Origin of the sequence: Rhodococcus sp. UNC363MFTsu5.1 (assembly GCF_000686785.1) — a bacterium.
In the GTDB taxonomy this organism is placed as follows: domain Bacteria; phylum Actinomycetota; class Actinomycetes; order Mycobacteriales; family Mycobacteriaceae; genus Rhodococcus_G; species Rhodococcus_G maanshanensis.
Genome location: NZ_KK366016.1, coordinates 56,606 through 107,323 on the forward strand (window position 1 = coordinate 56,606; position 50,718 = coordinate 107,323).

Annotated in this window: 49 protein-coding genes; 31 read left to right on the top strand and 18 right to left on the bottom strand. The window is 69.3% G+C overall.

Annotated elements, in window-relative coordinates; translation table 11 throughout:
• Nucleotides 1-183 precede the first annotated feature (183 nt).
• Together BR31_RS0126395 and BR31_RS0126400 are read left to right on the top strand one after the other, a co-directional pair.
• Nucleotides 184-861: a hypothetical protein gene (locus BR31_RS0126395; RefSeq protein WP_156042639.1), complete on the top strand. Its 678-nt coding sequence runs from the start codon at nt 184-186 to the stop codon at nt 859-861.
• Between the two features lie 282 nt (nt 862-1,143).
• The gene (locus BR31_RS0126400; protein WP_027503570.1) at nt 1,144-1,770 is read left to right on the top strand and encodes a hypothetical protein; all 627 of its coding nucleotides are present in this window, start codon (nt 1,144-1,146) and stop codon (nt 1,768-1,770) included.
• Between the two features lie 54 nt (nt 1,771-1,824).
• On the opposite strand, the gene BR31_RS0126405 is transcribed toward BR31_RS0126400, so the two are convergent.
• The 3 genes from BR31_RS0126405 to BR31_RS0126415 form a co-directional block, all read right to left on the bottom strand.
• Complete coding sequence (locus BR31_RS0126405; RefSeq protein WP_027503571.1) at nt 1,825-2,832, bottom strand: NAD(P)H-dependent glycerol-3-phosphate dehydrogenase; 1,008 nt, start codon at nt 2,830-2,832, stop codon at nt 1,825-1,827.
• Between the two features lie 99 nt (nt 2,833-2,931).
• A complete protein-coding gene (locus BR31_RS0126410; RefSeq protein ID WP_027503572.1) occupies nt 2,932-3,570 on the bottom strand; it encodes a YdcF family protein in 639 nt (212 codons plus the stop codon).
• A 167-nt stretch (nt 3,571-3,737) separates the two neighbouring features.
• A complete protein-coding gene (locus BR31_RS0126415) occupies nt 3,738-5,960 on the bottom strand; it encodes an MMPL family transporter (protein ID WP_027503573.1) in 2,223 nt (740 codons plus the stop codon).
• A 190-nt stretch (nt 5,961-6,150) separates the two neighbouring features.
• Between BR31_RS0126415 and BR31_RS0126420 the strand changes: the two genes are divergently transcribed.
• Complete coding sequence (locus BR31_RS0126420; protein ID WP_027503574.1) at nt 6,151-7,917, top strand: cholesterol oxidase substrate-binding domain-containing protein; 1,767 nt, start codon at nt 6,151-6,153, stop codon at nt 7,915-7,917.
• A gap of 27 nt (nt 7,918-7,944) precedes the next feature.
• Here the strand turns inward: BR31_RS0126420 and BR31_RS0126425 are convergent, their stop codons facing one another.
• Complete coding sequence (locus tag BR31_RS0126425) at nt 7,945-8,460, bottom strand: Lrp/AsnC family transcriptional regulator (RefSeq protein WP_027503575.1); 516 nt, start codon at nt 8,458-8,460, stop codon at nt 7,945-7,947.
• A gap of 122 nt (nt 8,461-8,582) precedes the next feature.
• On the opposite strand from BR31_RS0126425, the gene ald reads away from it, so the two are divergent.
• The 3 genes from ald (at nt 8,583) to BR31_RS30315 (ending at nt 11,260) form a co-directional block, all read left to right on the top strand.
• On the top strand, nt 8,583-9,710 hold the full coding sequence (ald, locus tag BR31_RS30310) for an alanine dehydrogenase (protein WP_051637765.1): 1,128 nt from the start codon (nt 8,583-8,585) through the stop codon (nt 9,708-9,710).
• A 56-nt stretch (nt 9,711-9,766) separates the two neighbouring features.
• Complete coding sequence (locus tag BR31_RS0126435) at nt 9,767-10,567, top strand: crotonase/enoyl-CoA hydratase family protein (protein ID WP_027503576.1); 801 nt, start codon at nt 9,767-9,769, stop codon at nt 10,565-10,567.
• An 81-nt stretch (nt 10,568-10,648) separates the two neighbouring features.
• Nucleotides 10,649-11,260: a ribonuclease H family protein gene (locus BR31_RS30315; RefSeq protein WP_037178556.1), complete on the top strand. Its 612-nt coding sequence runs from the start codon at nt 10,649-10,651 to the stop codon at nt 11,258-11,260.
• On the opposite strand, the gene BR31_RS0126445 is transcribed toward BR31_RS30315, so the two are convergent.
• From BR31_RS0126445 to BR31_RS0126460, 3 genes are all read right to left on the bottom strand, one after another.
• Nucleotides 11,261-12,157: an amidohydrolase family protein gene (locus BR31_RS0126445; protein WP_442970257.1), complete on the bottom strand. Its 897-nt coding sequence runs from the start codon at nt 12,155-12,157 to the stop codon at nt 11,261-11,263.
• 292 nt (nt 12,158-12,449) lie between these two features.
• Complete coding sequence (locus BR31_RS0126455) at nt 12,450-13,451, bottom strand: oxidoreductase (protein ID WP_027503578.1); 1,002 nt, start codon at nt 13,449-13,451, stop codon at nt 12,450-12,452.
• Nucleotides 13,452-13,492: 41 nt separating this feature from the next.
• On the bottom strand, nt 13,493-13,972 hold the full coding sequence (locus BR31_RS0126460) for a MaoC family dehydratase (RefSeq protein WP_027503579.1): 480 nt from the start codon (nt 13,970-13,972) through the stop codon (nt 13,493-13,495).
• Nucleotides 13,973-14,081: 109 nt separating this feature from the next.
• On the opposite strand from BR31_RS0126460, the gene BR31_RS0126465 reads away from it, so the two are divergent.
• The 5 genes from BR31_RS0126465 (at nt 14,082) to BR31_RS0126485 (ending at nt 19,051) form a co-directional block, all read left to right on the top strand.
• On the top strand, nt 14,082-14,762 hold the full coding sequence (locus tag BR31_RS0126465; protein ID WP_027503580.1) for a TetR/AcrR family transcriptional regulator: 681 nt from the start codon (nt 14,082-14,084) through the stop codon (nt 14,760-14,762).
• 129 nt (nt 14,763-14,891) lie between these two features.
• Nucleotides 14,892-15,710, top strand: a complete 819-nt coding sequence (locus BR31_RS0126470) for an SDR family oxidoreductase (protein ID WP_027503581.1) — start codon at nt 14,892-14,894, stop codon at nt 15,708-15,710.
• A 43-nt stretch (nt 15,711-15,753) separates the two neighbouring features.
• Entirely contained in the window at nt 15,754-16,980 is a 1,227-nt protein-coding gene (locus BR31_RS0126475) for an acyl-CoA dehydrogenase family protein (RefSeq protein WP_027503582.1), read from the top strand.
• A 1-nt stretch (nt 16,981) separates the two neighbouring features.
• Nucleotides 16,982-18,019: a phosphotransferase gene (locus BR31_RS0126480; RefSeq protein ID WP_231496715.1), complete on the top strand. Its 1,038-nt coding sequence runs from the start codon at nt 16,982-16,984 to the stop codon at nt 18,017-18,019.
• A 48-nt stretch (nt 18,020-18,067) separates the two neighbouring features.
• The gene (locus BR31_RS0126485; protein ID WP_027503584.1) at nt 18,068-19,051 is read left to right on the top strand and encodes an NADPH:quinone oxidoreductase family protein; all 984 of its coding nucleotides are present in this window, start codon (nt 18,068-18,070) and stop codon (nt 19,049-19,051) included.
• A gap of 105 nt (nt 19,052-19,156) precedes the next feature.
• Here BR31_RS0126485 and BR31_RS0126490 read toward each other — a convergent pair whose 3' ends face one another.
• A complete protein-coding gene (locus tag BR31_RS0126490) occupies nt 19,157-22,624 on the bottom strand; it encodes an indolepyruvate ferredoxin oxidoreductase family protein (RefSeq protein WP_027503585.1) in 3,468 nt (1,155 codons plus the stop codon).
• 162 nt (nt 22,625-22,786) lie between these two features.
• Between BR31_RS0126490 and BR31_RS0126495 the strand changes: the two genes are divergently transcribed.
• The 4 genes from BR31_RS0126495 to BR31_RS0126510 all read left to right on the top strand — a co-directional run bounded on the left by BR31_RS0126495 (nt 22,787) and on the right by BR31_RS0126510 (nt 26,078).
• The gene (locus tag BR31_RS0126495) at nt 22,787-23,299 is read left to right on the top strand and encodes an Lrp/AsnC family transcriptional regulator (protein WP_027503586.1); all 513 of its coding nucleotides are present in this window, start codon (nt 22,787-22,789) and stop codon (nt 23,297-23,299) included.
• Between the two features lie 102 nt (nt 23,300-23,401).
• The gene (locus BR31_RS0126500) at nt 23,402-23,776 is read left to right on the top strand and encodes a nuclear transport factor 2 family protein (RefSeq protein WP_027503587.1); all 375 of its coding nucleotides are present in this window, start codon (nt 23,402-23,404) and stop codon (nt 23,774-23,776) included.
• A 61-nt stretch (nt 23,777-23,837) separates the two neighbouring features.
• A complete protein-coding gene (locus BR31_RS0126505; RefSeq protein WP_027503588.1) occupies nt 23,838-24,773 on the top strand; it encodes a DNA-3-methyladenine glycosylase family protein in 936 nt (311 codons plus the stop codon).
• Nucleotides 24,774-24,899: 126 nt separating this feature from the next.
• Complete coding sequence (locus tag BR31_RS0126510) at nt 24,900-26,078, top strand: acyl-CoA dehydrogenase family protein (RefSeq protein WP_027503589.1); 1,179 nt, start codon at nt 24,900-24,902, stop codon at nt 26,076-26,078.
• Nucleotides 26,079-26,147: 69 nt separating this feature from the next.
• On the opposite strand, the gene BR31_RS0126515 is transcribed toward BR31_RS0126510, so the two are convergent.
• Nucleotides 26,148-26,747, bottom strand: coding sequence for a TetR family transcriptional regulator (locus BR31_RS0126515; protein ID WP_231496711.1), 600 nt, complete (start codon nt 26,745-26,747; stop codon nt 26,148-26,150).
• A 139-nt stretch (nt 26,748-26,886) separates the two neighbouring features.
• Here BR31_RS0126515 and BR31_RS0126520 point away from each other — a divergent pair, with 139 nt between their 5' ends.
• On the top strand, nt 26,887-28,038 hold the full coding sequence (locus BR31_RS0126520) for an alpha/beta hydrolase family protein (protein WP_027503591.1): 1,152 nt from the start codon (nt 26,887-26,889) through the stop codon (nt 28,036-28,038).
• Between the two features lie 61 nt (nt 28,039-28,099).
• On the opposite strand, the gene BR31_RS0126525 is transcribed toward BR31_RS0126520, so the two are convergent.
• The 5 genes from BR31_RS0126525 to BR31_RS0126545 all read right to left on the bottom strand — a co-directional run bounded on the left by BR31_RS0126525 (nt 28,100) and on the right by BR31_RS0126545 (nt 31,875).
• A complete protein-coding gene (locus BR31_RS0126525) occupies nt 28,100-28,843 on the bottom strand; it encodes an SDR family NAD(P)-dependent oxidoreductase (RefSeq protein ID WP_027503592.1) in 744 nt (247 codons plus the stop codon).
• Between the two features lie 25 nt (nt 28,844-28,868).
• Entirely contained in the window at nt 28,869-29,789 is a 921-nt protein-coding gene (locus BR31_RS0126530) for a 3-oxoacyl-ACP reductase (protein ID WP_027503593.1), read from the bottom strand.
• A 152-nt stretch (nt 29,790-29,941) separates the two neighbouring features.
• Nucleotides 29,942-30,343 (bottom strand): cupredoxin domain-containing protein, encoded by a 402-nt coding sequence (locus BR31_RS30850; RefSeq protein ID WP_051637766.1) that lies wholly within the window; start codon nt 30,341-30,343, stop codon nt 29,942-29,944.
• Between the two features lie 132 nt (nt 30,344-30,475).
• Nucleotides 30,476-30,964 (bottom strand): nuclear transport factor 2 family protein, encoded by a 489-nt coding sequence (locus BR31_RS0126540; RefSeq protein WP_027503594.1) that lies wholly within the window; start codon nt 30,962-30,964, stop codon nt 30,476-30,478.
• Nucleotides 30,965-31,005: 41 nt separating this feature from the next.
• On the bottom strand, nt 31,006-31,875 hold the full coding sequence (locus BR31_RS0126545; RefSeq protein ID WP_027503595.1) for an LLM class F420-dependent oxidoreductase: 870 nt from the start codon (nt 31,873-31,875) through the stop codon (nt 31,006-31,008).
• A gap of 170 nt (nt 31,876-32,045) precedes the next feature.
• Between BR31_RS0126545 and BR31_RS0126550 the strand changes: the two genes are divergently transcribed.
• The 10 genes from BR31_RS0126550 to BR31_RS0126600 all read left to right on the top strand — a co-directional run bounded on the left by BR31_RS0126550 (nt 32,046) and on the right by BR31_RS0126600 (nt 41,722).
• Nucleotides 32,046-32,933 (top strand): IclR family transcriptional regulator, encoded by an 888-nt coding sequence (locus BR31_RS0126550; RefSeq protein ID WP_027503596.1) that lies wholly within the window; start codon nt 32,046-32,048, stop codon nt 32,931-32,933.
• A gap of 132 nt (nt 32,934-33,065) precedes the next feature.
• On the top strand, nt 33,066-34,523 hold the full coding sequence (locus BR31_RS30325) for a hypothetical protein (protein ID WP_156042640.1): 1,458 nt from the start codon (nt 33,066-33,068) through the stop codon (nt 34,521-34,523).
• Between the two features lie 90 nt (nt 34,524-34,613).
• Entirely contained in the window at nt 34,614-35,489 is an 876-nt protein-coding gene (locus BR31_RS0126560) for an alpha/beta fold hydrolase (protein WP_027503597.1), read from the top strand.
• A complete protein-coding gene (locus tag BR31_RS0126565) occupies nt 35,486-37,183 on the top strand; it encodes an FAD-binding protein (protein ID WP_027503598.1) in 1,698 nt (565 codons plus the stop codon). Before BR31_RS0126560 ends, BR31_RS0126565 begins: the two co-directional genes overlap by 4 nt.
• 64 nt (nt 37,184-37,247) lie before the next feature.
• Nucleotides 37,248-38,426, top strand: a complete 1,179-nt coding sequence (locus tag BR31_RS0126570; protein ID WP_027503599.1) for an acyl-CoA dehydrogenase family protein — start codon at nt 37,248-37,250, stop codon at nt 38,424-38,426.
• A gap of 32 nt (nt 38,427-38,458) precedes the next feature.
• Complete coding sequence (gene bphC, locus BR31_RS0126575; protein WP_027503600.1) at nt 38,459-39,379, top strand: biphenyl-2,3-diol 1,2-dioxygenase; 921 nt, start codon at nt 38,459-38,461, stop codon at nt 39,377-39,379.
• Nucleotides 39,380-39,449: 70 nt separating this feature from the next.
• Complete coding sequence (locus tag BR31_RS0126580) at nt 39,450-40,181, top strand: flavodoxin family protein (RefSeq protein WP_027503601.1); 732 nt, start codon at nt 39,450-39,452, stop codon at nt 40,179-40,181.
• A 44-nt stretch (nt 40,182-40,225) separates the two neighbouring features.
• On the top strand, nt 40,226-40,804 hold the full coding sequence (locus BR31_RS0126590) for a hypothetical protein (protein ID WP_027503602.1): 579 nt from the start codon (nt 40,226-40,228) through the stop codon (nt 40,802-40,804).
• Nucleotides 40,801-41,199: a hypothetical protein gene (locus tag BR31_RS0126595; protein WP_231496712.1), complete on the top strand. Its 399-nt coding sequence runs from the start codon at nt 40,801-40,803 to the stop codon at nt 41,197-41,199. The genes BR31_RS0126590 and BR31_RS0126595 overlap by 4 nt, the downstream gene beginning before the upstream one ends.
• A 136-nt stretch (nt 41,200-41,335) precedes the next feature.
• Nucleotides 41,336-41,722 carry a VOC family protein gene (locus tag BR31_RS0126600; RefSeq protein WP_027503604.1) on the top strand — a complete coding sequence of 129 codons (387 nt, stop codon included), beginning with the start codon at nt 41,336-41,338 and terminating at the stop codon, nt 41,720-41,722.
• A gap of 69 nt (nt 41,723-41,791) precedes the next feature.
• Here the strand turns inward: BR31_RS0126600 and BR31_RS0126605 are convergent, their stop codons facing one another.
• From BR31_RS0126605 to BR31_RS0126615, 3 genes are read right to left on the bottom strand one after another with little or no spacing between them, the layout of a single operon-like run.
• Nucleotides 41,792-42,583: an SDR family NAD(P)-dependent oxidoreductase gene (locus BR31_RS0126605; protein WP_027503605.1), complete on the bottom strand. Its 792-nt coding sequence runs from the start codon at nt 42,581-42,583 to the stop codon at nt 41,792-41,794.
• Nucleotides 42,584-42,601: 18 nt separating this feature from the next.
• Entirely contained in the window at nt 42,602-42,829 is a 228-nt protein-coding gene (locus tag BR31_RS0126610) for a hypothetical protein (RefSeq protein ID WP_027503606.1), read from the bottom strand.
• A 2-nt stretch (nt 42,830-42,831) separates the two neighbouring features.
• Nucleotides 42,832-43,995 carry a 3-ketosteroid-9-alpha-monooxygenase, oxygenase component gene (locus BR31_RS0126615; RefSeq protein WP_027503607.1) on the bottom strand — a complete coding sequence of 388 codons (1,164 nt, stop codon included), beginning with the start codon at nt 43,993-43,995 and terminating at the stop codon, nt 42,832-42,834.
• A gap of 195 nt (nt 43,996-44,190) precedes the next feature.
• Between BR31_RS0126615 and hsaA the strand changes: the two genes are divergently transcribed.
• The gene (gene hsaA, locus BR31_RS0126620; protein ID WP_027503608.1) at nt 44,191-45,357 is read left to right on the top strand and encodes a 3-hydroxy-9,10-secoandrosta-1,3,5(10)-triene-9,17-dione monooxygenase oxygenase subunit; all 1,167 of its coding nucleotides are present in this window, start codon (nt 44,191-44,193) and stop codon (nt 45,355-45,357) included.
• Between the two features lie 18 nt (nt 45,358-45,375).
• Here the strand turns inward: hsaA and BR31_RS0126625 are convergent, their stop codons facing one another.
• Nucleotides 45,376-47,319 (bottom strand): acyl-CoA dehydrogenase family protein, encoded by a 1,944-nt coding sequence (locus BR31_RS0126625; protein WP_027503609.1) that lies wholly within the window; start codon nt 47,317-47,319, stop codon nt 45,376-45,378.
• Between the two features lie 189 nt (nt 47,320-47,508).
• Here BR31_RS0126625 and BR31_RS0126630 point away from each other — a divergent pair, with 189 nt between their 5' ends.
• From BR31_RS0126630 to BR31_RS32050, 4 genes are all read left to right on the top strand, one after another.
• Nucleotides 47,509-48,126, top strand: coding sequence for a TetR/AcrR family transcriptional regulator (locus BR31_RS0126630; protein WP_027503610.1), 618 nt, complete (start codon nt 47,509-47,511; stop codon nt 48,124-48,126).
• A 132-nt stretch (nt 48,127-48,258) separates the two neighbouring features.
• The gene (locus BR31_RS0126635; protein WP_037178565.1) at nt 48,259-49,149 is read left to right on the top strand and encodes a hypothetical protein; all 891 of its coding nucleotides are present in this window, start codon (nt 48,259-48,261) and stop codon (nt 49,147-49,149) included.
• Between the two features lie 123 nt (nt 49,150-49,272).
• Nucleotides 49,273-50,436 carry a steroid 3-ketoacyl-CoA thiolase gene (locus BR31_RS0126640; RefSeq protein WP_027503612.1) on the top strand — a complete coding sequence of 388 codons (1,164 nt, stop codon included), beginning with the start codon at nt 49,273-49,275 and terminating at the stop codon, nt 50,434-50,436.
• A 95-nt stretch (nt 50,437-50,531) separates the two neighbouring features.
• Nucleotides 50,532-50,718: acyl-CoA dehydrogenase family protein (locus BR31_RS32050; RefSeq protein ID WP_197023723.1), on the top strand; the 187-nt coding region annotated here is incomplete at its 3' end.

Genomic DNA, 50,718 nt, shown 5'->3' on the forward strand with positions numbered 1-50,718 from the left:
ATGCCACCCGCATTCCGGGTGGCATCATTGCGTTTAACGACAAGTGCAGTGCAACAACAGTATTCGCATTGCCGCACCAGATCGGACGCCGATCAATACGATAACGCAACGCGTGTCTGGGGCCGGGGGAGTTCAGCGGTACCGAGGTGCCGCGTGATCATCCCTACTGAATGGAGTTCGTTCATGCTTCGTCCCACGATGCGCCGGGTCGCATCCGTAGTCTTCGCCTCGGCCGTGCTGGCCGGTGGCCTCGCCGCCGGTGTCGGCGCCGCGACCGCCCAGTCGGCTTTGCCGGATCTCGGGTCCTCGGGTGCGGCCGACCCGAATACTCAGAGTGCGGTCACCGAAACCTTCGAGAACCTTTCCGTGACAAGGGAGGTCATCGGCCGGAACGTCCTCGCGCCGAGCCAGGTCGTCACTTACCGGACCACGATCTCGGCAACCGGTGCACCTGTCCGAATCATCGACCGAATCACTGATCGTGCCAGCGGGCAATATGTGCCCGGTAGCGCCAAGCTCACCGCCTGGCGTGACGGGTCGATGAAGACCGAGAATGTGACCCCCACGGTCGTGAGCGGGGAGGCCACCTTCAGTGGCAACTGGACGGTGGCGTCCGAGGGTGACAAGACCCTGACTCTGGAGATCAGTTACCGCCTCGGCGGCCTGGCGGCATACCCGGCAGGGGGGTCGGTCGTGGACAGCGGTTTCTCCGTCCAGGCGGATGGGCTCGGACTCAAGACCTGGAATCCGATGGGGGTCAAGGTGACGGTCCGCGACCCGAACGCGATCGAACTCGTGGAGGGTCTCGGGCAGTGGGCTCTGTGCAGTGGAGATGGCCTCAACATCCCCTGCGGCTCGTAGCCCCAGTCGTCGCGGCAGGCAGCGGCCGCACCAGGGCCGTCCGGGATCTCCCGGGCGGCCCTGACCGCTCAGGTCGTGTTGTCCTCGTCGCCGGGGCGCGCTGCGACCCGAAGTTCGGGCGACGCATTGTGTTTAACAAAAGTGCAGCGCAACAACAATATTCGGTTTCTGTGCCCGAAGATGATTGCCGAGCCATACGATGGCGCGACGCGTGTTCGGGGCCGGGGGAGTTCAGCGGTACCGAGGTGCCGCGTGAGCATCCCTACTGAATGGAGTTCGTGCATGTTTCGTCCCACGATGCGGCGGATCGCATCCGTAGTCTTCGCCTCGGCCGTGCTGGCCGGTGGCCTCGCCGCCGGTACCGCGGCGGCCGCGATGCGGGATCCCGGGATAACCAGAACGGTCGAGAACATCACTGTCGAGAAGACCGTGGAGACCAGATATGGAGGGACATGGGATGTATTTGTCCCTGCTGGGGAGGTCGTGAGAACTGACAACCGATTCTGGGTCACAGAGGGTCCCGAGCGGCTCTTCACCCGTATCACCGATCACGGGCCGGACGGCTTCACATACGTCCCGGGCAGCGCCACACTTCGTATCGTGCGTGCCGACTACACGTCGGAGTTGATACCGATTGCTCCCAGCGTGGGGTCAGGCACGGTCTCGGTGGTGGCGCCAGGAGCCGGGTGGTCTATCCCGTCCAGGGGGTCCATTATTTTCTCTGCCGAGTACCGCGCCCCGCTGAACGCCCCCAACGGCACCGAGTCGGACAGCGGAGTCACTTTCGACGTGGCCGGACATGAGGGCAGCCTGGGATGGGATCGGATGGGCCTGAACTTCATCATCGGCAGCCCGCCTGTCTTGCCCGAACCCGGACGGGGCTCTTCGGAGCTGGGCTTCGGTAGCTGACGACATTTGAGCCTCGGTGGGGCCGTCCGGGATCTCTCGGGCGGCCCTCGCTGCTCAGGCCATGTCGTCCTCGTCGCCGGGAGTCACCCGCCGCAACCCGCGATACGCCTCCGCGGGGGTGCGGCGGCCGGCGACCACCGCCTCCACCTCCGCGGCGATCGGCATCTCGACCTCGTAGTCGCGGGCCAGTTCCATGACCGTCGGCGCGGTCTTGACGCCCTCGGCGACCTGGCCGAGTTCGGCGAGGGTCTGCTCGATCGTGAGCCCGCGGGCAAGCGCCTCGCCGACCCGGCGATTGCGGGAGGCCGGGCTGATGCAGGTCGCGATCAGGTCGCCGACGCCGGTGAGCCCGGCGAACGTGCGCGGGTTGGCCCCCATCGCCTCGCCGAGCCGGGTCATCTCGGCGAGCCCGCGAGCGAGCACCATCGCCCGGGTGTTGTCCCCGACCCCGAGGCCGTCGGCCATGCCCGCGGCGATCGCGACGATGTTCTTGAGGATGCCGCCGAGCTCGCAGCCCAGCACGTCGGTGTTCCGGTACACGCGGAACACCGGCGAGGCGAACAGCGGCTGCAGCGCGGTGGCCACCCGGTCGTCCTGGGTCGCGACCACCGACGCGGCGGCAAGGCCGTCGACGATCTCCCTGGCGATGTTCGGCCCGGCCAGCAGACCGACCGGGTGTCCCGGCAGGCATTCGGCGATCACCTCGGTGGGGCGCTGCCTGGTGCCGGGCTCGAGCCCTTTCGCGAGCGAGAGCACCGGCACCCATGCGCGAACCCCGTTGGAGATCTCGCTCAGCGTCGAGCGGACCGCGTGCGAGGGCACCCCGACCACCAGGACGTCGGCCGCGTCGGCGGCCTCGGCGATATCCGACGTCGCGCGCAAATCCGAGGGGAGGGCCCGGTCGCCGAGATAGCGGGAGTTGCGGTGCTCGGAATTGACCTCATCGGCGATGTCCGGGTCCCGGGCCCACAGCAGCGTCGGGGTGTTGCGCGCGGCGAGCCCCGCGACCGTGGTCCCCCACGAGCCTGCCCCCAGCACCACCACCTGTACCGGCCGCGCCATCACCGATCACCCAGTCCGCCATCGACAATTGCGATCATCGATTCAGGTTCCCACCCGCACCGACGGCGCGGTGCGGAAATCTTGAAACTCGCTGCCCTCTCAGGGGGCGACGACACCCGCGATCGGGATGCGGCCGCCGACCGCGACACGGAAGTCGACCATGGCGCGCTGCAGATGGTCCGGCGAGGTCACCACGACGGCGCTGGTGGCGCCGCGCTGAGCGAGGATCGAGTTGGTGTTCCGTGCGTTCTCGACCGTGGAGCGCGAGGTGTACTCCTCGGTGATCCGGAAGGCGGGGATGCCGTGTGCGATCAGCCAGTCGCGCATCGCGCGGGACTCGGTGATCCCGTTCTGCGGCACGCCACCGCTGACGATGATCGGGGACAGCGGGTAGCGGTGGGCGACCTGCAGGGTCGCCTGCATCCGGGACTCGAGCACCGGCCGCATCGTGCCGTTCGGGAACAGTCCAGCGCCCAGTGCCACGATGTTGGTGCCGAACGGATTCAGGTCGAGGACCACCGGGAACTGGGGGGTGAGGGTCTCGAGTCGGGTGCAGGTGAGGATCGCCTCGCGGAAGGGGGTCTGGCAGCCGCCGACGGTCGAGAGCACGCCGTTGATGAGCGTGGTCGGTGTCACGTCGGCACTCGCCGTCGCGGGCAGGGCAGCGCCTGCAGCAGCGGCGATGGCGGTGGCGGCGAGGATCCTGCGGGCAAGCAGAGATGGCGAACGAAACGACATGGCACTCCTTTACGAGCGAACGGCTCCTCCCCCGCAGGAGGGTGACGATCGGCGTTCATTCTGGACCAGGACGCGTGTCGGTGGTGGGGCTTTCGGAAATCTGTACTCTCCGAGCGCCATTCAAACACGCAACACGTCGGTATGTCGGGACGTAGGTCCTCGGCGTTTCAGTCCTTCGCCTTCGCCAGCGCCGACGGCCACCAGATCCGCTTGCCGATGTCGTAGGAGAGTGCGGGCACCAGCACGCTGCGCACGATGATGGTGTCGAGCAGGACGCCGAACGCCACCGCGAACCCGATCTCCGCGAGGAACACCAGCGGGAGAACGCCGAGCACCGCGAATGTCGCGGCGAGAACCACACCCGCGGAGGTGATGACGCCGCCGGTGACGGCCAGGCCGCGCAGCACGCCCGAGCGGGTTCCGTGGGTGAGCGACTCCTCGCGCACCCGGGTCATCAGGAAGATGTTGTAGTCGATGCCGAGTGCGACCAGGAACACGAAGGCGAACAGTGGGAAGGCCTGGTCGGCGCCCGCGAAGTGGAACACATGGGTGAAGAAGAACCCGCACACGCCGAGGGTGGCTGCGAACGAGAGCACCACGGTGACGATCAGGATCAGCGGCGCGAGCAGCGCCCGGAGCAGGACCGCGAGCACCAGGAAGATCACCACCAGCACGATCGGGATGATCAGGTTCCTGTCGTGCACCGAGGCGGTCTGCACGTCGAGGGTGGCCGCGGAGTTCCCGCCCACCAGGGCGTCGGCGTCGGGGACGGCGTGCACCGCGGTGCGCAACCGCTCGATCGTCTCCAGCGCAGCGGGCGAGTCATAGGAGTCGGCGAGGGTGGCGGTGACGACGGTGCGGCCGTCGATCGGCTGCACGGTCAACTGTGGCGGCGGGCAGCCGGTCGGTGCGGCCGCGGGGGCGCCTGTGCCCAGGTTCAACCCCGCGACCTTGGCGTAGTCGATCTGCAGGCACACCGAACCCGGTGCCGTCGCCACGCCCTCGACCCCGCTCGCGACGGCGATCACCTGCTCGGCGGCGTCGGCGTTGGTCATGATGATGGCGGGAGCGCCGGTGCCCTGAGGGAATTTGGCGTCGTAGATCGCCTGGCCCTGGGCGGCCTCGGGGTTGTTGGTGAAGTTCTCGGTCGCGGTGAGTCCGTCGGTCTGCAGGCTGCCGATCCCGATGGCACACAGCGCGATCAACAGCACCGTGGTGCCGATCCACGCCGGCCGGGCCCGGTTGCCGACGGTGGTGGCGATCCGGCCCCACATGCCGCGCGCGGCGAGATCCGCCGCGTGATCGACCTGCGGGACGCGCGGCCAGAACACCCACCGGCCCGCGGTGGCCAGCGCAACGGGGAGGAACGTCATCATCACCAGGTAGGTGCAGGCGATGCCGATGGCGGTGACCGGACCGAGGCTCTTGTTCGAGTTCAGTTCGGAGAAGGTCAGGCACAGCAGCCCGAGGATGACGGTCACCGCGGATGCGGTGATCGCGGGGGCCGATTCGCGCCAGGCCCGGATCATCGCGTCGAACCGGTTCGGGTACGCGTGCAGTTCCTCCCGGTACCGCGCGATGAGCAGCAGGGCGTAGTCGGTACCCGCGCCGAGCACGAGGACCATCAGGATGCCCTGGCTCTGGCCGGTCAGCGTCAGGACGTCCTGCTTGGCCAGGAAGTAGATGACCATCGAGGAGAGGCCGAGCGCCAGCATCGCGGACAGCAGCGGGAAAATCCACAGGACGGGGGACCGGTAGACGACCAACAGGATCAGGATCACCACGAGGAGGGCCGCGCCCAGCAACGCGCCGTCGAGCCCCTGGAAGGCGTCGATGAACGCGACGAGCAGTCCGCCGGGGCCCGCGGGCAGCACCTCGAGTTCGGCCGCGGCGGCGGATCTGGCCGCGTCCATCACGTGCTGCTCGGTCTCGGCCAGGACGTCGCCCTGGACCTGGGCGCCGTCGGACTTGGCCACCAGGGGCACGAACAGGGCCGCGGTGGTGCCGTCGGCCGAGTACTGGACCGGGGCCATGCCGGTCTTGTCGACACCCGGCACCTGGGTCACCGCCGTCGCGGCGTCGGCGATCGATTCCTTGTCCTGCTCGGTCAACGGGCCGTCGCGGTGGAAGACGACGAATCCCGGGATGGTCTCGACCGTGACGAACTCCGCGGATTCGTTGGCGACGATGGTCGATTCGGCGGAGGCGGACAGGTAGCTGGCGTTGTCGTTCTTCTGTACCTCGGCGAGCTTGCTCTGGAACGAGCCGCCGACGCCACCGGCGAGGAAGGCGATCAGCGCGATCGCGATGACGGTGAAGACCGGCCAGCCGCGCCGGGGCTTCCTCGGCGTCACCGTCGAAGGCTCGTCGCTGAGGTCGAGTTCGGCCATCGGTTCTCCTCGGAAATGCCCGTCATCGCAGGTCTCCAACGGGTTCAAGTAGACCACGTGGTGAGCCGGGGATTCCGGGATTCCCGGGACCCAGGTACGCGTTTCCCGACACGATGACGGGAACATGTTCTAACTTTGTCCTCGCTCGTGGCGCGCAGGCCGCGCCACCCACCTAGAGAGGGACATGTCGATGGCCGCAGGTCGTTCGGACCAGCAGACGGGGGGCGTCTCGCGCAGAGGCTTCCTGACCGCCGCGGCGGGGGCCGCCGCCCTCGCCGGACTCGGCTGGGCGCCCGCGCAGGCGATCCCGTTCGGTGACGTCAGGGCGACCCTGCCAGCCCCGCCCGCCTTCCCCGACGGCATCGCCCTCGTCCAGCAGGGCTACGAGAACTGGGCGCAGGAGATCCGCTTCGACCAGGTCTGGACGTGCACGCCCCGCGATGCGCTGGACGTGGTCCGGCTCGCGAACTGGGCGCACGCCAACGGCTACCGGCTGCGGCCGCGGGGGACCATGCACGGGTGGAGCCCGCTGACCCTGGAGGCGGGCCAGAACGTCGACCGGGTGCTGCTGGTGGACACCATGGCCCGGCTGAACGCCGTCGCGGTCGACCCGGCGGGCGCCGCCGAGGGCCGCGCCACGGTCACCGCGGGAGCGGGCGCCACCGTCGAGACCATCCTCACCGAGCTGCAGGCCCACGGGCTCGGCTGGGCCAACGCCCCCGCGATCGGCGGGCTCACCATCGCCGGGGTGCTCGCGATCGACGCACACGGGGCCACGCTGCCCGCCGATGGTGAATCCGCGCTTCCTGGAGCATCTTTCGGCTCGCTGAGCAACCTGGTGACCGCGATGACCGCGGTGGTCTGGGACGACGCGGCCGGTCGGTACGAACTGCGGGAGTTCAGCAGGGCCGACGTCGCCATCCGGCCGCTGCTCACCCATCTCGGCCGGTCCTTCGTCACTTCGGTGACGTTGCAGGCCGGCCCGAATTACCGGCTCCGCTGCGAGTCCGTCACCGACATCCCGTGGCGTGAGCTGTTCGCGCCTGCGGGGGCGCCCGGCCGGACGTTCGAGAGCTACGTGGCCCGGTCGGGGCGCGTCGAGGCGATCTGGTTCCCCTTCACCGAGACGCCGTGGCTCAAGGTGTGGACGCCAACCCCGGTCAAGCCGCCGCAATCCCGGGAGGTGACCGGTCCCTACAACTACCGGTATTCGGACAACATCCCGCAGGCGGTCACCGATCCGCTCGGGCTCATCACCCGGGGGATCGGCAGCGCCACTCCGCTGTTCGGTCAGGCGCAGTTCGCGACCATCGCCTCCGGGCTCGCCGCCACCGGGACCGCGGACCTGTGGGGCTGGTCCAAGGACGTGCTGTTCTACCTCCGCGCGACGACCCTGCGGATGAACGCGGGCGGCGGTGTGGTGATCACCCGCAGGTCGAACATCGCGCGGGTGATCAACGAGTTCACCGGCTGGCATCACCGGCGCCAGCAGGAGCTCCAGGCGGCGGGCCGCTTTCCGATCAACGGGCCCTTCGAGGTGCGCCTGTGCGGTCTCGACGACCAGGGCGAGGTGACGGTGGAAAGCGCGGGGCCGCCGACCATCTCGGCGCTGCGTCCGCGGCCCGATCACCCCGAGTGGGACACCGCCATCTGGATGAACGTGGTCGGGGTGCCGGGCACGCCGGGCCAGGCCGCGTACTTCCGCGAGATGGAGCTGTTCATGCGGGAGAACTACAGCGGCGACTACGCCACCTTCCGGCCGGAGTGGGCCAAGGGCTGGGCGTTCACCGACCGCGCCGGACACTCCGACGCGCCGTCCATCGAGACCGTCATCCCCGGCACCTACCGCGACGGGGTGCCCGCAGACGACAACTGGGACACCGCCCGCGCCGCGTACAACGCCCACGACCCGCACCGCATCTTCAGCAACGACTTCCTGGACCGGCTGCTGCCATGAGCCGCGGCGGCTCGGGCTGATGCCGCGCTAGCGGCCCGACCTCGGCCGGATGTGCTCGAAGATGAGGATCGTCTCGGTCGCCGCGACCTCCGGCCGTGCGGAGAGGTGGTCGAGCACGAAGTCGCGCAGTGCGCCGGTGTCGCGCATCGCGACGTGCAGCAGGTAGTCGTCGGCGCCCGCGATGAAGTAGACGTCGAGCACCTCGGGCGTCGCCGACATCCGCTCCGCGAACTGTGCCATGTGCGGGCGCGCGTCCGCGCGCAGCCGGACCGAGATCATCGCCTCGAGGTCTCGCCCGAGGGCCGCCGGGTCGATGTCGGCATGGAAGCCCCGGATGACGCCCTTCTCGACCAGTGCGCGTACCCGGGCCAGGCAGGTGGACGGCGCGATCCCGGCCATCTCGGCGAGCGCGTTGTTCGGGGTACGCGCGTCGCGGGTGAGTTGTGCGAGCAGGACGTGATCGATCTCGTCGAGCCTGACCCCCCGAACATCGTTCGGACGGGCGCCCCGGGAGGGGCCCTGCATCGAAGAATCGCTAGCCATGAGCCGATTCTAGAGAATTATCAACACAAATCTGTGCACAGAATCGATGGAAATTCATACTTGACCCAGCGTCGATCACGCTCACCCCCAACCGAACCGCCCCCGAAACCCGAGGAAGTGTCATGAGGATCGGAATCCCCCGCGAGGTCAAGAACCACGAGTACCGGGTCGCCATCACGCCCGCAGGCGTCCACGAACTCGTCTCCCGCGGCCACCAGGTCGTCGTCGAACAGGAGGCCGGTGCCGGGTCCTCCTTCGCCGATGCCGACTACCGCGCGGCAGGCGCGCAGATCCTGTCCGACGCCGACGATGTGTGGGCATCCGCTGAGCTGCTCCTGAAGGTGAAGGAGCCTATCGCGGAGGAGTATTCGCGGTTGCGTCAGGACCTGGTGCTGTTCACCTATCTGCATCTGGCGGCCTCGAGGGAGTGCACGGACGCGCTGATGGCCGCAAAGACCACCGCGATCGCCTACGAGACCGTGCAGGCCCCCGACGGTTCGCTGCCCCTGCTCGCGCCGATGAGCGAGGTCGCCGGGCGGCTCGCGCCCCAGGCCGGCGCCTACCACCTGATGGCCAGCTCAGGCGGCCGCGGTGTCCTGATGGGCGGCGTGCCGGGGGTGCGCCCGGCCAACGTGGTGATCCTCGGTGGCGGGGTCGCGGGTCAGAACGCGGCGGCGATGGCCGTCGGGATGCACGCCGATGTCACCGTCCTCGACCTGAACGTCGCGCGGCTGCGCGAGCTCGACGACCGCTACCGCGGCCGGCTGCGGACCGTCGTGTCCAACGCCTTCGAGGTGGAGCAGGCGGTGCTCGGTGCCGACCTGGTGATCGGGGCGGTGCTGGTCCCGGGGGCGAGGGCGCCGAAGCTGGTGTCCAACGAACTGGTGTCCCGGATGAAGCCGGGGTCGGTGCTGGTCGACGTCGCGATCGACCAGGGTGGGTGCTTCGAGGACTCGCGTCCGACCACCCACGCCGAACCCACCTACCGGGTGCACAACTCGGTCTTCTACTGCGTGGCGAACATGCCGGGCGCGGTGCCCCGCACGTCCACCTTCGGGCTGACCAATGCCACCCTCCCGTACGTCCTCGAGATCGCGGAACTGGGTTGGCGACGGGCCACCGCAGCCGACCGGGCGCTGGCCGCCGGGCTGAGCACTCACGACGGCGAGGTCCTCTCCACCGCCGTCGCGGACGCGCACGGCTATCGCGGCTTCGCCGCCGGTGCGCGCGTCTCACCCCACCTGGGGTAAGACACGCGCACGGCCGCGCACCGCCTACCCTTGGCCGCGACCGGAAGGAGTGCGCAGTGACCGAGGCAATCGTGGTGGAGCGGGACGGGGACATCGTCACGTGGACGCTGAACCGTCCGGAGACCCGCAACGTCATCTCCGAGCCCGACATGATCGAGGCCTTCGAGGCGGCGATCGCGGACGTCAATCGGGACGTGACGGTGCGTGCGGTGATCTTGACCGCCGCAGGGCCGTCGTTCTCCTCGGGGGGCAACGTCAAACACATGCGCGACCGCGAGGGAATGTTCGGCGGCTCGCCCGTGGAACTGCGCGGCGGCTACCGGCACGGCATCCAGCGGATCCCACGAGCGCTCTATCACTGCGAGGCGCCGGTGATCGCCGCGGTGAACGGCCCGGCCATCGGGGCGGGCTGTGACCTTGCACTCATGTGCGACATGCGGATCGCGGCGACCACGGCCACGTTCGCGGAGAGCTTCGTCAAGCTCGGCATCATCCCGGGCGACGGCGGTGCCTGGTTCCTGCCGCGCGCGGTCGGACAGGCGCGGGCAGCCGAGATGGCCTTCACCGGCGACGCGATCGACGCCGCGACGGCGCTCGAGTGGGGCCTGGTCTCCCGGGTGGTCGAGCCGGTTGAGCTGGTGCCGACCGCCCGTGCGCTGGCCGAACGGGTCGCGGTGAACCCGCCACAGGCCCTGCGGATGACCAAGAAGCTGCTCCGCGAGGGGCAGCACCAGAGCCTGGAGAGCCTGCTCGAGCTGTCGGCCTCGATGCAGGCGCTGGCGCATCACACACAGGATCACCAGGAGGCGGTGGCCGCGATGCTCGAGCGCAGGCCGCCGCGGTTCACGGGCGCCTAGCCGGGGCCGGGGGCGGGGTGCCGGCCCCGGCCCCGGCGCGGGCCCTTCGCAATGTCGGGGGGCCACCGTAAGGTGTCGGACGTGATCATCGTCAGCACGGACGGCTCCTGCCTTCGCAACCCCGGTGGCGCGATCGGCTGGGCGTGGGTCAACCACCTGGGGCCGAGCCGCTCCGGTGGCGAGCGGTCGGGCACCAACCAAATCGCCGAGCTGCGTGCGCTTTTGGAGGCCATCAAGGCGCATCCGGGTGACGAGCCGATGTTGATCGAGTCCGACTCGCAGTACGCGATCAAGTGCGCCTCCGAGTGGGTGTCCGGCTGGAAGCGCAAGGGCTGGCGTACGGCCTCCGGCGAGCCCGTGAAGAACCTGGACCTGGTGCGCTCCATCGACGAGGCGATCGCCGAGCGGACCGGCCCGGTGCGCTTCCGCTGGGTGCGGGGCCACGTCGGCAACCATTACAACGAGGAGGCGGACAAGCTGGCCGGTGAGGCCGCCCGTGCCGTCGCGGCCGGGGCCGCCTCCGCCCCGGTGTCCACCCCGCGGGCGCAGGCCACGACGCACTCCGCGCCGGTCTCACCGGCGAAGAAGGTCTCGCGGGCCAAGTCGGTCGCGGCGCACACCGCCGTCCAGGCCGAGCGGGAGCCCACGCTGTTCGAGGTCCCCGCATCGGACGACTCGCTCACCCTGTTCTGATCAGAGGTCGAACAGGCGCACCCCGTTGCCGTGGCACACCGCGCGGACCCACTCCGCCCCGAGGTCGAGCCGAGAAACCGCCTCCAGGGCATGGGCATACGGGTACGGGATGTTCGGGAAATCGCTGCCGAACAGGATCCGCTCCTGCAGGTCGAGCAGACGCGGCAGATCGGACGGCAGCAGCGGCGCGGCATCGTTGATGAAGTCGGTGAACGCCATCGTGGTGTCGAGCAGCAGCCGGTCGTGACGCTCGGCGAGGGCCAGGAACTCCGGGTACTCGGGCATGCCCATGTGCGCGATGACCAGGCGCAGCCGGGGGTACCGGGTCAGCAGGTCCGCGATCGGCCCCGGGCCGGTGAAGCGCCCGGGCGCGGGTCCGGAGCCACAGTGGATCACGATCGGGGTGCCCGCGTCCTCCAGCACGCCCCACACGCCGTCGAGCAGCGGATCGTTCGGGGAATAGTCGCCAACCTGGATGTGCGACTTGAACACCCGGGTTCCGGCCTCGAGCGCTGCGGTGACGTACTCGGCGGCGCCGGGCTCGGGGTAGAAGGTGGAGGTGTGCAGGCAGTCGGGGTTGCGGGCCGCGAACTCGACCGCCCATTCGTTGAGCCAGGCGGCCATGTGCGGCTTGTGTGGATAGATCATCGAGGTGAACGCACGGACCCCGTAGGACCGCAGCCGGTCGAGCCGGACGTCCTCCTCGTGCCGGTAGGCGATCGGCCACTCCATGCCGGTCAGCGGTCCGGCCGAGTCGAAGTACCTCCACACCTTGTCCATCACGTTCTTGGGCATGAAATGCGTGTGCACGTCGATGATTCCGGGCAGGCTCCACTGCTCACGGAACGCTGTCACCGCATCGATGTCGGCCTGCCGGGCTTCGGGTTCGTCGATCACGTGACCCACCCTGTCATGTCCGGTATCGCTTCGACCAGAGCGGTCGACAAGGTCATGGACCATCGTTACCGTAGCTGAGGATCGCGGTCCCGTGGTCCTCATCGGAGTGCTCTCGAGGAGAAATTCAAGCATGCTGACCAACGTGATCAACGGGTTCCTGGGTGTCGTCGGCGGAAGCTCGGCCGGCAGCAGCGGTTACGAGATCGCCCCGGGCACACTGCCGTTCGGTAGCTGAACCCAACGTTGCCGCTGATCGGGTGGACCGGAGCGTCTCACCCGATCAGCTCGGCGCTCAGAATCCGCCGTCGACTCGGACCACGGCGCGGCCGGTGTGGTCCCCGGCCCGAATCCGGTCCAGCGCCAGGGCGACATCCCGGATCGGCACCTCGTGCGCGATCGAGGACAGGTGTCGCGGACGCAGATCGCCCGCGAGGCGCGCCCACAGCGCACGGCGCTTGTCGATCGGCAGCTGCACGGAGTCGATGCCGAGCAGGGAGACGCCGCGCAGGATGAACGGCAGCACGGTGGTCGGCAGCGCCGATCCGCCGGTCAGTCCGCTCGCCGCGACCACGCCGCCGTACCTGATGGTGCTGAGCACGTGCGCGAGCGTCCGACCGCCGACGCAGTCGACCGCGGCCGCCCACTCCGCCTTGCCGAGCGGGCGGGGCTTCGCGTCCGGGTCCTCGGGCAGCCGACCGATCACGGCCGCGGCGCCGAGCGAGGTCAGCAGGTCCGCGGCCTGCGGCTTGCCGGTCGACGCGATCACCTCGAACCCGGCCGCGGCGAGCAGGTCGATGCTCACGCTGCCGACACCGCCGCTGGCACCGGTGACAAGGACCGGCCCCTCGGCCGGGGTGATGCCGCGGTCGAGGATGGCCTGCACGCTCATCGCCGCCGTGAAGCCCGCGGTGCCGATGGTCGCCGCGTCGCGGGGGGAGAGCTCCGAGAGCCGGACCACCCAGTCGGCGGGGACCCGGGCGAGCTCGGCGTAGCCGCCGTGACGTCCGGTGCCGATCTCGTATCCGTGCGCGAGGACCAGGTCGCCGGGCGCGAACGAGTCGTCGTCGGAGGCGACGACCTCGCCCGCGAGGTCGATGCCGGGGACGATCGGGTACTCGCGCACCACCCCGCCCCGTGGCGTCACGGCGAGGGCGTCCTTGTAGTTGACGCTCGAGAAGTGCACCTTGATGGTGACCTCGCCCGCCGGCAGGGCGCCGGTGTCGAGGATGTCGGGGCCGAGGGTGATCTCCCCGTCCTGATCGCGTGCGATGAGAGCCGAGAACGTCGTGGTCACCGTGCCGAGCCTAGGGCGTCAGCCATCTCACGGCCAGGGTTCTACTTGCGCTCGGCGAGGAATCCCACCGCCTCCGCGACCAGGACCGGTTTGGCCCCGCCCTCGCGCTCGAAGGTCAGTTTGTTCAGGATCTGCGCGCCCCCTGCGATCTCGTGTACCGAGACGATCTTGGCGCTCATGCGAAGTCGGGACCCGACCGGAAGCGGCGCGGTGAACCTGACCTTGTTGTAGCCGTAGTTGAGTGCGTGCGCGAAGCCGTCGAAGGCGATCAGCTGCCCGGTGAAGAACGGGCCGAGCGAGAGGCTGTAGTTCCCGTGCGCGATGGTGGTGCCGAAGGGGCCGTCGGCGGCCCGCTCGGGGTCGACATGGATCCACTGATGGTCGCCGGTGGCGTCGGCGAAGGCGTCGATACGCTCCTGCGTCACCTCGTGCCAGGCGGTGGGGCCGAGCACGGTGCCGACCAGCGCGGTGAGCTGGGCGAGGGTGCTCGGCCTGATCGGGTCGGCGCTGGAACTGGTCATGTCTGTCGCTCCCGTGCTCCGCGTGGCGTCACGCCTTCCTCTCAGTATGGGCCGCAGGAGGGGAGCAGGCCACGGGCGCCGACGACCCGCGTTGCCGTATAAATACGGCATGTCAGGATCAGTTTCCGGGGATGATCGCGACGACGCGCCGCCGTCGATGGCGCGATCGGGTCTGCTTCGGGAGCTACCCGCCACCGAGCGCGGGCTGCGGACCAGGGCGGCGCTGATCGCGGCCGCCAGAAAGGTGTTCGAGCGCTCCGGCTACCTCGACACCCGCCTGATCGACATCACCAAGGCGGCCAAATGCTCGGCCGGGACGTTCTACACCTACTTCGCGAGCAAGGAAGAGATCTTCGCCGCGGTCCTCGAGCTGGCGCAAGAGGACATGATGCACCCGGGCATGCCGCACGTGGAGGCCGAGGACGATCCTGCCGCGATCATCGCGGCCAGCAACCGGGCGTACTTCGAGGCATACAAGCGAAACGCGAAGCTGATGGGGCTGCTCGAACAGGTGGCCAGCATCGATCCCGAATTCCGGGTGTTGCGGCAGCAGCGGGCGGACGCCTTCATCCGCCGCAACGCCCGCAGCATCGCGAACCTTCAGCAACGCGGACTCGCGGATCCGGATCTCGATCCGTTGCTGGCATCGTCGGCGCTTTCGGGCATGATCAGCCGCCTCGCGTTCGGGTACTTCGTCACCGGTGGGAGCGACGCGGCGTCCCTCGAGGACATCGTCGACACCGCCACCCGACTGTGGGTGAACGCGCTCCGCATCGCCGCCCGCGGCTGACCTCTACTTCACTCGTTTGGCCAGGTCCTGGTACTGAAATCGCCTCATAGTTGAATCTGAACTCATATTTAATTACCCTTCGGCGATACTCGGATCACGACTGATCACCGCGAGGGAAGAGGAATTGCTGTGAAGGTTGCGCAGAAGGTCGCCATCGTCACCGGTGGCGGCGGAGGAATCGGTGGCGCGCTCGCTGCACGGCTCGCCGCCGAGGGCGCGAAGATCGTCGTCGCGGACCTCGACGAGGCCGCCGCGCTCTCCGTCGCCGCGAGTGTCAACGCCGAGCATCCCGGTTCCGCGGTCGGCGCGGGCGCGGACGTCTCCGACACGTCCGCGATCCAGCGACTGATCTCCCTTGCGGAGTCCGAATTCGGCCCGGTGGACCTGTATTTCGCCAACGCGGGCATCAGCGGCGCGCCGGGCCTCGAGGCGACCGAGAGCGACTGGGACCTGTCGATCGACGTCAACCTGCGGGCCCACATCCGCGCCGCGCAACTGCTGGTCCCGCAGTGGCTCGACCGGGGCGAGGGCTACTTCGTCAGCACCGCATCGGCCGCGGGCCTGCTGACCCAGATCGGCTCCGCCACCTACTCGGTGACCAAGCACGCAGCGGTGGGCTTCGCCGAGTGGCTCAACGTCACCTATGGCGACCGCGGGATCCGGGTCAGCTGCCTGTGTCCGATGGGGGTGAACACCAAGCTGCTCTACGAGGGCGAGGAGTCAGGGGATGCCCGCGGCGTCGCGGCGACACGCGCCGTGACCGCGGCCGGTGAGGTGCTGGAACCGTCGCGGGTTGCCGACGACGTGCTCGCCGCGATGGACGAGGAACGCTTCCTGATCCTCCCGCACGCGGAGGTACTCGAGATGTACCGCCGCAAGGGGGCCGACTACGACCGGTGGCTACGCGGGATGCGGCGCTTCCAGGCCGGACTGCTGCCGGGCGCCTGACCCGCCCTCCCATAATTCCTCCCCCCACCTGTCAGGAGTTCACATGTCCCTGTTCGATGTCTCCGACCGCGCAGAGAAGATCCGGGCCGACCTGCTCGAGTTCATGGACTCGCACGTCTATCCGGCGGAAGCCGTCTACGAGGAGCAGATGCGGGCGGCGGGAAACCCCCACTTCCAGCCGCCGATCATCGAGGAACTCAAGGTCGAGGCGCGAAAGCGGGGACTGTGGAACCTTTTCCATCCGCATCCAGGAACCGGGGCGGGCCTGAGCAACCTGGAGTATGCGCCGCTGGCCGAGATCATGGGGCGCAGTCACCTCGCCTCCGAGGCATGCAACTGCAACGCGCCCGACACCGGCAACATGGAGGTCTTCGAGATCTTCGGCACCGACGAGCACCGCGAGAAGTACCTGAAGCCACTGCTCGACGGGAAGATTCGGTCCGCCTTCGCGATGACCGAGCCCGAGGTCGCCAGCTCCGACGCCACCAACGTCGAGATGCGGATGGAGCGTGACGGTGACGAGTTCATCCTCAACGGCCGTAAGTGGTTCGCCTCCAACGCAATGCACCAGAACTGTCGGGTGCTGATCGTGATGGGCAAGACCGATCCCTCGGCCGAGATCCACCGCCAGCAGTCGATGCTCGTGGTGCCGATCGATGCGCCCGGCGTCACCGTCGTGCGCAACCTGCCGGTCTTCGGCTACCACGACCGCGAGGGCCACGCCGAGATCACCTTCGAGAACGTGCGGGTTCCGCGGGGGGACGTGCTCAAGGGTGAGGGCGAGGGCTTCGCGATCAGTCAGGCCCGCCTCGGCCCCGGCCGCATCCATCACTGCATGCGGGCGATCGGCATGGCCGAGCGTGCGTTGGAGCTGATGTGCACGCGCGCGCAGTCCCGGGTGACGTTCGGCCGCCCGATCGCCGATCGTTCCAATATCCAGGACTGGATCGCCGAGGCGCGCATCGAGATCGAGATGAACCGCCTGCTCACGCTCAAGGCCGCCCATCTGATGGACACGGTGGGCAACAAGGAGGCGCGCACCGAGATCGCCGCGATCAAGGTGGCCGCCCCGCAGATGGCCCTGAAGATCGTCGACCGGGCCATCCAGGTGCACGGCGGGGCCGGCGTCACCGATGACTTCCCGCTGGCGATGGCGTACGCGCACCTGCGGACCCTGCGCCTGGCCGACGGCCCCGACGAGGTGCACAAGCGGGCCATCGCAAAGCAGGAACTGCGCAAGTACCGGGCCCACCGGCCCGTCGGTGCCTGAGGTGCCCGAGGTGCGCGAGGCCGTCGGGCTCGACCCGGCCGCGGTGACGCGCTGGTTCGGCTCGCTCGGGGTGGGGTTCACCGCCCCGTTGACCTTCGACCGGATCGGGCTGGGCCAGTCGAACCTGACCTTCCTGGTCCGGGATGCGGAGGAGCGCAGGTGGGTTCTGCGACGCCCGCCGTTGGGGCACCTGCTCGCCTCGGCGCACGACGTGGCGCGCGAGGCGCGGATCATGGCCGCGCTCGCCGAGACCGAGGTGCCGGTGCCCCGGATCTTCGGGGTCGCACAGGACCCGTCGGTGTCCGAGGTGCCGCTGGTGTTGATGGAGTTCCTCGACGGCCAGGTCGTCGACACCATGCCGATCGTGGAATCGCTTGCCCCGCAGCGGCGCAGGGCCATCGGGGTCTCGCTGCCGCCGGCCCTGGCCAAAATCCATGCCGTGGACCTCGAGGCGACCGGCCTGACCGACCTCGCCAGCCACAAGCCGTACGCCCAGCGCCAGCTCAAGCGGTGGTCCGGTCAGTGGGAGGTGTCCAAGACCCGCGAACTGCCCGAGCTCGACGACCTCACCAGGCGGCTGGCCGGGGAGGTCCCGGAGCAGAGCGAGATCGCACTGGTGCACGGAGACTTCCACCTGCGCAACGTGATCGTCTCGCACGAGACCGGCGAGGTGGTCGGGGCCCTGGACTGGGAGCTGTCCACGCTCGGTGACCCGCTGGCCGACATGGGCAGCATGCTCGCCTACTGGCCGGAGCCGGGGGAGGACGCGGTCGGCGACTTCCCGGCGTCGACGCTGGCAGGCTTCCCCACCCGTGCGGAGCTCGCCCGGCTCTACCTGGCCGAGACCGGACGCGACGCCGAGGCGTTGAAGTTCTGGCACGTGCTCGGCCTGTGGAAGATCGCGGTCATCGCGGAGGGCGTGATGCGCCGGGCCAGGGAGAACCCACAGAACAGGGCGGCCGCGGGCACCCCGACCGCCGAACAGATCGACGCGCTCGTCCGCAGGGCCCGCGAGGTCGCGGCGGACGCCGGGATCTGATCGATTCTCACCCATCACCCAATCGACGTAGTTGTCAGGAGAAGCAACATGAAGGCTTGGCGCGTCAACGAACTCGGCGAACCCCGCGACGTACTGAGGCTCGAGGAGATCGCCGAACCCGCACCCGGCCCGCGCCAGCTCATGGTCCGGGTGCTGGCGGCGCCCGCGAACTTCCCCGACGTGCTGCTGTGTCGCGGCGAGTACCAGATCAAGCCACCGCTGCCCTTCACCCCCGGCGTCGAGCTGTGTGGTGAGGTGGTCGCGGTCGGCGACGGTGTCACCGCGTTTGCGGTCGGGGACCGGGTGATCGGTAACCCGAGCCTGCCCGGTGGCGGATTCGCGGAGCTGGCGGTGCTGGAGGAGGCGAACACCTTCCCCGCGCCCGCCTCCCTTGACGACGCCGAGGCGTCCGCGCTGAGCATCGGCTACCAGACGGGCTGGTTCGCGCTGCACCGCCGCACCCAGCTGCAGCCGGGCGAGACCCTGCTCGTCCACGCCGCCGCGGGCGGGGTGGGGAGCGCGGCCGTGCAACTGGGCAAGGCCGCGGGAGCCACGGTGATCGGGGTGGTCGGCGGGCCCGAGAAGGCCGAGTACTGCCGCAGGCTCGGCGCGGACCTGGTGATCGACCGGCACACCGAGGACATCATGTCCGTGGTCAAGGACTTCACCGGCGGCCGCGGCGCAGACGTGGTGTTCGACCCGGTCGGCGGCGACGCCTACACGAAGTCCACCAAGTGCATCGCCTTCGAGGGCCGGATCATCGTGATCGGGTTCGCGGGTGGCACCATTCCGCAGCCGGCCCTCAACCACGCACTGATCAAGAACTACTCGATCATCGGGCTGCACTGGGGCCTGTACAAGGCGTACAACCAGCAGGCCATCGACGACTGCCACGTCGAGCTGACCCGGCTCGCCGACGAGGGGGCGATCAAGCCGCTGATCAGCGAGCGGCTCTCGCTCGCCGAGGTGGCCGACGGCATCGGCAGGCTCGGCGACGGCACCACCGTGGGACGGATCGTGTTCCAGCCCTGAGACATCCCATCCTGAATTCGCGCCGCCGAGTGCGAGAGAGGGCATCCGGTGGTCGGTCGGGGAAGACGACCACCGGATGCCCTCTGCGGGAGCGGAACTCCGTTGTTACCGCTCGATTCCCAGCTCGCGCAGCCGCTCCCAGTAGAGCTCGACGTTGCCGAGCTTGACGTCCTCGTAGCCGCGGACGACGTCGGGCAGCGCGGCGATCTCGGTGGCGTTGTCGTAGTTGCCCGCGTCCAGTCCGTCCGCGAGTCGCAGCACCGTCGCGGTGTAGTGCGCCAGCAGTTCGCGCTCGACCTTGCGGACATGGGCGTAGCCGAACGGGTCGAGCTTGGTCCCGCGGAGCACCTTGCCCTTGGCCAGCATCTTCAGTGCCACATGTGACTTCGGTCGGAGGCCGATCTTCTTCTTGCGGCCCAGTGCCCGCAGTGCGGGCGGGTGCAGCTTGTAGGTGAGGTTCTCGCCACCGGGGACCTGGGACGCGACGTCCTCGAGGAAGGCGGGATCGACCAGCATCCGCGCGACCTCGTACTCGTCCTTGTACGCGGTGAACTTGAACAGCCCGCGGGCAACGGCCTCGCTGAACTCCGTCCGGTCGGTGACCGAGCGCTCCGCGGCCCAGATGGATTGCACGGCGTCGATGTACCGGCGCGCGACCTTCGCGTTCTGGAACTCGACCAGCTCGCCGGCGCGAAGCTCCACCAGCCTGCGGACCTCACCGTCAAAGGTGCTGTCGGCGAGCAGGTGCGCCGGTGCGACGGCGGGGGTGCGCGCGACCCGCGAGGTGACCGCGGCGAACGCATCCGGATCGGCGAGGGCGACCCGACCCCAGCGGAAGGCGTCGATGTTCGCGGCGACCGCGATGCCGTTGATGCCGATGGCCTCCTCGATGGCCTCGGCGGGCAGCCTCAGGCCACCGCTCTGGAAGGCCGCGCCGATCAGCAGGAAGTTCGCGGCGGCGGTGTTGCCGAACAACTCCTGGGCGGCGGCCAGCGCGTCGAACGCGGTGAGCGACTTCGATGCCGAGCCGAGGCGGTCGAGCAGTCCCTGCTCGTCCGGGTACCGGACGGACTTGTCGTAGACCATGTCGCCGGTGGGGGTCTGGCTGGTCGATGCCACCGCGACCGTGGCGGCCGCGCTGCCGTAGCCCAGGTTCTTGTTGTCGGTGGCGGTGAGCAGGTCGAAGGCGACGATGCAGTCGGCGCTGCCCGGCGTCAGCCGGTTCGACGGCTCCAGTGCGCCAGGGGAGAAGCGCAGGTGCGAGACCACCGGTCCGGCCTTCTGGCTGAGGCCGATCTGGTCAAGGGACTCCACCTCGTAGCCGGCGCGCAGCGCGGCGGTGGCGAGCACCTGGTTGACCGTGACGATGCCGGTGCCGCCGATGCCCGCGAGGAAGACGTTCTGCGTCGAGGTCAGCTCGCCGAGGTCCGGGTCGGCCGCGAGCGGCGGCACGGGGCGCTCGGCCCGGGCGGACTTCTTCTTACCCGGCACCACCTCGACCGTGACGAACGACGGGCAGTCGCCGTCCAGGCAGGTGTAGTCGGTGTTGCACGAGGTCTGGTCGATCCGGGTCTTGCGGCCGAACTCGGTGTCTACCGGCTGCACCGACAGGCAGTTGCTCTTGGTCCCGCAGTCGCCGCACCCCTCGCAGACGGCCTCGTTGATGATCACGCGGGTGTTGCGGGTCGGCAGGGTGCCGCGCTTGCGCTGGCGGCGGGCGTCGGCGGCGCAGTGCTGGTCGTAGATCAGCACGGTGACGCCCTCGACCTCGCGCAGCTCCTTCTGCGCCTCGTCGAGGCGGTCGCGGTGCCACAGCTTGGTGCCCTTGGCGAGCTGCCTCTTGTTGTGCCGCTTGGGATCGTCGGCACAGATGATGATCCGCTTGACGCCCTCGGTGGTGAGCTTGTGGGTGAGCTTCGCGACGGACAGCGCGCCCTCGGCGTCCTGGGCTCCGGTCATGGCGACGACGTCGTTGTAGAGCAGCTTGTAGGTGATGTTCACGCCTGCCGCGACGCAGGCCTGCACGGCGAGCTGGCCGGAGTGGAAGAAGGTGCCGTCGCCGACGTTCTGGAACAGGTGCTTGACGTCGGTGAACGGGGCCTGGCCGATCCACTGGCTGCCCTCGCCTCCCATCTGGGTCAGCCCGGTGACGGCGCTGTCCTCGCGATTGGAGATGGTGACCATGGTGTGGCAGCCGATGCCGCCGCCGCCGATCGAACCCTCGGGCAGTGCCGTGGAGCGGTTGTGTGGGCACCCGCTGCAGAAGTACGGGGTACGGGTGGCGGACAGCACCTCGAGCGAGAGCTGCGGTGGCAGAGCCTTTTTCAGCTCCACACGGTTCTTCAGTACCCGACGCAGCGGGCCGAGCAGCCGGCCAGCGGTCAGCTCACCGTCGACGGGCATCAGCGGCCGCCCCGCGGCGTCGCGCTTGCCGAGGATCTGCGGGGTGTGCTCGGTGCCGTAGAGGATCTCGCGGATCTGCGTCTCGATGAAGGCCGTCTTGTCCTCGACCACGATCAGCTGCTCGAGGCCGGCGGCGAACTCCCTGACCTTCTGCGGGCCGAGCGGGGTCGGCATGCCGATGCGCAGCAGCCGGATCCCGGCGGCGTGCAGCGCGGCCTCGTCGACGCCGAGGTCGAGCAGGCCCTGGCGCAGCGAGTCGAAGGTGGTGCCGGTGGCGGCGAAGCCGATCGTCGCGCCCGTGGGGTCGACCTCGATCACATCGAGATCGTTCGCGGCGCCGTAGGCGCGCACCACCTCCCAGCGGGGCCCGTACAGGTCGGCCTCGGCGATGACGCTGTCCGTCGGCACCGCCATCGGGCGCTGCTTGTAGACGAACGGCTTACCCTCCCATTCGATCTCGGGGACGGTGATGTCGATGTTCGACACCCTGCCGTCGACGGTCCAGGCGCCGTCGGCGACATCAGCGACGACCTTCAGCGCGACCAGGCAGCCGGAGGCGCGCGACAGCGCGACGCCGTGCATGCCCATCGTGATCATCTCTTCGGCGTTGCGCGGGAACAACACCGGGATCCCCAGCGCCGCGAGGGACCGCTCGCTGACCGCGGGGACGGTGGAGGACTTGGAGGCGGGGTCGTCGCCGACCAGCAGCAGCACCCCGCCCTTGGGATTCACCCCGTACATGTTCGCGTGCCGCAGCGCATCGGTGGCGCGATCGACCCCGGGGCCCTTGCCGTACCAGACACCGATGACGCCGTCGTGCGTCGCCTTCCCTGCGGGCAGGTCCGCCTGGCTGCCCCAGACCGCGGTGGCGGCGAGCTCCTCGTTGAATCCGGGCACGAAGGTGATGTCGTGCTCGGCGAGCACCTGCGGCATCCCGTGCAGCATCTTGTCGACGCCGCCGAGCGGGCTGCCCTGGTAGCCGGAGACGAAGGTCGCGACCCGTCGGCCCGCGCGGATGTCGTGCACGTGCTGCTCGACGAGCTGGCGCGCGATCGCCTGGACGCCGGTCAGCAGCACCGGGCCCGACCCGGACCGGTAGCGGTCGTCGAGGTCGTACGGGGCGGGCAGCGTCGCCGTCGGGGTGACGGGACGATCGGCCAGTTCAGTCATCGCGGTCCACCGTTCCTTTGCCGCATCGGGTCACGTTGCGCGCATTAATCGGGCATGGGGTGTAGCAATGATTTGCCCAGGTGGCGGGACCGTCAACACCCATTGAATGAGCTGACGGATATGATCAGTTGTGACCCACGACACTGGAATGAGGTCGACATTGTGATCAGCATCGATCGGCTCGACGCCTCGCTGCTCAAACTGCTCACCGAGGATCCGCGCGCCGGGGTGATGGAGCTGGCCGCCCGCCTCGGCGTCGCCAGGAACACCATCGCCTCCCGGATGCGGCGGCTGGAGGAGACCGGGGTGGTCACCGGATACCGCCCTGACGTCGACCTGCCCACCCTCGGGCTGCCGGTGCAGGCCTTCGTCGGTGCCGAGCTGGAGCAGGGCCGCATCCAGGACGTCATCGAGGACCTGCGCGGGGTGCCGGAGGTGCTGGAGGTGCACACCACGACCGGTCGCGAGGACCTGCTGATCCGCATCGCGGCGCCCTCGCACGAGGAGCTGCTGCACGTGCTCGAGAGCATCCTGGGTCTCGACGGTGTCGCGCACACGACCACCACGCTCGCCCTGACGACGCCGGTGAAGTACCGGACGCAGCCGCTGGTCGATCACATCACCCGCGAGGCGGGTCACGGGCGGTCGGCGGCCTCGTACCGGGGTGAGGGCTGACGGATCCGACCAATCGGCGGATGACATGTACACGCCGGGTGCCCGTTGCTTGACTGGACCTGTCGGTCTCATCGGAGAACGACAGGACACGGGAGGTGTCTCATGTCAGGTGAGCAGAACATCGAGATCGCGAAGAAGGGGTACGCGGCGTTCACGGCCGGCGACGCGGAGGCGGCGATGGCCGACCTCGCGGACGACCTCGAGTGGATAGTGCCGGGCAACAGCGCGGTCTCCGGCACCTATCACGGCAAGGTCGAGGTCGGCGGGTTGTGGGCGAAGTTGGCCGAGAAGTCTCTGACCACCACGCCCCAGCACTTTCTCGGCGACGAGGAGAGGGTCGTGGTCCTGACCCAGGTGAGCGCGGGCGGGGAGAGTTGGGACTCCGCCGACGTTCTGACCTACCGGGACGGGAAGGTCGTCAAGATCCAGACCGCGGGCGACACGGCCAAGTTCGAGAAGGTGTTCGGCACGCGATAGCCGGGTGGTGGGTCGTGAGGCCGCGCGTGTCGGGCGGCAGTGGGCGACCTATCGTCGGGGGATGACCACCCCAGCCGCGCACCCCGATGTGGTGGAGATGACGCTGGTCAGCACCCGACCGCTGGCGCTGGCCAGCACGCTCGCCCCGCTCGGCCGCGGCCCCTACGACCCCTGTCACCGGACAACCGCCGACGGTGCGCTCTGGCGGACGTCGCTGATGCCGACCGGCGCGGTGACCTATCGGTTGACCCAGGCGGGCGCGACCACGGTGTCCTGCCGGGCCTGGGGACCGGGCGCTGGTGAGTTCGAGACCACCCTGGCCGACCTGCTCGGTGAGGCGGACGACACCGCCGGCTTCGCGCCCGAGCACCCGAAGGTGGCCGAGGCGCATCGGCGCTTCCCCGGGCTCCGCATCCCCCGCACCGGCCGGGTGTTCGAGGCGTTGGTGCCCGCGATCCTGGAGCAGCGGGTGCACACCGTGGCGGCCCACGCGTCCTGGCGGCGGCTGGTCACCCGCTACGGCGCGCCCGCGCCGGGCCCGGCACCGGACGGAATGCGGGTGCCACCCCCGGCCGAGGTGTGGCGCCGGATCCCGTCGTGGGAGTTCCATCGGGCGGGCGTTGATCCGCGCCGCTCCCGCGCCATTGTCACCGCTGCGGCGGTGGCGAATCGGCTGGAGGAGTCCGCGGCGATGGCAGCTCCGGACGCGGCGGCCCGGCTCCGGGTCGTCCCTGGGATCGGGGAGTGGACGGCGGCGGAGGTCGCCCAGCGAGCCCTCGGCGACGCCGACGCCCTCTCGGTGGGCGACTTTCACCTGTCCGCGATCGTCGGGTGGTCACTGCTCGGCCGCCCGCTGGACGACGCGGAGATGGTCGAGTACCTCGAATCGGTCCGGCCGCACCGGCATCGGGTGGTCCGGCTGCTCCAGGTCAGCGGCCAGGCGGTCAAGCCCAAGTTCGGGCCGCGCACCCCGATCACCGATCATCGCGGGCGCTGAGTTCGCGGCGAGGGAGGTTCTTTCCCAAGCGACGGGTTCGTCTCGCCGAACCGGCCCGGCCGGGTGCACGATGGTGTTCGATTGACGACGGCGCGCTACCGACGCCACGGCAGTGGGAGGCAATCAATGGGTCAGGTCCAGGATCGGATCGAGCAGTTCGCGGAGGAGATCCGCGCCGAGGGTGTGGAGGGCGACCGGCTCATGCGGCTGACCGACACCTCCGCGAAGCGGCTGCGTGAGTCGGGGGCGATCCGCATGCTGCAGCCGAAGCAGCACGGTGGGCTCGAGGTCCACCCGCGTGAGTTCGCCGAGACGGTCATGAGCATCGCCGCGATGGACGGCGCCGCTGGATGGGTCACCGGCATCGTCGGCGTCCACCCGTGGGAGCTGGCCTTCGCCGACCCGAAGGTGCAGGAAGAGATCTGGGGCGCGGACCAGGACACCTGGGTGGCGTCACCGTACGCGCCGATGGGCGTCGCCAAGGCCGTCGACGGGGGCTATGTCCTCAACGGTCGCTGGTCGTTCTCCTCGGGCACCGATCACTGCCAGTGGGCGTTCCTCGGCGCCCTGCTCGGCGACGAGAACGGCGCGCCGGTGATGCCGCCGGTGCCGCTGCACGTGATCCTGCCGCGGTCGGACTACCAGATCGTCGCCGACTCCTGGGATGTCATCGGACTCCGCGGCACCGGGTCCAAGGACCTGATCGTCAAGGACGCCTTCATCCCGAGCTACCGCACGATGCTGGCCTCGGAGGTGATGGACGGCACCGCGGTGAAGAAGGCGGGCCGCACCGAGACGCTGTACAACATGCCGTTCTCCTGCATGTTCCCGCTCGGCATCACCTCGGCGGTCGTCGGCATCGCCGAGGGCGCGCTGGCCTGCCACATCGCCGCGCAGAAGGACCGCGTCGCGATCACCGGCACCAAGATCAAGGAGGATCCGTACGTCCTCTACGCGATCGGCGAGGCCGCGGCCGAGATCGCCGCGTCCCGCGCCGCCCTGCTCGAGACCGTCGACCGGTTCTGGGACATGACGGAGGCGGGCAAGGAGATCGACTTCGAGGCGCGTGCCATCGGGCGTCGTACTCAGACCGCGGCGGCCTGGCGTGCGGTGCGCGCGGTGGACGAGATCTTCGCGCGCTCGGGCGGAGGCGCGCTGCACTACAAGTTCCCGATGCAGCGCTTCTTCCGGGACGCACACGCCGGCATCGCCCACGCGATCCACGTGCCGGGCTCGATCTTCCACTCCTCGGCGCTCACCCAGCTCGGCGGCGAGCCGCAGGGGATCCACCGCGCGATGATCTAGGCGGCTCCGCCGCCCGTGCGCGGTTGACGAGTGCATGGACTCCTCAACCGCGCACGGGCGCGCAGCGCCTCACTCGGCCGCGAGTAGTGCGACCGCCATGCGGATCAGCTCGGGCTCGAGGGAGTCGAGGTCCTGTGCCGCCTCGGCTGTTGGCTCGCGCTCCCAGGCCGCGAGGGCCCCGATCACGAACCGTGCCATCAGCGCGACCCTCCTCGGCCGTGTCGACTCCGGTATCTGGGTCAACTCGCCCGCGATGTCCGTGAACAGCCCGTGCACAACCATGACCGCGTCCGTGTGCGGCTGCCGGGCGGCCTCCGCGTCGTCGAGCGCGAAGAAATCGAGCCGGATGCCCGCCAGCCACTGTTCACTGAAGCGCGCCCAATAGCTGGGCCGCTGCCTGCGCAGCTCGGCGACGAGCGGGCCGACGTAAGCCTCGACCATCGTGGGCAGCGTGAAGTCACCGCTCGCCCGCGCCGACGCGATGAATGCCGCGCGGTCCTCGTTGACCGGCTCGGTGTGGAGCTGCCACACCGCCTCGAGCAGGCCCTCCCAGGATCCGAAGTGGTAGGTGACCGCCGAGTTGTTCTTGTGTCCGGCGGCCTTGACGACCTCGCTCGCGCGGACACCGTGCAGGCCCCGCTCGGCCACGAGTTGTTCAGCGGCCCTCACCAGAGTGAGACGACTCGTTGACATGGGTGTGTGCGCCACGGTACTAAGAGGCCCTTCTTAAATCACATCTGGGGCGATCCGCTCCACCGCATGCTCGGAGGCCGCCATGCGTCACCCTCGTCCAGCTGTTTCGTTCCGAATGATAGGTGCACTGGCGGTCACCGCCATCGCCGTGACCGGTTGTTCCTCGGGTGGGGGAGAGGATGCCGGTTCGTCGCCGCGCGCCGGCGACGTGCTCTCCTCGGCGCCCCTCACCAACGCGGCGGTGCTGCCGAGCGCCGCCCGCAGCGAGCTGATCACCTACGCATCGCAGAACGGCGCGGGTGAGCCGATCGTCGTCTCCGGTACGGTGGCGATCCCGTCGGGGACCGCGCCCGACGGCGGCTGGCCGGTGATCAGCTGGGCCCACGGGACGACCGGTATCGCGGACACCTGCGCGCCGTCGGGCGACACGGTCGACGGCGCCGTGCACGACTACGTCGGCCTCGTCAGTGCGACCCTCGACCAGTGGGTCGAGAACGGCTACGCGGTGCTCCAGACCGACTACGAGGGCATGGGCACCCCAGGGGATCACACGTACCTGAACGCGACCTCCGAGTCGAACGCGGTCACCGATATCGCCAGGGCGGCACGGCATCTCGATCCGTCGGTGGGCGACAGGTGGTTTGTCGGCGGGCACAGCCAGGGCGGTGCGGCGGCGATCAGCGCGTCCGATCAGGCGGTGGGCCGGGCGCCGGAACTGACCCTGCTCGGCGCGATCGCGGTCGCGCCGGGTAGCGGCCTGAGTCAGACCCCGCAGTACGTCGCGAGCGGCAGCCAGGCGGTGGCCCCGGTGCTGTCCTTCCTGCCGATCACCCTGCTCGGTGCGGCGGCGGCGGACCCGGCGGTGGTGCCGGAGGAGATCGTGACCCCGGCCGCAGAGCCGCTGATGCGGGCCGCCCGCACCGGGTGCATCGCCGACATCCGCGCGGCCATCGGTGACATCCAGGTGAACTCGGTGATCCGTCCGGGTGCGGACCTCGGGCCGTGGACGGACTACCTCGCCGAGCAGGAGCCCGCGAACGCCGACCCCAAGGTCCCGGTGTTGTTCGCGCAGGGCACCGCGGACGCCCTCGTCACGCCCGCCGCCTCGCAGGTCCTGGTGAAGCAGCTGTGCGAGAAGGGCGCCGAGCTCGACTACCGGACCTATGACGGCGCGGACCACCGGGCCGCGGTCGCGGCGTCGCGGTCCGACGCGCAGGAGTTCACCGATGCGCTCCTCGCGGGCGACGAGACCCAGCAGACCTGCTAGGCGGCACGCTGCCCGTGAGTCCTTCTGGCCCCCAAGGGGACCGGAAGGACTCACAGGCGCGTCAGCGCAGTTTGATGCTGCCGCCGTCGACCATGAGGGTCTGGCCGGTCATGTAGTCGGCGTCCGCGCTGGCGAGGAACACCGCGGCCCGCCCGATGTCCGACTCGGGATCGCCGAACCGGCGCAGGGGAGTCTTGGCAAGGAGCGCGTCCTCGATGCCGGGGTTCGCATCGATGTAGGCCCGGACGCCCTCGGTCATGGCGAGCGGGGAGATGACGTTGACGTTGATGTCGTCCGGGGCCCACTCGTTGGCAGCGACACGGCTGATGGCCCGGATCGCCTCCTTGGCCGCGCCGTACGAGCCCTGCGTCGGCTGGCCCTCGATCCCGGCGCCGGAGGCGAAGTTGATCACCGAGCCCTGGTTCGCCTTGAGCTGCGGATGGCAGGCCTTCATCAGCCAGAAGGTCGGATAGAAGCCGGTGCCAAAGGACAGGTCGAGCATGTCCTTTGTGGTCTCGAGCAGGGGTGCCTGACGGGAGGCGTGGGCGTTGTTGACCAGGATGTCGACCCTGCCGAACGCCTCGATCGCGGCCGCGACGATCGCGGCCGCGCTCTCCTCCTCAGAGATGTCGGCATTCAAAAACCTTCCGGCCCCGTCGAGTTCGTTCTCGAGTGCCTTACCGGCATCGTCGTCGATGTCGACGATCAGGATCCGCGCACCCTCCTTGGTGAACGCCCGGACGATGCCGCGGCCGATGCCACCGGCGCCGCCGGTGACGATCGCGACCTTGCCTGCAAGCCTCATGCCGTGCTCCTTCGTGATGGGCAGATCAGTCGACGGCCAGTGCGGCCTTCTCCAGTTCCGCGACGCTGTACGCGGAGTAGGTCTCGTACTGGCCGCGCCCGGTGAAGTACGACGACAGTTGCTGGTCCAGCTCGTCGACCGTGAATGCGGAACCGCTTGCGTCGAAACGGTTCTCGACCTTGGGGGACGCCATGAGTGCGACCATCTTGCCGTAGACGACGAAGACCTGGCCGGTGATCTCGCGCGAGGCCGGGGAGGCCAGGTAGCTGACCAGGGTGCCGACGCGCTCGGGGGCGAGCGGATCGAGGTCGTCGGCAACGGCGGCCTCGCCGAATGCCTCGGCGGTCATCGCGGTCCTGGCACGCGGGCAGATCGCATTGGCGGTGACGCCGTAGCGGGCCAGGCCCTGCGCGGTGGACAGCGTCAGCGCGGTGATGCCTGCCTTCGCGGCCGAGTAGTTCGGCTGACCGGCGGCGCCGAAGAGGAACGCCTCGGAGGAGGTGTTGATGACGCGGCCGAAGACCGGGCCCCCCGCGGCCTTGCTGGCCGCGCGCCAGTGCACGGCGGCAGCGTGCGATGTCGCAGCGTGGCCCTTGAGGTGCACGCGGATGACGTCGTCCCAATCGGATTCGGACAGGTTGAAGATCATCTTGTCGCGCAGGATGCCCGCGTTGTTGACGAGGATGTCGAACGAGCCGAAGCTCGAGACGGCCTCCGCGACCAGGCGGCCGCCGAGGGACCAGTCGGACACGTCGCCGGTGACGGCGATCGCCTGTCCGCCCGCGGCCTTGATCTCGTCTGCGACGTCGTGCGCGGCCTGACCCATGTCGTTGACGACGACGCGAGCACCGGCCGCGGCGAGGGCGAGGGCCTCCGCGCGCCCGAGTCCGGCGCCCGCGCCTGTGATGACGGCCGTCCGGCCGTCCAAGCTCACTGATTCACCCATCTGGGTCCTCCCTCTGGGCCGCATTGCCCACGAAATTGGTATTTCGTTCCAGTCTCGCCTGGGGGAGGAGGCTCGGGTCGATGGATCCCGGTGACCGAGAGTCGGCCGCGACACCCGTTGCGGATGTGGGGCTTTCGGATCTGGTGCGGGTCTCACTCGACGATGAGGATGCTGTACATCTCGGGGTGATAGACGCAGTGGAACGTGTACGCACCCGGGGTGGTCGGCGCCGTGAAGGTGGCGGACTCGTTGCCGTCGACATGGGTGTCGAACAGCCCCTCGGTGTCGGAGGTGACGGAGTGTTCCGGTCCGGCGCCGTTCCGCACGACGACCTCTTCGCCCGCACGCACCGACGGCGGGGTCTTGTAGGTGAAGTCCTCGATGGCGATCACCGGAGCCCCGGACTCGGGCGCGACGGTGGTGCTCGGGTGATGCTCGGATCCGTCGTCGGAGGAGCAGGCGGCCACTAGTCCGGCCGCGACGGCGAGGGTGGCGAGGCCCGCCCGCCGACGTGCCGCACGTCTGCGGGTGAGGGGGGCGGTGGATCCGGGCATGTCGGGCCTCCGTCGGTCGATGGCGTGACGACGCGCTGAGGAACGTTGCTGGAGTGTGTCCAGCGTATGCCCGGCCCCGTCCTCGCGAAACCGCCGCGCCGTCGCCCGGCGGTCCCGAGGCTAGAGCGTATTTCAGTTCTTGACGCCGGCTGCGAGGATCTCCCGCGCCTCCGCCCGGCCGTCGAGGATTCGGTTGGTGCGCAGCGTGACCTTCCACTCGCCGTCGATGCGGGCGAACTCCCAGCGGTTCGCGGTGATCCGGGCGACCCGGTAGGTCCGGGTTTCCTGGTCGTGCAGGACCAGCTGTGAATGGCAGGTGGCCACCGCGGTGTCGCCGTCGACGTCGATGTGCGGCGGGCCGACGAGGTGGCCGCTGCCGGCGTGGATGTAGGACTGGTGAGGCTTGGACTGCACCATGGCCTCGATCTCGCTGTGCCCGCGCAGGCAACCGGTGTCCACGTCGTAGACGCCGTCCTCGGTCCACATCCCGGCGACCGCCGCGCTCTCGCCGCTGTCGACCGCGGGCCCGTACGCGCTGATGATCCGCATCAGGGCGAGCTGATCCTCGAGCAGCTGAACCCGGGCGGCGAGGCCGGTCAGCAGGGTTTCGGTGTCGGTCATGGTGAGTCCTCCATGTCGAGTGCTGTGGTTGGGAGATCGGGTCAGGAGAACTCGACGCCGAGCGGCGCCGCGAGCTCCTTGAGCGCCTCGAGTTGCTCGCCGTAGTGGGCGGCGCCGGTGGCGGCGATCGAGGCGCTGGCGATGGTGGCGCCCGCGTCGCGTAGCCGGGTCAGCGCCCGGGCCGACCCGTCGGGCGAGCCCGTCGGGTCGAGGGGGCGGCCCGCGCTCAGCACCACCTCCATGCCGGCGGGAACCGGCGCCTTTGCCAGCAGGTCGGCGAGGTCGGGCAGGCCGAGCCCGAACGGCACCCAGCCGTCACCGAGCTCGATCGCGCGTCGCAGCGACCGAGCGGTGCGGCCGCCGATCCACAGCGGCACCCGCGGCTGCTGGGCGTGCGGTTCGACGACGACGTCGGCGAAGTCGTAGAACTCGCCGTGATACTCCGGCCGCGGCCGCGAGAGGCAGGCCCGCAGCGCGCGCAGGGCGTCGTCGGCGCGGGGGCCCCGGCCCTCGAACGGGGCGTCGAGCAGGTCGAACTCCTCCCGCAGGCTGCCGACCCCGAGGCCGAGGGTGAGGCGTCCGCCGCTGATCCGGTCGAGGGTGCCGTAGCGCTTGGCGATCTCGAGCGGATGGTGGTATCCGAGGACGAGCACCTGGGTGACGAGCCGGATGCGACGGGTGCGCGCGGCCAGGAAGCCGAAGGTGGCCAGGGGGTCCCAGTAGGTGCCGCCGCGCTCGGCCGCGATCGGCGCCGGGACCGCGACGTGTTCGCTGCAGGTGAGGTGGTGGTAGCCGAGCCTGTCGGCCGCCTCGGCGATCGAGGCGACCTCGTCGATGCCGGCGCCGACCTCCCAGTCCGCCCGTACCGCTGGGTGCTGGATCAGCACAGGGGTCACGATCCCGATCTGCATGCCACCTTTCATATCCCAGTGGTCCCGATCGCCGCGGTGCTCTCCCGGTGATCGGGACCGAACGAATTCCCTCGGGGGACTCCCGCCGGCCGGGACGGCTTGCTACTGTTTCAGAATTCATTTCAGTTTCGGTGATCGGGCGGCCCCCGATCGGGACCGGAGGAGGACCCATGACGGTCGTCACGGAACATGTCGTGCGCAATGACGCCCGTGAGGCGCCGCCCTCGATGGTCGAACGCATGACCCTGATCCTCGATGCGTTCGACGGGCGGGCGGCGCGGTTGACGTTGGAGGAAGTGGCCTGCCGCGCCCGGCTGCCCCGATCGACGGTGCACCGGATCCTCGATTCGCTGGTGAAGCTGAACTGGGTGGAGCACGCCTCGTTCGGGTACCGGCTGGGCCGCCGTGCGCTCGGGATCGGTGGCGGCGACGGCGGGAACGCGGAGATCCGGGAGGCCGCGGCGCCGCTGCTGCACGAGCTGCACCTGCAGACCGGGATGGTCGTGCACCTGTCGGTCCTGGACGGCCACGAGGCCGTGTACCTCGACAAGGTCGGCGGCCGGCTCGCCTCGTCGATCCCGTCCCGCGTCGGCGGCCGGGTGTCCGCACATTCCACGGCGAGCGGGAAGGCGATGCTCGCCTGGCTCGTCCCCGAACGGGTCGACGCGCTGTTCGGTGGCCCGATGAATCGCTGCACCGACCGGACCATCTCGGATCTCGGTGTCCTGCATCAGGAACTCAACCGGATCCGGCAGCGCCGCGGGCTGGCGTTCGAACGCGGCGAGTCCGCGCGCGGGGTGGCCTGCGTCGGCGTCGGCATCCGCGGGCACGAGGGCCCGGTGGCCGGGCTCTCGCTGTGCGGGGATGCGCGGACGGCGCCGCTGGAGCGGCTCGCACCGCTCGTGGCGGATGCCGCCCGCGAGATCACCCGGACGCTGTTCCCCGAGCTCGGGGGCGGGCGCCGGGCCGCGCGTCCGGAGGCGACCCAACAGGCGGCGACGTGGTCCCCCGAGGCGCGCACGCGGTTCCTGGCCGTGCGGGGTGCCGGCTGGATCTAGGCGGACCGCCCGTGTGGCGGGCCCTGCGCTCCGTGCGTCCACGTGTCGCCGGGCGCGCCGACTGACCGGTGCGTGAACGGTTCGTAAATGTTGCGAAGCACCCCGGCTCCCGAGTTGAACGATCGTCCATGAATGGGTGTGATTGTCCGGCCGAGCGACATCGTCGCAGGCAGCAGGCTGCCGACGCATTCGCACGCAGTCCTCCACTTCGATCAGTCGGGAACGAGCATGAGCCGGGTTTCACGTCAAAAAGGGTTTCGGTCCGCGGTAGCCGCGGCGGCGGTGGGCCTGGCGCTGGTGGGTGGACCGCTCTCGCAGCTCGCTCTCGCCGCTCCCGCGCACGCTGCCGAGACCGTTCGCCAGGACGATCCGGTCTGTGTGGGATCCGATCGGGCGACGATGAGCGCGGTGTTCGACGCGGTCCTGCAGGCCTCGAAGCCGATCCTGCCCCAGCCGTACCTCGACAACTACGAGGGCATCCGCGCGGAGGGGCAGGCGCGACTGAGATCGGTTGGCATCAGCACGCTGAGCGTGTCGAATCCCGCCTCCGTCTACTCGTCGGACGACGAGGCGGGGATCCACAAGTACGGCGATCCGATCACGCAGTACATCATCACGCAGCTGATGAACGTCAAGGCCGGGCGGGAGGGCGCGGTCATCCGCGCCGAGAACCTCACCCTCGGTCAGGCGATCGAGACGGCGTACGCGGTCATCTACACCACCGCCGTCATCCCGGCGAACATCGTCGCAGGCATGATCCCGTCCATGTTCGCGGTCGGGCCGGTCAGCGCCGGGACGCTCATCAGCCTCCCGCTGAGGCTGGGGGCGAAGGGCTTCACGGCCATCTACGAGGCCGCCAGGGACCAGCTCGAGAAGAGCTGCGTGGTCTGGACGACCAAGGCGGTCGCCGACCGCGCCGGCCAACCGGACCAGGAACTCGACTACGGCTTCCGGGCTCCCGCCTTCGTCGAGGCCGTGGCGAACGAGCTCGACATCGCCGGTCCCGACTGCCTGGCCGTGTCCGGCATGCCGCTCTCACGGGTGCTGTCGCGTACCACGAGCCACCTGACCTCCCTCGAGGCCGATCCCGCCCGCCGGGCGCAGATCGAGGATCAGCGCTCGAGGCTGGAGTGGATCATGGGCAACGCGATGGTGCCCGCGAACCTCATCCCCGCGCACCCGGACGACTTCTCCTCGATCGAGAAGTTCCTGTCCATGGGCCTCGGACTCGTCCCGAAGGTCGGCGGCGCAGCGACCGACGCCCTGATCGGGCTGGGCCACAATGTCTTTGCTGGGAAGGACTTCAGCAAGCTGGTACCGCTCGGCACGCTCACGGTCGGGGATTCGCTGACCGCCGCCTACTTCTCGTACGCACTGACCAGCCAGGTGATGGAACTCGTCTTCGACGAATCCATGAACGCGATGTCCGCTGCCTGGACCGGGGCCTCCGCAGGTGTCGGCGCCCTCGTCAACCCCTTCGAGTGGATTCCGTCGCCCTTCCCCCTCATCAACGCGCCGAACGTCTACGGGCTGGTGACCTACCACCACGTCCTGAACTCGGTCTGCCTCACCTCCGAGGCCGACAAGTAGTCGGGCAGCGAGACCCCCGGTGCCTCCGGGGGTCTCGCTCATCGGGATCGGCGGGGCGGGTGGCCTGCGGCTGCGGCAGCGTGCTGAGCCATGACGAGCGAACTCACCCACGAGGGCACCATGCGGGAGGTCTCCACCGACCTCGGCGTGTTGCGCTACCACGAGGCAGGCGACGGACCGCCGCTCCTCCTCCTGCACGGCTCCGGCCCCGGCGTCACCGGGTGGCGCAACTACCGCGGTGTGCTCGGGGACTTCGCGCAGCACTTCCGCTGCCTCGTGCTCGAGTTCCCCGGCTTCGGCGTCAGCGATCCGGGCGACGGGCACCCGATGGCGATGGCGATGGGGTCGGTCGGGACATTCCTCGACGCGCTTGGCATCGAGGAGCCGGTGCACATGATCGGCAATTCCATGGGCGGCATCGTCGCGACCAACGTCGCCATCCATGCGCCGGAGCGGGTCAACAAGCTGGTCACCATCGGTGGCATGGGTAAGAACGTCATGATGCCCAGCCCCGGCGAGGGCATCAAGCTCCTGATGGAGTTCACGGACAATCCCACCAGGGAGGGCCTGATCCGGTGGCTGCACTCGATGGTCTACGACCCGGCGGTCGTCACCGAGGAGCTGATCGAGGAGCGGTGGGCGCTGGCCACGGAGCCGTTGACGCTGGAGATCGCCGCGCGGATGTACAGCAGCAGGGCGTTCGCGGCGAACACCGCCGCCGCCAAGGCCTCCGGCGCGACGCCGTACTGGGCACAGCTGCACAAGATCTCGGCACCGACGCTGCTCACGTGGGGTCGTGACGATCGGGTCAGCCCGGTGGACATGGCGATGCTCCCGATGCGCGACATCCCGAATGCCGAGCTGCACGTGTTCCCCAATTGCGGTCACTGGACGATGATCGAGGCCAAGCAGGCGTGGACGTCGGCGGTGCTGGCGTTCCTCACCCGTGAGGAGGCGAACCGATGAGCGTGACGGAGCAGGATTGGGACGCCACCGTCGACTTCCTGATCGTCGGGAGCGGCGGCGGCGGCATGAGCGCAGGCATCACCGCGGCCGACCTCGGGCTGGACACCCTGATCATCGAGAAGGGCAAGAAGTTCGGCGGCTCGACGGCGATCTCCGGCGGCGGTATCTGGATTCCGAACGCCCCGACGCTGACCCGAAGGGACGGGGGCGACGACCCGAACGCCATCCGCCGGTACCTGCACACCCTCACCAAGGGCACGGTGCCCGCGGCCCGGATCGAGGCGTACGTGGACGCCGGCCCGAAGCTGATGCAGCTGCTGGACCGCAGTCCGCACATGAAGCTGTACTGGGTGAAGGGTTACTCCGACTACCACCCGGAGGAGGACGGCGGCAGCGCACTCGGACGTACCATCGAGTGCAAGCCCTTCGACACCCGAAAGCTGAAGGAGGACGAGCAGTTCCAGCGTCCGAACAGCATGAAGGGCCCGCTGGGCCTGTGGGTGACCTCGAAGGACTACCACGACCTGGCGATGGTCAAGCGCACCTGGGCCGGCCGCAGGGCATCGATGGTCGCCGCCTGGCGCGTTGCGTCGAACATGGTGCTGCGCCGCCACATGTCCACCGGTGGACGCGCCCTGGTGGCGCGCCTGCGGATGGTGCTCAAGGACGCCGGGGTCCCCCTCTGGCTGCGCACCTCGATGACCGAGTTGGTGACCGACGCCGACGGTGTCGTGGTCGGCGTGGTCGCCGATCGTGCGGGTGAGACCGTCCGGATCCGCGCACGCCGCGGCGTGTTGCTGGCCACCGGCGGCTTCGACCACAACCAGCAGATGCGTGATCAGTACCTGCCCGAGCTCGGACGTGCGAACGTCAGCGCGGGGGCCAGGGAGAACACGGGCGACGGCATCCGGGCCGGTCAGGGGCTCGGCGCGGCCGTCGACCTCATGGACGATGCCTGGTGGATGCCGTCGGTTTTCCACCCGATGGGCGCGGTCATCCCGCTGGTGTCCGAGCGGTGCATCCCGCCGTCGGTGATCGTCAATGCGCGGGGTGAACGCTTCACCAACGAGTCGTCGCCGTACGTGAACTTCGTGCACGACCAGCTCGAGGGTGGTCACGTGCCGGCCTGGTTCGTCATGGACACCAAGGCGAAGAACCGGTACCCGTTCGCGCAGGTGCTGCCGAACATGCCTTTCCCACAAGGGTTCTACGACTCCGGTGTGGTCCACAAGGCGGACACGCTGCCCGAGCTGGCCGCCGCGATAGGCGTCCCGGCCGGTGCGCTCGTCGCGACCATCGAACGGTTCAACGGCTTCGCCCGCAGCGGCAAGGACGAGGACTTCGGCCGCGGCGACAGCGCCTACGACCGGTACTACGGCGATCCCACCATGGCGAACCCCAACATGGACGAGATCGTCAAGGGGCCGTTCTACGCGATCCGCTGCGAGGCGGGCGATCTCGGCACCAAGGGCGGCCTTGTCTGTGACGAGAACAGTCGCGTGCTGCGCGGCGACGGCAGCGCGATCGAGGGCCTCTATGCCACCGGCAACACGACCGCCTCGGTGATGGGCAACGAATACGCGGGCGCGGGCGCCACCATCGGCCCATCGATGGTCTTCGGGTACCTCGCCGCGCGGTATGCCGCCGAACACGAGCTCTCACTGAGCGAGAGCGCACCCGTCGCCTCGACCTGAGGCTGCCACGTTCACTTACAGGAGGCGGCTCGCCGCCAGGCACACAGAGAAGGCCGAGGAAGCCATGGGTCAGGTTCAGGAACGGATCGAGCAGTACGCCGACGAGATCCGCGCGGAGGGCGCCGAGGGCGACAAGCTCATGCGGCTGTCGGACACCGCCGCCAAGCGACTGCGCGAGTCCGGCGCGATGCGGATGCTGCAGCCGAAGCAGCACGGTGGCCTCGAGGTGCACCCCTGCGAGTTCGCGGAAACCGTCATGAGCATCGCCGCGATGGACGGCGCGACGGGCTGGGTCACCGGCATCGTCGGCGTCCACCCCTGGGAGCTCGCCTTCGCCGATCCCAGAGTGCAGGAAGAGATCTGGGGAACCGACCAGGACACCTGGGTCGCTTCGCCCTACGCGCCGATGGGCGTCGCCACGCCGGTCGACGGCGGCTACATCCTCAACGGCCGCTGGTCGTTCTCCTCCGGCACCGATCACTGCCAGTGGGTGTTCCTCGGCGCCATGCTCGGGGACGCCGACGGCAGGGCGCAGATGCCGCCGGTCTCCCTCCACGTGATCCTGCCGCGGTCCGACTACGAGATCGTCGAGGACTCGTGGGACGTCATCGGTCTGCGCGGGACCGGCTCGAAGGACGTGATCGTCCGGGACGCCTTCATCCCCGGCTACCGCACCCTGCTCGCCTCGGATGTCATGGACGGCACCGCGGTCAAGGCATCGGGACGAACCGAGACCCTCTACAACATGCCGTTCTCGTGCATGTTCCCGCTTGGCATCACCTCCGCCGTGGTCGGCATCGCGGAGGGGGCGCTGGCCTGTCACATCGCGGCCCAGAAGGATCGGACCGCGATCACCGGGCAGAAGATCAAGGACGATCCGTACGTGCTGTACGCCATCGGTGAGGCGGCGGCCGAGATCGCGGCATCGCGTGCGGCGTTGCTCGAGACCGTCGACCGCTTCTGGGACATGACCGAGGCGGGCAAGGAGATCGACTTCGAGGCACGAGCCATCGGCAGGCGGACCCAGACGGCCGCGGCCTGGCGTGCAGTGCGCGCGGTCGACGAGATCTTCGCCCGCTCCGGCGGCAATGCCCTGCACCGGAAGTTCCCGATGCAGCGGTTCTTCCGCGACGCGCACGCGGGCATCGCGCACGCCATCCACGTGCCGGGCTCGATCTTCCACTCGTCGGCGCTGACCCAGCTCGGTGGTGAGCCGCAGGGCATCCACCGTTCGATGATCTGACCGACGCAACAGCAAAGGGATTGGTGGAGAACATGTCTGACATCCGTTCGCTCGGCTACCTCAAGGTTCAGACGCGGGACGTCGATCGCTGGCGTGAACTCGTGGTCGACGGCCTCGGTATGGCCGTCGGCTCGGGCCCCGACGGGGACGGTCTGTACCTGCGGATCGACGAGCGCCGGTCACGCCTGCAGGTGCTGCCGGGCGAGGTGGACAAGGTGCTCGCGGTCGGCTGGGAGGTACGCGACCAGTTCGCGTTGCGGGCGGTGCGCGATCAGCTGGAGAAGGCGGGCGTCCCGGTCCGCGAGCTGTCCCAGGAGGAGGCGGACCACCGCGACGTGGAGCGCGCGATCACCTTCGTCGATCCCGCGGGCACCACCGTCGAGGTGTTCTTCGGCCCGGTGCTCGACCACAGCCCGGTGGTCACCCCGCACGGCGGCCGGTTCGTGACGGGGCCCGCGGGCCTCGGCCACGTGGTGCTGCCGACGCCGCACTTCCAGGAGACCTACGACTTCTACACCGAGGTCCTCGGCTTCCTGCCCCGCGGTGCGATCCGGCTCGGCGGACCTGGCGCACCCGGCCCGGCCCGGCGGGTGCGGTTCCTCGGCATCAATCAGCGGCACCACAGCCTGGCGATCTGCCCGGCGCCGCCGTCGGAGGGCCCGGGGATGGTGCACCTGATGATGGAGGTCGACACCCTGGACGCGGTGGGCCAGGCGCTGGACCGGGTCGGCAGGCTCGGCTTCTCGATCTCGTCCACCCTCGGCAGGCACACCAACGACAAGATGGTCTCGTTCTACGTTCGCGCGCCCGGCGGCTGGGACGTCGAGTTCGGCACCGAGGGCATGCTGGTGGACGAGAGCCACTTCACCGCGGAGGAGATCACCGCGGACAGCTACTGGGGTCACGACTGGTCCGGTTCGGAGCCCCTCGCGGCGTTCACTCCCGAGTCGTAGCGTTCGGCGCCCCGGGGGCCGGGCCGGCGCATATCGTGGACTGCCGGGGGCACTCGCGGAGGAGTCCGAGATGACAATTCCATCGTCACTGGGCACGGCGCCCAGGTTCGACGGCCTGCTGGCCGCCTTCGTCAATTGCACGCTGAAACGGTCGCCGGAGGTCAGCAACACGCAGGGGCTGATCGACCGCAGCGTCGGGCTGATGCGCGATGCCGGCGTCGCGGTCGACGAGATCCGCGCGGTCGATCACGACATCGCCACCGGCGTGTACCCCGACATGACCGAACACGGCTGGCCGAGCGACGAGTGGCCGCAGTTGTACGGGCGGATCATCGCCGCCGACATCCTGGTGCTGGCGGGCCCGATCTGGCTCGGCGACAACAGTTCGGTGATGAAGAAGGTCATCGAGCGTCTGTACGGCTGTTCGTCGATCCTCAACGACCGGGGGCAGTACGCCTTCTACGGGCGGGTCGGTGGCTGCCTGATCACCGGAAACGAGGACGGCGTCAAGCACTGCGCGATGAACATCCTCTACAGCCTCCAGCACCTGGGTTATGTGATCCCGCCACAGGCCGACGCCGGCTGGATCGGCGAGGCGGGCCCGGGGCCGTCCTACCTGGACGAGGGGTCGGGCGGGCCGGAGAACGACTTCACCAACCGCAACACCACCTTCATGACCTACAACCTGATGCATGCGGCGGCGATGCTGAAGGAGGCGGGCGGGTTCCCCGCCTACGGGAACCAGCGGTCGGAGTGGGACGCCGGCTGCAGGCCGGACTTCGCGAACCCCGACTACCGCTGAGGACGCCCGCTGCGCCAGGGGCGGGGCTGGGTTACCCTCACGCCATGGCGTCAGCGGCCTCGGTGGGGCGATCGGCCGCGTGGACCGCGATGGCCATCGCGGTGGCCTTGAGCGCCACGGCCTGCATCGGAGCCGTGGACCGGGCCGAGTTCGATGCGGACATGCGTGCGCGGGGCGGTGGGATGACCACGGCCGTGGTCCGGGACGCGATGGCGGCCCTCACGCTCACCTACGGCGTCAGCGAGTTGCAGGTCACCTCGGTCGACGTCGGGCCCGTCGAGGCACTCGATGTGACCGTCCGGAACCCGGCGCGCCCCGATCAGCTCGATCGGTACACCTTCGACGGTCAATGGCTGAGCGAACCGACCCCGGTCCTGGTCAGTGCCCGCGACGATCTCGATGCGCAAGCCTTCGTCGTCGGCGATGTGCCCGCGCTCGGCAGCGTCGAGAGTCTGGTCGACGAGGCACTGGCGAGCACCGCCTTCGACGGCGGCCAGGTCACCGGTATCTCGGTCAACAGAACCGAGGCGATACGGCCGACGGTCATGGTCGAATCACCGCGGTCCCGGGCGCTCGTCGTCTTCGATGCCGACGGCGCTGTCGCGGAGGTACATCCGCTGTGACCGATCCCGTAGAGGTCGGCGTGAACCGCGAACGCGGGCGACCCGTTGTCGCGTGGCTGCTGACGTGGGGAATCGCCATCGCCGCGAGCGCAGGCCTGCTCACGTTGATCTCCTCGGTGATCTGGCCGGGGCAGGCGCGCTACCTGGCCCCGCTGTTCTGCGAGCCACCCACCGGTGAGGCCGTCATCGTCTCGGACACCTACGCATCGGGCGACGGCACCTCGACCGATTTCACGCTCTACTGCATCGGCGATCGCGGTCAGACGATCGATGCGGGCTGGCTGCACCCGTTCCTGCTGCTCTGGTGCGGGTACGCCCTCGCGATCGTCGCGGTGGTGGGTGTGGTGGCGATCTCCTCGAGGAAAACGACTACGCCGGAGCAACTCTCGCCATAGTCGAGCGGCAACACCTCGGTGCGGCAGCGGCGGGGGCCTTGCGCGCGCGCCGCGGTCGAGGTATTTCTGGATACAGCGTCGCGTGTCGATGACGGACTGCGTCAGGCATGGAGGCGTCGAATCCCAAGGGGTTTCCTTGACCATCTCGTTCAACCACACCATCGTCGCCGCGAAAGACAAGCAGCTCTCGGCGTACTTCTTCACCACGCTGTTCGGCCTCCCGGATCCGGTTCCGGCCGGCATCTTCCTCGCCGTCCAGCTCGACAACGGAGTCACTCTGGACTTCGCCGAACCACCGCCCCACCTCGACGTGACCCCGCAGCACTACGCGTTCCTGGTCTCGGAGGAGGATTTCGACAGCATCTACGGTCGAATCCTCGAGGGCGGAATGGAGCACTGGGCCGATCCCCGGCAGTCGGCGACGGGCATCAACAGGAACGACGGAGGTCGCGGGACCTACTTCCTCGACCCGGCCGGGCACTTTCTCGAGATCATCACCCGGCCATACGGTTCGGGAAGATAGGGTCCGCGAATACGGCGATGGCCGCACCCCGGGCTCGGGGTGCGGCCACCCGGCCGGACGGGTGAGAACCTAGGTGCGCCCGAGGAGCTTGCGCATGCCGTCGGCGGCGCCCTGGACGATCTTGTCGCGCGGGAACCCGGCACGCTTGACGACCGCCGGATAGTTGCCGCCCGCCACCCAGACGGGGCCGTCGGCGAGGTGCTCGAGACCCTCGCGTGCCACGTCCTCTGGCTCGGCGACCAGCATGCCGGGGATGTCGAAGTTCAGCCCGGCCCTTGCCATGGCGGGGGTGCGGGTGACGCCGAGGACGAGTTCGAGCACGTTCACGCCGAAAGGCTTGAGCTCCAACCACAATCCCTCGGCGAACACCCGGCTGAACGCCTTGGCCGCGGAGTAGATGCTCTGCTGCTCGGCGCCCAGGTATCCGGACATCGAGCCGAGCAGCACGATGCCGCCCCTGCCGCGGGCCTTCATCTTTGCGCCGAAGCGGTGTGTGAGCTGCAGCTGCGAGGTCACGTTCAGGTCGATGACGCCCTGCACCTTCTGCAGGTCGCTCTCGACGAATTCGTGCCCGTAGGAGTTGGCCCCCGCGTTGAAGATCAGCAGCCCGACCTCGAGGTCGTCGGTGATCGCGCGGATCCGGTCCAGTGCATCCGGTACGAGCAGGTCAAGCGACAGCGTGCGCACCTGGACACCGAGAGCACGCACCTTGTCCGCTGTCTCTTCGAGCGGACCGGGCTTGCGCGCGATCAGGACGAGGTGGATACCGGCGGCGGCGAGTTCGTGTGCGAACGCGGAGCCGACACCCTCGGAACCGCCCGCGATCACCGCCCACGGTCCGTATTGGATCTTGTCGATCATGGTTCTCCTTGAGGGGGTTCAGTTCTCGGCGACATCGAGTCGCCCGTCGAGCACGGCCTGGTCGATCGATTCCTGCAGCGCCTCGCAGACCTGGACTCGGACCGTACGGGCCCGGGAGGGTTTCCCGTCGCGGAACTCGGCACAGGAGGACTCGGACTCCGACGTCCATTGGATGGCGGTGTGGTGCCAGCTGGTCTTCTCGACGAGGACCCGGTTGCCGCATCGGTCGCATGCCAACGGCTGCATGGTTAGACCGGCTGGTTCTTGGCCTCGGCGGCCTTCTTGGCCGCGATGTTGGCGTCCACTTCCCTGCGCCACGCCTCGACCGGCTTGGTGGTGTCCATCTCGAACTCGAAGCGCTCCACCATCTCCGGTGTGACGTCGGCGACGTCGACGTAGAACTGCTCGTACCAGCGGCGTAGCTGGTAGACCGGGCCGTCCTCGTCGCACAGGAGCGGATTGTTGATGCGGCTCTTGGATTTCCAGATCGCGACGTCCTGCTCGAATCCGGTGGCGATGAACTTGGTCATCCCGCTCGCGATCGACTCCGCCTCACCGGTCGGCAGCTGGTCGGTCTTCTTGACCATCACGCCGTACATCAGCACGAACTTGTCGGGGGAGATCGGGAAGTGGCAGTTGATCAGGATCGACTCGACGTCGAACGTGTCGTATCGGTAGATCAGCTCGTCGATCATGAAGGACGGGCCGTGGTAGGCGGCGACCGAGTCACTGCCCAGCAGCTTCGGCCGGGTCGGGTCGTTCGACGGCGGCCGCATGTCCTCGCGGGCGAGGCCCTCGAAGTACTGGATCGCGGTGTGGCCCTCGAAGATGTTCTTGAACCGGGTGGGGAAGGAGAAGTGCACGTAGAAGAAGTGCGCCATGTCCACGACGTTGTCCACGATCTCGCGGCAGTTGGTGTCGATGACGATCGAGTGCCAGACCCAGTCGGTCCACTCCTCGCCGGGCTTGCGCATCTGCGGGATGGTGACGTCGGCGGGCGGCGGGTTGCCCTCCGGGTCGTTCCACACGAACAGCAGGCCGTCCTGCTCGAGCGTGGTCCAGGAACGGGTGCGGGCGAGCGGGGGGACCCGCCGGGCGTAGGGGATGCCGGTGCACTTGCCGTTGCCGCCCCACCGCCAGTCGTGGAACGGGCAGGCCACCGCGTCACCCTTGATGCTGCCCTGGCTGAGGTCGCCGCCCATGTGGCGGCAGTACGAGTCGAGGACGTTGAGCTTGCCCGCGCTGTCGCCGAACACCACCAGCTTGGTGCCGAAGGCCTCGATGCCGTGGGGCGTGCCGTCGCGGAATTCCTTCGCGAGGCCGAGGCAGTGCCATCCGCGCGCGAACCTGGTCGGTGCGGCGCCTGCGTCGATCACGCGAACTTCATCGTCTGCGGACTGCGTGGTGGTCACGGTTCTTCCCATCCCTTCGAGCGAGGCCGCCTGCGTGCGGCGAGTCCTGCTGATCACTGCCCCCGACGCTAACGAGCACCGTGGCGGGCAATGGTCCCGGTCTCACTGGCCGGGACCGGCCTGACCAGCAGAATTGGACTTTGCCAACCGGTCCGGGCCTCGGCAGCCGGCGCTCAGACGGATAGCATCGGTCAGATGGACAACGAGGTTCTCGCGGCGGTTCGCGAGTTGCTGCCCGGCATCGCCGAACGGGCGCGCGCCACCGAGGACGCACGCCGGGTCTCGGACGAGACGATCCGGGGGCTCGCCGATGCGGGCGTGTTCCGGATGCTCCAGCCCAAGCGGTACGGCGGGGCGGAGGCCGACCCCGTGCACTTCTACGAGGCGGTCCGGGCGATCTCGGGTGCCTGCGGCTCCACCGGTTGGGTGGCCTCGGTGCTCGGGGTGCACCCCTGGCACCTCGCCCTCTACGACGACAGGGCCCAGGCCGAGGTCTGGGGCGGCGATCCGGGCGTGCTGGTCTGCTCGTCCTACGCGCCGACAGGAACCCTCACCCCCGTCGAGGGCGGCTACGAACTGTCCGGCGTCTGGCGATACGCGTCCGGATGCGATCACGCGCAGTGGGCGTTGCTCGGTGGTCTGCTGGTCGGCGCCAAGGGCGAGCCGATGGACTTCATCACCCTCCTGGTGCCGCGCACCGATTACCGGATCGAGGAGGTCTGGGACGCCGTCGGCCTGCGGGGGACCGGTAGCCACGAGATCGTGGTGGACAGCGCATTCGTCCCCTCGTACCGGGTGATGAACAACTACGAGGTGTCGAACCTGCGCGGTCCGGGACAGAAGGTGAACCCGGCTCCGCTGTACCGGATTCCGTTCGCGACGATCTTCACCACGGCGATCTCGGCGCCGGTGATCGGTGTGGTCGCGGGCTGCTACGAGAACTACCTGTCTTCGATGCGAGACCGGGTGCGCCTCAGCCTCGGCGGCGGGCGATTCGCCGAGGACACGTTCGCGCAGGTGACCGTCGCGAGGGCCTCCTCCGAGATCGATGCCGCGATCCTGCAGATGGACCGCAATGTCCGCGCCCTGCTGGAGGTGGCGGCCGCGGGCAAGGAGATCCCGATGCAGCTGCGGCTGCGGGCCCGCCGCGACCAGGTGCGCGCAACCGAGCGGGCCCTGGAGGCCATCGAGCACCTATTCAAGACCGCGGGCGGTCAGTCCCTCGATCGGGGCAATCCGATCGAGCGGGCCTGGCGGGACGCGCACGCGGGTGGGGTGCACGTGGCCAACGATGCCGAGCGCGCGCTGGCCCTCTACGGGCGCGGGGCCTTCGGCCTGCCGATCGAGGACAATCTGGTCTGACGCGCCGCTCGGCGTCGACTAGCCTCCGCTCCGCGTCGGCGGCAGGAATCTGCGCGCGACGTTCTCCTCGGTGGACGCGCCAGGCGACCACTGCGAGATCCACGGGCCGGTGCCCTCGCTCTGGTCGGTCACGCCCGCCTCCAGCCAGGTGTACCGGCCATCCAGGATGCCGTCGGCGAGCCGGTGGTCCACCTCGTCGGTGTTGTCCCACAGGGCCGCGAACAGCCGATCGACCCGGATCCGGGACTGCTGGCAGAACGCGTCGGCCAGCTCGTAGGCCGCCTCGCCCTGGCTCGGGTCCTGGGCGCGCAGCATCTCGGCGCGCACGCAGCTCGCCGACATCGCGAACAGTTCCGCGCCGATGTCCACGACCCGGCCGAGGAACGCCTGGTGCTTCTCCATCCCGGCCTGCCAGCGGGCCATGCCGTAGAAGGTGGACCGGGCCAGCTTGCGGGCGTTGCGCTCGACGAAGCGCAGATGCGTTGCGTTAGAACCGAATTCGCCGTACGACGTGGGGAGCTGCCCCTTCCCGGAGACCAGGTGCGGCAACCATTTGGCGTAAAAACCGCTGGCGCCGAGCGCCGCCTTCGCCTTGTGCTGCAGGTCCGCCTTGGGGTCGGCGAGGTCGCCGGCCGCGGCGAGGTGGGCGTCGACGGCTTCGCGGGCAACCAGCAGCCGCATGATCTCGCTCGATCCCTCGAAGATCCGGTTGATCCGCAGATCGCGGAACTGCTGCTCGGCGGGCACCGCCCGCTCTCCCCTTGCGGCCAGCGACTCGGCGGTCTCGTAGCCCCGACCGCCGCGGATCTGGATCAGCTCGTCCGCGATAAGGCAGGCCATCTCGCTCGACCACAGCTTGGCCAGCGCGGCCTCGATCCGGATGTCGTTGCGGCCCTCGTCGGCCATCTGCCCGGACAACTCCAGCACCGCCTCGAGCGCGAACGTGGTGGCGGCGATGAACGAGAGCTTGGCGGCGACCGCCCCGTGCTTGCCGACCTGTCGGCCCCACTGCACCCGCTCTGCGGACCACTGGCGCGCGATGAGCAGCGACCACTTGCCGGCGCCCGCGCACATCGCGGGGAGGGCGAGCCTGCCGGCGTTGAGGGTGGTCAGCGCGATCTTGAGACCGTCGCCCTCGCGCCCGATCAGATTCGCGGCCGGCACACGCACCTGGTGCAGCCGGGTGACGCCGTTCTCGATCCCGCGCAGGCCCATGAACGCGTTGCGTCGCTCGACGGTGATGCCGGGCGAATCCGCCTCGACGACGAACGCCGTGATCCCGCCGCGGTGGCCCTCGCTGCGGGGCACCCGCGCCATCACCACGAGCAGCTCGGCGACCACGCCGTTGGTGGTCCACAGCTTGACGCCGTCGAGCACGTAGGCGGAGCCGTCCTCGGTCGGGGTCGCGGTGGAGGCCATCCTGGCCGGGTCTGATCCGACGTCGGGCTCGGTGAGCAGGAACGCGGATACCGCGCCCTTCGCGCAGCGGGGCAGGAACTCCCGCTTCTGCTCCGGGGTGCCTGCGAGCTTGAGAGGCTCCGGCACGCCGATGGACTGATGCGCCGACAGGAGTGCGCCGATGCTCGGGTGCACGGAGGCGGCGAGCATCAGGACCCGGTTGTAGGCGACCTGCGACAGTCCGAGCCCGCCGTACTCCTCGGCGACCTTGAGGCCGAAGCAGCCGAGCTCGGCGAACCCCTTGACGTAGTCGTCGGGGATCAGGGACTCCCGCTCGATCACCGTCCCGTCGAGGGTGGCGCAGTACTTCTCGAGCTCCGCGAGGAACCGGTCGCTCTTGGCCGCCTCCGCGGGCGGCGGCTGGGGGAAGGGGTGCACGAGGTCGAGTCGCAGCCGCCCGAGGAAGAGTTCCTTCGCGAACGAGGGCTTGTCCCACCCGCTCTCCCTGGCTTCCTCGGCGACCGCTCTCGCCTGCTCCTCGGTGACCTGGGCCGCTGCAACCATGATCCGCCTCCCGGAAGGACGTGCCAGTTGTTACTGGCGAGTATCCTCCGGCGGCACCGGTTTGGGAACCCAATGAGGCGGCGGAGCCGCCTGGCGTATCCCACTGAGCGGAAGTTTGCGGCAGTGGTCCCCGCGAGATGTCAGGATCTATCCTGCGGGGAACCATTGTGGAAAGAAGGCGGGGGAGACATGCCCAGGCTTGCGGAGGCACGCGACGCGGCCGAACCCAGTTCGGTCGAACAACGGGCGCGGTACGGCCGCATCCTGGACGCGGCCGCCGTGTTGGCCTCGGAGAAGGAACTCGAGCGCGTCCAGATGCACGAGGTCGCCAAGTCGGCAGGCGTGGCCATCGGGACCCTCTACCGCTACTTCCCGTCGAAAACCCACCTGTTCGTCGCGGTGATGGTCGACCAGATCGACCAGATGGGCGCCGGTCTGACGCGGCGGCCCAAGGGCACCGGCTCGCCCGCGGACGCGGTCTACGAGATCCTGCTGCGCGCGACGAGGGCGCTGCTGCGCAGGCCCATGTTGGCGACGGCGATGATCCAGTCCGCGGCGACGTCCAACGCGGCCACGATTCCCGATGTCGCCAAGATCGACCAGCACTTCGACGCGCAGCTGCTCGACGCCGCGGGGATCGAGGACCCGTCCGTTCGCGACACCACGGTGATCCGGTTGGTCGTGTCCCTGTGGTTCGGGCTGATCCAGTCGAGTCTCAACGGGCGGGCGTCGATCCCCGAGATCGAATCCGATCTGCGTATCGCGTGCGACCTGCTGCTCGCGGACCTCAGCGGCACGATCAAGTAGCCGGCCCCTCGGGATGGGGTGGCTCCGGCGGCGGAACCCTGCCGCGGCGCTGGGCGGGCTATGATCGGCGGTGTGCCGCACCGATAGTGGCTTCTGTCGATGATCCATCGGATCTTGAACATGGAGTCCCGCATGCCTCACATTCGTCCGTTCCGTCGCTCCGACCGCCACCAGGTCACCGACCTGGTGAACGCGCACATCTCGGCGGTCGTTCCCGGGTGGGCCGTCTCGACCGCCACCCTGCTCGCCCAGCTCGAGGCCGATCCCGGTCAGTACGTGACCGACCCCTGGGTCCAGACCCGCGAGACCCTGGTGGTCGTGGTGGATTCCCGGGTGGTCGGCGCGGCGCACCTGCGGTGCTATCGGAGCTCCCCCGACGTCGGTCCCGACTACCGCGACTCGGGTGAGGTCGCCTGGATGGTCTGCTGGCCGGATCATGCCGACGCCGCCGCGGTACTACTGGGCGCTGCGCTGCGCGTGATCCAATCCTGGGGCGCAAGAAGGATTTTCGCCGATGGCGACCTCCCAACGCCCGCGACCTTCGGCATACCGGACTGCTGGCCGCACATCGAGGAATCGCTGATCGGAGCGGGGTTCCGGCCCGGCGAGGACGCCGTCGAGGTGTTGCTCGCCGGCAGGATCGACACCATGCCGGCATCGGATTCTCCTGCATCCGAGCGGGTTCGGCGATCGGTGGGTCAACACGGGGTTCGATTCACGCTCGACGACGGTGACGCGACCGAGCTGGGCTGCGTCGAGACGATCGACGACTGCACCAGGGGCGGGACACTGCTCCGGCTGGCCGGGTGGGCGGAGGTGGCCGAACTGGACCTGCCGTCGGGTGAGGTCGCCAGAAGTGCGCTCCTCGGATCCGCCGCCGACTGGCTCCGAACGGGCGGCGTCGCGAACCTCTTCATCGCCCTCGGGCGCGAGGACGTCGAGGAGATCGAGTACTTCGGGGGTCTCGGCTGGCGGCGACTGGCGACCGTCCGGCGCGGCTGGGAACGCACGACGCGGCCGTAGGGGTTCCGCTGACCGGGATCGGGGCCGCGGCCATCCGGCGTCCTGCCTAGCGTCCGGGGAAACCACCGGCGGCGCGGTGGGAGTCCCCCCACCGCGCCGCGATCCATTCAGGGAGCAGTCATCATGAGCACAGCCGTCATCGTCGACGCGGTCCGCACTCCGATCGGCCGCCGCCGCGGTCAGCTGGCCGGTGTCCACCCGGCCGTTCTGCTGGGTGCGGCGCAGGCCGCGCTGCTCGAGCGCACCGGCCTGGCGGCCACCGAGGTCGGCCAGCTGGTCGGCGGTGCCGTCACCCAGGCGGGCGAGCAGTCCAACAACGTCACCCGCCAGGCCTGGCTGCACGCAGGCCTGCCGTACACCACGGCCGCCACCACCATCGACTGCGCGTGCAGCTCCTCGCAGCAGGCCGTGCACATGGTCGCCGGCCTGATCGCCTCCGGTCAGATCGACGCAGGCATCGGCTGCGGGGTCGAGGTGATGAGCCGGGTGTTCCTCGGTCAGGCCAACGCGCCCGGCACCGGTAACCCGTACCCGGACGACTGGGCCCTCGACATGGGCGATCAGTTCACCTCCGCCGAGCGGATCGCGGTCAGGCGTGGCATCAAGCGCGGCGACGTCGACGCCTTCGGGCTCGAGTCGCAGCGTCGCGCGGCCGTCGCGTGGGCCGAGGGCCGCTTCGACCGCGAGATCACGCCGGTGGTGGCCCCGGTCGTGGACAGGGAGGGCAGCCCCACGGGTGAGGTCGCGACCGTGACCCGCGACGGTGGCCTGCGCGAGACCACCGCCGAGGGGCTGGCCGGGCTCAGGCCGGTCGTCGAGGGCGGTATCCACACCGCGGGCAATTCCTCCCAGGTCAGCGACGGAGCCGCCGCGGTGTTGCTGATGAGCGAGGAGCGGGCGGCCGCGCTGGGCCTGCGGCCGCGAGCGCGCATCGTCGCCTCCACGATGGTCGGCGCCGACCCGTACTTCCACCTCGACGGCCCGGTCGACTCCACTCGCGCGGTGCTCGAGCGGACGGGGATGTCGCTGGCCGACATCGACCTGGTCGAGATCAACGAGGCCTTCGCCTCCGTGGTGCTGTCCTGGGCGCAGGTGCACAACGCCGACATGTCGAAGGTCAACGTGAACGGCGGCGCGATCGCCCTCGGGCACCCGGTCGGCTCCACCGGCTCGCGGCTGATCACCTCTGCTCTGCACGAACTCGAGCGCGCGGACAAGTCCACGGCGCTGATCACCATGTGCGCGGGCGGCGCACTGTCGACGGCCACCGTCATCGAGCGGATCTAGGCGCCTGCGGCGCCCGTGCGCGGTTGGCGAGTCCTGAGACTCACCAACCACGCACGGGCGCGAAGCGCCTCCCCTTCTAGAACCGAGGACAATCCATGACCATTGGAATGAGTGACGAAGACCGCGAACTCCGCGATTCCGTGCGCGGCTGGGCGGCCCGGCACGCCACCCCGACCGTGATCCGTGAGGCCGTCGAGGCCAAGAGCGAGACCCGCCCCGCCTTCTGGGGTTCGCTCGCCGAGCTCGGCCTGCTGGGCTTGCACCTGCCCGAGGAGGTAGGCG

Coding starts and splice junctions, on each gene's coding strand:
- BR31_RS0126545 (WP_027503595.1), bottom strand. CDS start 31,875: ATGCAGATCGGGATCGTGACCCCTGTGCTGATCCAGCACCCAGCGGTA.
- BR31_RS0126520 (WP_027503591.1), top strand. CDS start 26,887: ATGATAGGTGCACTGGCGGTCACCGCCATCGCCGTGACCGGTTGTTCC.
- BR31_RS0126550 (WP_027503596.1), top strand. CDS start 32,046: ATGACGGTCGTCACGGAACATGTCGTGCGCAATGACGCCCGTGAGGCG.
- BR31_RS0126625 (WP_027503609.1), bottom strand. CDS start 47,319: ATGGTTGCAGCGGCCCAGGTCACCGAGGAGCAGGCGAGAGCGGTCGCC.
- BR31_RS0126635 (WP_037178565.1), top strand. CDS start 48,259: ATGCCTCACATTCGTCCGTTCCGTCGCTCCGACCGCCACCAGGTCACC.
- BR31_RS0126610 (WP_027503606.1), bottom strand. CDS start 42,829: ATGCAGCCGTTGGCATGCGACCGATGCGGCAACCGGGTCCTCGTCGAG.
- BR31_RS0126565 (WP_027503598.1), top strand. CDS start 35,486: ATGAGCGTGACGGAGCAGGATTGGGACGCCACCGTCGACTTCCTGATC.
- BR31_RS0126580 (WP_027503601.1), top strand. CDS start 39,450: ATGACAATTCCATCGTCACTGGGCACGGCGCCCAGGTTCGACGGCCTG.
- BR31_RS0126570 (WP_027503599.1), top strand. CDS start 37,248: ATGGGTCAGGTTCAGGAACGGATCGAGCAGTACGCCGACGAGATCCGC.
- BR31_RS0126420 (WP_027503574.1), top strand. CDS start 6,151: ATGGCCGCAGGTCGTTCGGACCAGCAGACGGGGGGCGTCTCGCGCAGA.
- BR31_RS0126525 (WP_027503592.1), bottom strand. CDS start 28,843: ATGAGGCTTGCAGGCAAGGTCGCGATCGTCACCGGCGGCGCCGGTGGC.
- BR31_RS0126460 (WP_027503579.1), bottom strand. CDS start 13,972: ATGACCAGTTCCAGCGCCGACCCGATCAGGCCGAGCACCCTCGCCCAG.
- BR31_RS0126530 (WP_027503593.1), bottom strand. CDS start 29,789: ATGGGTGAATCAGTGAGCTTGGACGGCCGGACGGCCGTCATCACAGGC.
- BR31_RS0126465 (WP_027503580.1), top strand. CDS start 14,082: ATGTCAGGATCAGTTTCCGGGGATGATCGCGACGACGCGCCGCCGTCG.
- BR31_RS0126475 (WP_027503582.1), top strand. CDS start 15,754: ATGTCCCTGTTCGATGTCTCCGACCGCGCAGAGAAGATCCGGGCCGAC.
- BR31_RS0126410 (WP_027503572.1), bottom strand. CDS start 3,570: ATGTCGTTTCGTTCGCCATCTCTGCTTGCCCGCAGGATCCTCGCCGCC.
- BR31_RS0126500 (WP_027503587.1), top strand. CDS start 23,402: ATGTCAGGTGAGCAGAACATCGAGATCGCGAAGAAGGGGTACGCGGCG.
- BR31_RS0126605 (WP_027503605.1), bottom strand. CDS start 42,583: ATGATCGACAAGATCCAATACGGACCGTGGGCGGTGATCGCGGGCGGT.
- BR31_RS0126540 (WP_027503594.1), bottom strand. CDS start 30,964: ATGACCGACACCGAAACCCTGCTGACCGGCCTCGCCGCCCGGGTTCAG.
- BR31_RS0126405 (WP_027503571.1), bottom strand. CDS start 2,832: ATGGCGCGGCCGGTACAGGTGGTGGTGCTGGGGGCAGGCTCGTGGGGG.
- bphC (WP_027503600.1), top strand. CDS start 38,459: ATGTCTGACATCCGTTCGCTCGGCTACCTCAAGGTTCAGACGCGGGAC.
- BR31_RS0126630 (WP_027503610.1), top strand. CDS start 47,509: ATGCCCAGGCTTGCGGAGGCACGCGACGCGGCCGAACCCAGTTCGGTC.
- BR31_RS0126400 (WP_027503570.1), top strand. CDS start 1,144: ATGTTTCGTCCCACGATGCGGCGGATCGCATCCGTAGTCTTCGCCTCG.
- ald (WP_051637765.1), top strand. CDS start 8,583: ATGAGGATCGGAATCCCCCGCGAGGTCAAGAACCACGAGTACCGGGTC.
- BR31_RS30325 (WP_156042640.1), top strand. CDS start 33,066: ATGGGTGTGATTGTCCGGCCGAGCGACATCGTCGCAGGCAGCAGGCTG.
- BR31_RS0126425 (WP_027503575.1), bottom strand. CDS start 8,460: ATGGCTAGCGATTCTTCGATGCAGGGCCCCTCCCGGGGCGCCCGTCCG.
- BR31_RS30850 (WP_051637766.1), bottom strand. CDS start 30,343: ATGCCCGGATCCACCGCCCCCCTCACCCGCAGACGTGCGGCACGTCGG.
- BR31_RS0126415 (WP_027503573.1), bottom strand. CDS start 5,960: ATGGCCGAACTCGACCTCAGCGACGAGCCTTCGACGGTGACGCCGAGG.
- hsaA (WP_027503608.1), top strand. CDS start 44,191: ATGGACAACGAGGTTCTCGCGGCGGTTCGCGAGTTGCTGCCCGGCATC.
- BR31_RS0126590 (WP_027503602.1), top strand. CDS start 40,226: ATGGCGTCAGCGGCCTCGGTGGGGCGATCGGCCGCGTGGACCGCGATG.
- BR31_RS0126640 (WP_027503612.1), top strand. CDS start 49,273: ATGAGCACAGCCGTCATCGTCGACGCGGTCCGCACTCCGATCGGCCGC.
- BR31_RS0126395 (WP_156042639.1), top strand. CDS start 184: ATGCTTCGTCCCACGATGCGCCGGGTCGCATCCGTAGTCTTCGCCTCG.
- BR31_RS0126510 (WP_027503589.1), top strand. CDS start 24,900: ATGGGTCAGGTCCAGGATCGGATCGAGCAGTTCGCGGAGGAGATCCGC.
- BR31_RS0126505 (WP_027503588.1), top strand. CDS start 23,838: ATGACCACCCCAGCCGCGCACCCCGATGTGGTGGAGATGACGCTGGTC.
- BR31_RS0126485 (WP_027503584.1), top strand. CDS start 18,068: ATGAAGGCTTGGCGCGTCAACGAACTCGGCGAACCCCGCGACGTACTG.
- BR31_RS0126560 (WP_027503597.1), top strand. CDS start 34,614: ATGACGAGCGAACTCACCCACGAGGGCACCATGCGGGAGGTCTCCACC.
- BR31_RS0126490 (WP_027503585.1), bottom strand. CDS start 22,624: ATGACTGAACTGGCCGATCGTCCCGTCACCCCGACGGCGACGCTGCCC.